Origin of the sequence: Pedobacter sp. 22226, from assembly GCF_052045455.1 — a bacterium.
Taxonomy (GTDB): Bacteria; Bacteroidota; Bacteroidia; order Sphingobacteriales; family Sphingobacteriaceae; genus Pedobacter; species Pedobacter jeongneungensis.
In genome coordinates this window covers 173,014-230,684 of sequence record NZ_JBQEPB010000011.1, presented here as the reverse complement: position 1 = coordinate 230,684, position 57,671 = coordinate 173,014, and the positions used below count along the sequence as shown (strand labels likewise).

The following is a 57,671-nucleotide window of genomic DNA, read 5'->3' as shown; positions in this document are numbered from 1 at the left end:
CCATTTTATTCACATTATTATTTATTGCCGGGCAAATCAGCGCGCAGGATCTGCCTTCCGAACTGCAAACTCCAGAAGTAGTTTCGGTAAACCGTTTACCCATGCGCGCATCGGCCTTTGCCTTCGAAAATCAGGAGCTGGCCGCTAAGAGGGCAAAAGAAAAATCAGCCTATTTTTTATCCTTAAACGGAACCTGGAAATTTAACTGGGTAAAAGATCCGCGTAAACGCCCAACCGATTTTTATAAAGTAGATTTTGACGATAAAACCTGGGATAATTTCAAAGTTCCGGCCAATTGGGAAGTGAATGGCTACGGGCTGCCTATTTACGTAAATCAACCTTACGAATTTGCCGGCCGGCAGTTAACCGGTGCAAAAATGAACCCGCCATTCGATATTCCTGCAGATAATAATCCGGTAGGTTCTTACCGTAAAAAAATCAATATCCCTGCAAACTGGGATGGCAGACAGGTATTTATCAGTTTGGGTGCAGTTAAATCGGCATTTTACATCTGGGTAAATGGAAAAAAAGTAGGTTATAGTGAAGACAGCAAGCTTGCCGCCGAATTTGATCTCACCAAATTTGTTAAACCCGGCGAAAATACCATTGCACTGCAGGTTTACAGGTGGAGCGATGGCAGTTATTTAGAATGCCAGGATATGTGGCGCATTTCGGGCATCGAACGTGAAGTTTATCTTTATTCTACCCCAAAACTGGATATCCGCGATTTTAAGGTAATTGGTAATCTAGATGCCACTTACACCAACGGCTTGTTAAATGTTGATTTAGCTGTAGAAAATTATAAAATAGATCAGCGCACCAACCACAGCCGTCCCGATAGTTTTTATGTAGCACTCGATCTGGTTGATGCAAAAGGCAATAAGGTTTGGAAAGAGGAAACAACGCTTCAAAAAGTGTTAGGTAACTATAAAACCAATCTTTCTTTTAAAACGCAGGTCAGCAATGTAAAAAACTGGTCGGCAGAAATCCCTTATTTATATACCCTCTATATCACCTTAAAAGATAAAAACAATAAAATAATTGAAGTAATCCCTCAGCGTGTCGGCTTTCGTTCTGTTGAAATTAAAGGAAGCGATTTACTGGTAAACGGCAAACGCGTATTTCTGAAAGGCGTAAACAGGCACGAACATAATGCCACCCAGGGCCATACCTTAACCCATGCCGATATGGAAAAAGATATGGAAATGATGAAAAAGCTCAATGTAAATGCCGTTCGTCATTCTCATTATCCGCCAGATCCTTACTGGATGGAACTTTGTGATGAATACGGCTTATATGTAATTGATGAGGCCAATATCGAATCGCACGGACGTTATTACAGTTTAGAAACCACTTTTGCCAACGATAAACAGTGGAGAAACCCACATCTCGAACGCATTACAAGAATGTACGAGCGCGATAAAAACCATGCTTCCGTAATCACCTGGTCTTTAGGGAACGAAGCCGGTAATGGCGTTAACTTTTACGAAGCTTATCAATGGCTTAAAGCAAAAGATATCCGACCTGTACAGTACGAAAGGGCGGAGAGCGATTTCAACACCGATATGATCGTTCCGCAGTATCCTTCACCAAATTATTTGCCGCGCTACTCAAAGCAGGAGAAAGAAACCCGTCCGTTTATTATGAGCGAGTATGCACACATTATGGGCAACAGTCTGGGTAATTTTAAAGAATATTGGGATGCCATTGAAAATAACCCTAAACTACAAGGCGGTTTTGTGTGGGAATGGATCGATCAGGCGATTGATACCGTTAAAAATGGCAAACGCATTATGGCTTATGGCGGCGATTTCCCTTTAAGCGGTCCGGTTGACGAAAACTTCAGTGATAACAATTTCTGTGTGAAAGGTGTAGTAACGGCATACCGTGGCATAACTCCTATGGCTGTAGAACTGAAAAAAGTACATCAATATATTAAAACTACTTTCAACGGTACCAACCAGATCAATGTAAACAACAGCTATTTCTTTAAAGATATCAGTAATGTACAATTAAACTGGGAACTGGTAGAAGATGGAAAAGTAATCCAGACAGGAGTAGTAACCAACCTGAATATTGGTCCTCGCCAAACACAGCAATTAACTTTACCGTTTAAAACCAATTATGCTGCAGGAAAAGAATATTTTTTAAATGTGCGTTACCGTTTAAAAACACCTGAGCCATTTTTAGAAAAAGGTTATGAAATTGCTTACGAGCAGATTGCATTAGCCGGCACGCCGAAAGCTAATGTTTATGCTGCTGGTAAAAAAGCTTTAAAAGTTGAGCAAACAGCCGATAGGGCAGTAGTTAAAGTAAGCGATTTTACCATTACTTTCGATTTAACCAAAGGAACATTAATCAGTTATTTATCAAAAGGGCAGGAGTTATTGGTCTCCGGACCACAGCCTGGCTTTTATCGTGCACCAACCGATAACGACATCGGTGCGGGTTTAAATACCAGATTACGCATGTGGCGCAACGTGTATCAGGATAACGATGTGGCAAATATAAAATCTACCGTAAATTCAACAGCTGATGGTTTTACCTTAACCGTTAAATCAAGTTTATTGAAAGGCGATGCCGAAACCACGCAGGAATTTAATGTTTTGGCCGATGGAACCATCAAAGTAAGCAATCAGTTTAAAGCGGTAAACGGTAATTATAAAAGCCTGATGCGCATCGGTAACGATCTGCAGCTGAAAAACGATTTCAGCAATATTCAATGGTATGGCCGTGGTCCGGGAGAGAATTATACAGACCGCAAAACGGCTTCGTTAATCGGTACCTATAAATCAACCGTTTCAGATCAGTATTTTCCTTACGCCCGTCCGCAGGAGAGTGGAAATAAAACAGAAGTACGCTGGGTAACTTTCACCAATAAAGCAGGCAAAGGTTTACGTTTCGAATTTGCAGATCAGTTGTTGAGTTTTAATGCATTGCCCTATTCGGTAGAAGATCTTGATCCCGAAGCAGAGAAAAAGCAGTACCACTCCGGCGAACTGGTAAAGCGCAACCAGGTTTATGTACACATGGATTTGCAGCAACTGGGCGTTCAGGGGATTGATAGCTGGGGTTCTATGCCGCTGATTCAATACCAGATTCCATTTAAAGATTACCAGTATAGTTATTATATTAAACCGATTAAATAATGGATGACGTAAAATGGATGATGGAATCACATCATCCATTTTACATTGCTAATAATTTACTTATGAAATTAAAATTAACCCTTCTAATGCTTTTAATTGGCTCATTTGCATACGCACAAGAGTCAAAATTAGCTGCAACACCACCAATGGGTTGGATGAGCTGGAACATCATGTCAGAAAATCCGAACGAAAAGGATATTAAAGAAATGGCTGATGCCATGGTAAACAGCGGAATGGTAAAAGCAGGTTATCAGTATATCTTTCTGGACGATTGCTGGCAGGGTGGCCGCGACAACAAAAATAATATCATTGCTGATCCAAAGAAATTTCCTTCGGGCATTAAAGCTTTGGCCGATTACCTCCATAGTAAAGGCATGAAATTGGGTATATATTCTGATGCTGCACCCTTAACCTGTGGTGGTTATACGGCAAGTTTAAATTTTGAAGAACAGGATGCCAAAACCTTTGCCTCCTGGGGCATCGATTATTTAAAATACGATTATTGCAATGCGCCTGAGGATGTAGAAACGGCTAAAAAACGTTACGGTACCATAGCAAAGGCACTGCGTAAATCAGGAAGGGATATTGTGTTGGGCATCTGCGAGTGGGGGCCACGCGAACCCTGGAACTGGGGCGCACAGGTTGGCGGACAAAGCTGGCGTACCACTTTTGATATCAGGGATAAATGGATGGATATTGAAGGGAAAGGCGGCGTAGGCATTTACAACGTGGTTGATAAAATGGCGGGATTGGCGAGTTTTTCAGGTCCCGGTAAGTGGAACGATGGCGATATGTTGGTGGCTGGATTGCATGGTACAAAAGGGCCTTCATCTGCTTTTAATGGTAATGGCTGCACAAAAGCCGAATACCAGAGCCAGATGAGTTTATATAGCATACTTAATTCTCCGCTATATGCCAGTTGCGATATCCGTAAAATGGATGATGAAGCAAAAAATATTTTTACCAATGCCGAAATAATTGCCTTAAATCAGGATGTTTTGGGCAAACAGGCCGAAAGAAAAATCAAAACCGATATATGGGATGTTTTTGTTCGTCCGTTGGCCAATGGTGATTTTGCCGTTGCAATTTTAAATAAATCAGCATCCACACAAAATGCCAAAGTAAATTTTGCAGAGCTGGGCTTAGCCGATCAATATGAAATTAAAGATTTATGGCAGCATAAAATGATTGGCAAAAATAACCAATGGACAGGTGAAGTAACCGCTCACGAAACCAAAGTTTTCCGCCTAAAAAAAGTTTAAAACTTTAAGCTTAAATCAATCAAAAATGGCTGTAAGCAGAAAAATTGCTTTAAAAACCGATGAGCAAAGCGGTAATCAGCTTCATATTTATGAAGTAAATCCAATTATCTTTTACTCCGGAGAAGCAGACGAACTCAACATCGAACTCTTGGAATTCAATTATGGCGAACTGATTATTAAGTCGCTGTCTACAGCCATTTTAAAAGTAAAAGAATTGTTTATGGAGGATGAAGGGTTTAAAATAAAATGGAAGCAGGATACAAAAGGGTTGCGCATCACCCTGCCTGATGGCTTGACCAACGATGAAAACCGAAAAAAGTGCACGTTAAAGATTAAATTCTAAATTTCTTTAACCTGCGGAATACTGGTCAGCTTTATAAGTTTTTTTTAGTAATTGTCGCGTTTTTATCGGAGCACCCGTTTAAGGTATAAACCAAATAAACTAAACGATGCTCTACACATTAACCTCTATTGTACTGATTATAAGTTTAACATGGGGCCATAAAGATGGCAATGGATCCATGCGGAACAAAGATTAAAATTGTAATATGATAATAATGGTGTCAGATGGAAACATCAGGCACCATCAAAATCAAACAACATTTTCTAAATATTCCGAAATACTTGTTTTCAACTTAACCAGTGTTGTTCCGTTATTCTCAGGATCCGTATTCCCGTTCACAACAGTTTCGGTCATTTCGATAAAATTTTTCCTTGCATCCGGCGAAAAACCTATCTTTTCCAGCGTTTCATCCCAATTTTCATGCGGAATCTGTTTTGCTTTTACCTCTTTATTCAAAACTGTAGAAAATGCGGCAGCAACATCATCCGAACTTAACTTTTCAGGTCCAACAATCTCGTAGATTTTCGATTCATCATCTTTTACCAACACATCGGCTACAAACGTGGCCACATCCATAGGCGAAATCATTGGAATAGCTAAATCAGTTGGGTAAAAAGTAGGTAATATGCTGCTTTTTTTAGCTTCGGGCATTTGTAAAAGCCAGTTGCTATAGTAATAAGCCGGTCTGACAAATATCTGCGGGATATCCAGGTCTTCAAAGGCATGCTCCAGCATGTGCGACATTAACAAATTCCCTGTGCCTTTATCATATTGCGCACCAATGGATGATAAACCGACCACTTTTTTAATCGAAGATTGTTGGATTGCTTTATGATAATTTTCGAGAATGGTTTTAGTTTCACCCAACACATCCTCATTCTTTCCGGTTTCAGGTGTTAAAACGAACAGTGTATCTCCGCCTTTAAAAGCATCAATTAATGAATTTAAATCCATGGCATCAGCAACCGCTAATTCGGCTCCCTTTTCTTTTATTTCTGAAGCTTTTTCAGGATGATGAATAACAGCTTTAACGGGTAGTTTTTTATCCAATAAATGATCCATAATTGCTGATCCGACCTGACCAGACGCGCCTAAGATTACGTACATAACAATCAAATTTTAGTTACGAGCGTTTTCTTAATCAACAAGTAGCAAAGAGTTTTGGTTTCAGGTATGAGTATTTTTCTATCGGTTGGTGTCTCACCAACTGAAACTTTCCTTATTTCCTCTCAAAAGAAAAGTCAAGTTTATTGGCAGGGTGGCTATTCAAATTTGACTTCTATATCGCCGTGGTCTGTGTCTCCACAGACCGTTCTTCTATTGATTGGTGTCTCACCGACCAAAACTATCGCCATGGTTCGTGTCCCCACGGACCAAAATACTAAAGGTCCAATGGCCGTGGTCTGTGTCTCCACAGACCGCTCTTCTATTAGTTGGTGTCAATTCTCTTGCTTGGTGTCCCACCAACCAAAACTTTATTTAACATGCTCCATAATAAAATTTTGCGGATTATAAAACCGATCATTCAATTGCGTATTGTTAAAAGTTAACCAGCTTGCACAGCCGTAATCATCAAATTTCTTTCTGATTTCCAAATGAAGATGATGATAATCTCCACCATATTTTTTGCTTTCCTGTGGGGTAAATAACCTGGCCAGTTTGGTATTCTGATCAACCGCCTGACCATTGCTTACATAAACTTCTTTTAAATGTTTGTAAGAGGTAAACATCATCTGTCCGTTCGGTAATTTATGCTTAACCACAACCGTGCGCTGGTTTTCGCTCAAATGAACAGAACACACTATTCCATTAGCCATAGCGTAAACATTCACCAGTTTTGCCTTTGGTTGTACAGGGTTAATATCGATTGCCGTATGGATATGCCCTTTAACATAACTATCGCGGTGATCACCAAAAATGCTGATGATTTTGATGTTGTTTACCTTTTTACGGTTGGCCACATCAAACGGAAGATACCATTGATCGGCGATTTTTGAAGGAGCCGTATCCGTATAGTAAGGTTTCCAGCGATCGCGGTCTTTTTCAATCGTTGGTGTTTCGAATAAAAGTGCAGATAAGAATATAAATAGTAATGTTTTCATGCTTTAAGGATTTAAAAGCAAGATAACATTATTTAAAGAAATTAACTATTTTTATAGTTTAAGATAATAAAGTCGTCATCTCGACTGGAACGCAGTGGAATGGAGAAATCTAACTCGAGACAGATTTCTCGACTTCGCTTTGCTCCGCTCGAAATGACGATAATAGTATGAATTTAGCTACGCCAAAACATCCTCTTTAAGCGCCTCTGCGGCCGGATTAACCAGAGTGCCAATCAATTCAGGAACAGGAACATCCGTGCTTTCGCTGTAACCATGGGTTAACAACCTTACCCTGTTAATGCAAACCCTGATAAATTCTGGTACAAAAAGGTCGAATTTTTCAAATTTTGACGATAATTCTGGATTTTCCTGCTGAAACTCTAAAATTACATCAGCCACCTGACGCCAGAACTGTTTTTCGTCCATTCCTACATAACTATAGAAAATATTGCCCAGATACCTGAATACCGCATCAAATATGCCCGAAAGGATGAATAATGGTGCCAGTTCATCGTTGATTTCTCTTAAAACGTCAACAAGGTCATTCGGTAATTTAGCTTTCGATTCTTCTGTTAATACAATTTCTTCCACAAAATCTTTAATGATAATGCGCTCCGGAACACCATTTTTCATGACCAGAATCGTGTTTTCACCATGTGGACTAAAGAAAAAGGCATGTTTATAGAAAATCCTCAACACCGGTTTCAAGTAAGCCGATAAATAAGCGTTTAACCAGCTTGAAGCGTCTAATCCAGATTTTTCGATCAGTGCCTGCACCATACTTTTGCCATTATCGTCCACATAAAGTAAACTGGCCATCGTCATGATATTTTCGCCTTCCAGCAGGTAATTTTCAGCACTTTCGCGCCAGATGGCACCTAAAAACTCCTGGTATTGATACGGCGAACCCGGAATTTCACTGTATTGCGGATGGGTATAAGCTACCGTAGCTACTTCGCCTAAAAGAACTACTCGGGTTTGTTTCAGGTATTCATCTCCCTGCAGCATGTCTTTTGCCCATTGGGTAACTTTTGGTGCAATAGCCAGTTTTTTAGGCGATAATCCCCTGAAAATCGAGGTATTTAATATCGAAATGGCCGTTTTTACATAATGTTTTTTAGGTTCACTCACATTAAAGAAAGTACGGATGCTGTTTTGGCACATGTATTCGTCGTTACCAAGGCCAACAGGTACAATTAGCTGATGGGCAATATCATGCGCCAGTTGCAATACAATTTTATTGTTCCACTGCCATTCGTGTACTGGGATAAAGAAATAATCTTCGGGGTTTAATTCCTGCCGGATCAATACCTGGTTAAAATCGTGAACCTGTTTTAAACTCAATTCTTCGTTATAAAAAGAAAAAGGAGAAATGCTTTCGATGCTCTTAAATTGTGCCCTTGATCGGTGTACCGCCAACCAGGCCAATTGTGTACGCTGTGCAGCTTCGGGTGCATATTTGCCCTGATCGCTGTGGTTAAAGCCAATACGGCCTTTGTTGATCGTAGCCCATGGATGACCATCCATCTGATGTTCAATCGTCTGGTAATCTGCATTGGCCAGTTCATCAGCGGTTAACCTGCCTTTTTCGTGGATATAAGCATCAGCATACAAAGTATTTAAGGTTTCTTCAATAAAATGGGCTAGGGTAAATGGTTTAATACCAAAGGTTTGCTGCAGTTCGGTATAAAAGGCCGGGGCATTTTTTACCGCTACACTTTCGCCATTTACAAACTTTTTAATACTTTGTTTGTCGATGTGCAGGTAATCCAAAGCGCGCTGCTGACCAGAGAAAGTATAGTAGATATCCTCAGAATCAGTAGCCAAACGGAAATTGACAACACCATCTTCATTTGTATTCACTAATGTTGGTTCTGCCAGTTTCTCGTGCATCAGTTCCACGATCGATTTTGCAATATAGTTTAGGTTTACCTTATCCCAAACTTCTTTTTTTAAAGGTTTTATGTGATTGAAATTGTTGTAACTCATGGTATTTAATTTTTTAAGTTGTTAGTCCGGATTGTAATCCGGGCTTGTTGTACCCCGGATTTTAAATCCGGTTCTCAATGGTCGGGATTATAAATCCCGACCAACGTGGTCTTGTTGGTCCCGATTTGCAATCGGGACCCTATTTACAAATCCCGACCAGCCAATTGTAAATCCGCTTCAGTAAATTCCACTTTCTCTTCCTCTCCATTTATACTAAACTGCTGGAAAGCGATCCGTTTTTCTACCGGATAGATTTCGAAGCCTAAAATGGCATTGATGATAGATGCATTGCGATAAGCACCCATACCCAGATCAGGCGTGACAAATCCGTGCGTATGCAGTTCGGCGTTTTGCACAAAAATTTCGTTTCCATTTACATCAATGGCATAATTGCGGTGCACCTGAAAAAGTCCATCGGCATTGCGTGCAATCCGGTCGTTAATGGCCGATAAAAAGCCCGGCTCGTTATATTTGTAACCCGTTGCCAATACCACAGCATTTGTATCAACCGTAAAATCTTTTTCGCTTTCGGCATGGTAAAAATCGAGCTGGTAGCTACCATCATTGTTCACCGTTAGGTTGTTTAACTGGCAGTTTGGCATCAGTTCGGCATTGATTTTTTCGCCATCAACGCTTAATTCGTAAAGTTTATCGAAAATCTGGTTGATCAGTTCGAAATTGATCCCTTTAAACAAAGAATTTTGTTTACTTAAAAGTTGTTTTCGTTTAGCATCGCTCAAATTGTAAAAATGATCTACATATTCAGGCGAAGTAAGCTCTAAAGTCAACTTCGAATATTCCATTGGGAAAAAGCGATCCGGACGGGTAAACCATTTCAGTTTTAAACCATTCTCCGTTTCAGGCAACAGATCGTAGAAAATTTCTGCGGCACTTTGTCCTGAGCCGATAATCGTTACCGTTTTTTGTTCCAGTAAAGTCTGTTTAAACTTTAAATATTCTGACGAGTGTATGGCATATTGATGAACGGTTGGATCAATAAAAGCAGGCACTTTAGGCGCAGTTCCTGTTCCGAGCACTATTTTTTTTGCAAAAATAATTTCGATCGTTCCGGTGGCCTGATCTGTTTTTTCAATTTGATAAATGCCGTCAGCATAGTTTATATTGCTTACTTTTTGTCCGAAATGGCAATTTTTTAAATGGGTAATTACCCATTTACAATAAGCGTTATATTCTTTACGCAGCACGAAAAAATCTTCCCTGATGTAAAATTTATAAAGGCGATCGGTTTGTTTCAGGTAGTTTAAAAAGCTGTACGGACTGGTTGGGTCGGCCATGGTAACCAGGTCGGCCATAAAAGGTACCTGCAAAGTCGCATCGCTCAACATCATGCCCGGGTGCCAGTTAAATTCGTTCGCCTGATCTAAAAATAAAGTAGATAAGCTTTCTATCGGTGCACATAAAGCGGCCAGACCTAAATTAAATGGACCGATTCCAATACCTACAATATCATATATTTTCTGTTCCTGCATTATATTTCCTCCGTTTCAAATTGTGCTGTTTTCATCATGGCGTAAGCTTTGGCTTCAGGAAATTTATCCCAATACCAGTCGCGGTAACAAAAAGTCAGGTTGGCCATTTTATAAGGCATCTGGATTACTTTCTCTAATTTGAAACCTAATCTGGTTACAAAAATGTGCATCGCCCGGCTTTCAACTGCGGCTTCACCGATACATTTACCCACTTCTGGTTGTTCAAAAATGAAATCCATCAAGGCTTGTCCGGTTTCAAAACTAAATTTCTTGTCTTTATCCGTAGGAGCAATCAGTAAATGTGCGCCATAATCGGTTGTTAAGGCTTCATAACATGCACCAACGCCATCGCGCATCGGCCAGTAAGGCTCTATCGTAAAGGTCGGTTCACCATTTATTTCACCAATAAAACTGTGCGAAGCATCATTTGGCAATAACGTTCTGTAAAATAACTCCAGGCCTTTAATCGGGCCATCCATTTTCCAGATCGGTTTGGCATGTTCCTGGTTAAACCAATCGTGTACCATTTCCAGATCGCGGTCAATATTGAACGGACGGATGTTGATCGTTACATTTTCTTTAGGGAAAAATCTGCTGTAAAGCACCTCTTTTGTTTGTGGTTTAATGAGGTTTTCAGAAAAGAAATATTTAGACAGCGGGTTTGGAAATTCACGGTAAATGGCCGGATTATCGATCGGTGCACTAGCTTCATCAATATTGCAAAGATTGGTTAATAAATTGCCTTTTACTTCCCAGCTGCGGCGGTTAATGATATAATCGACCAGACCGGTGGTATCACTGTTTTCAAATTGTTTAAATTCCAGGTAAACCAGATCGATCAAAGTTTTTTCATCAGCCAAACCATTACTGGCAAGAGCATTTACCACTCCTAAAATGTTGTTGATGAGCAGATAATAGGTTAATTTAGGAATAATATATTCGTTCGGAACAATCGATCCGCTTTCGGCAGCAATGCCCGGATAAACGGCTTCTAAGGCTTCGGCTTTAGCGTCGCTGAAGAAATAACCCTGGTTGTCCCTGAAATAAAATTTGGCAGGATAAAAATCCTTATCTAGTTCGAGCATCACATTTTGCTGGTGAAACTCAAAAGCCATCCCAAAATTGTTGTAAAGGCCAACAATTGGAGCCACACAAAGGTGAAGGTATTGTTTAAACCAGTTTACTGCAGTATAAGCAACTGTTTTGTTTTTATTGATAGATGCCTCCTCAATTACGTGTGCAATCCTCGGTTTCTGACCCAGTAAACCATCCTGACAAAGCGCCGCCAATAGGCTTACATTTTTGCCGGCATCTTCTCCTTTGAAAGGATTATGTCTGATGCTGATGTTAAATCCATCAATGGTTTCGCCCTGATAGTTCACGGTGATAAATGCAGGATCGGTAATAAATTCAATCTCCGGAAATTCGGCCTTAGCTGCTTTGCCGTATTCTGTTTTTAATAATTTACTTACATCATAACCACGGTGAAGTTCCCTTACCAGGTTAACCCGTTGTGAGTTGGTGATTTTTACATGTAAGGAAAACTTCAGCATCCAATCGCTCGCTGCATTGTAAACGGTTCTTACCGAAGAAGTTGGGGTGTACGGTTCTCCAAAACAACCAAGGTAGAATAATAATTTTTCACCTTCCATGGCCTGCACCGTTGGCAATGTTAACAGATAATCCGCTTCCCAGGGATGCATGGGTACCACTTTATGGTTAGGATATTGATCCAATAAAGCAATTAAATCTGCATTTCCGCTATCTAAGAGTTCAATCCTGAAAAGATCGGTAATATCGAAACCTTCTGCATTTTTCTCGGTAATGTTATCGCCGGCAATTAAAAAATAGGCCAGTTGGAATTTGCCCTGGGTTTCTGGTGAAAATTTGAAAAGTTCGTCCTTGCTGTTAAAACCAGCTCTACCTTTTGGAAGGGGATGGGCATTGTGACCTAAAAATAAGGATTGCTCAGCCTCAATAAAACTCATTTTAGGGAAATTTACCGGTTTGCCATTCTGTTTAAAATAAGATAGAAATGCCTCCAGATTTTCAACACTGTTGGTTAAACGTTCGTTAATAATCTTAGTATTGGCGTTAGGAAATTCTTCGGCACTAAACTGAATAGCCAGTTCCATAAAGCGGTAAATGCTGATCGGATTGATTGCATCTGTAGCAATATTGCGTTCTATTACCGGAAAATTAAACACATGGCGACCGCTATCGGCATAAAATTTTAACGGTGCATATACTTCAAAACCAATGGAGCTGAAATCGAACCTGATATGCAAACGGTCGGTTGTGGTAAACAGGTAATTAGCGAGCGGAGCATCATATTTTGGAATGCCCACATAACGGCTCCAGTTACTAAATTCTCTGCAATAACTGTTTAAAAGGGCATTAAAATTAGTTTCTTCTGAAATCTGCTGAAGCCTGGTTGAGTCTAACATATTCGTTTCCATGTTTTTTAATAATTTTAATAATGTTTTCAATATCGCTCATGGTAGTAAGCGGGTTAAGTAGGGTAAATTTGAGGTAGAATTGCTGGTTAATTTTGGTGCCTGCCACTAAGGCTTTTCCTTCGCTGAACATGGATTTTTTAATATACTGGTTCATGGCGCAAACATCCAGACGAACATTTTTCGGACGGTAGCGGAAAACCAGCGCACTGATATCTGATTCATTCATTAGTTCAAAATCACTGTCGAAATTTAAGCGGTCGGCAATTTGAGCTGCGGTTTCAATAATGGTATCAAAATAGCCTCCCAGTTTATTTCTGCCCATCATCCTGAGCGTAAACCAAAGTTTTAATGCATCAAACCTTCGTGTGGTTTGTATCGATTTATTCACCTGGTTTGGCAAACCATCTTCATCATGGTCTTTAGGATTTAAATAATCGGCGTGGTGGGTAATCAGGTTGAAATATTTTTTATCGTTCACCAAAAAACCACTGCTGCTTACCGGCTGGAAGAAAGATTTATGGTAATCAACCGTAACCGAATGGGCCAGCTCAATGCCATTGAGTAAACTGCGGTATTTATCGGTCAATAATAACCCACAGCCATAAGCCGCATCGATATGGAACCAGGTGTTGTATTTTTTGCTGATAGAAGCCAGTTCTTTCAAAGGATCTACATTTCCGAAATCAGTTGTACCTGCTGTACCCACCACCGCAATGGGAATATTGCCAAACGCAATTTCACGTTTAATGGCATCTTCCAGTAAAACCGTGTTCATCCTGAAACTGCGGTCGGTTTTAATTTTGATTACCGATTTTTCACCCAAACCTAACAGCGAAGCGTTTTTCTGGATGCTGAAATGCGCCTTCTCCGAAACAAAAATCCTGAATCTGGAGGCTTCCTGCGGTAAACCATTTAATTTAATGTTGTGGTTTAGAACGGTAATGGCATAATGATCTCGCGCCAGTAAAAGTCCCATTAAATTACTTTGGGTACCGCCACTGGTAAAAATACCATCTGCTTTTTTGCTGTAACCAATCTGATCGCAGGTCCATTCGATCAGTTTTTGTTCAATCAATGTTCCGCCAGCGCTTTGATCCCAGGTATCGATCGATGAATTGATCGACGAAATCATCACTTCAGCAGCTACGGCCGGAATTACAATCGGACAGTTTAAATGGGCAATGTAGGCGGGATGGTGGAAAGCAACTGCATGATTCGTGTAAAGTTCTTCTACTTCTTTAAGCAGCGAATCGTAATTGTCGTGCGTTTTTTCAAATTCAACCGCATCAAACAAGTGCCTTAACTGTACAGGAGTTACCCCGCTAAATGGCTTTTGATTGTTGTGAAGGAATTTTTTTACGGCCTGGGTAACCTTCCCTACTGCGTGGAGGTATTCTTCTTCGTTTTCGTGGTGAAAGATTTCCTTCGTCGGACTTTCCGTGAGGAAATCGATAAGTTCATGTTTTTCGAGGTCTGGTGCAAACATTTTTTTATTTTTTCAAAATTTAAGGTTTAAGGCAATAACCACCCAGCTTTAAAAGCCAGCTTTGTATGAATAATTAGTTAGGAGGATGCTTCGAACTTAGTAATCGTTTTTAGCAAAATATTTCGGTTGCTAAGGTATGTGTTTATTTAGATTGATTAAAAATAATATTTTAAATATTTTTAACACATTGTTAATAAGTCTATTGTATTGGTTTTATCAAACGTTTGTTAGGTGCATTGTGATAAAAATTAATTCATTTTATTTGGATTTAATCTAAATTAATGATTGCTTTGCGCAAAAAAATAATCATTAATGAAGAATCTATACTTAATTGCAATCTTAATCTGTGGGTTTATCCTTACAGGCAAAGCGCAGACCGTAACTGGTAAAGTGCTTGGAGAAACTGCTCCCTTGGCCGGGGCAAATATTAAAGTGGAAGGAAAGGGCAACTCCGCTACAACTAATGCAGATGGAACTTTCGAACTGAAATTAACCGAAGGTGCTTACGTTTTACAGGTAAGTTATGTAGGTTATACCACTGTATTACAAAAAGTTAATTTAGCTAATAACCAAACGGTTAACTTAACCCTTAGCTTAAGTCCAACCTCAAATATGCAGGAGGTTGTGGTGGTGTCATCGCGTAAGCCAACCAAAATCAGCGAAATACCAGGTACCGTTTGGGTGGTAGATGTTGCAAAAATCCAGGAGCAGGCAAGGGCAGGTATTCCTTTAAAGCAATCTTTGGCGCAATTGATCCCGAGTTTGGATGCCGGCCCCGAAGGACGTACCAACTATGGCCAAAACCAACGTGGCAGAGATGCATTGGTGATGATTGATGGGGTATCTTTAAACAGTACCCGTGGGGTTAGCCGTCAGTTCGAATCGATTGATCCTTTTAACATTGAGCGTATTGAGGTTTTATCTGGTGCAAGCGCTGTTTATGGCGGTGGTGCAACAGGTGGGATCATCAATATCATCACTAAAAAAGGGCAGGACAGTCAGCCAAGTTTTACCACACAGGTTGGTGTTCGCAGCGGATTAAAAGAAAAAAGTGATCATGATGTACGTGTAGCTCAAGCCATTTCGGGTGGGAGCAAAGATTGGAACGGACGTATCGGTATGGCTTTCCAGAAAAACAATGCGGCTTATGGTGCAGACGGAAAACAGATTTTTACCGACATTACCCAAACTGATTTACAATATAACCAATCGTTTGATTTCTTCGGAAGTACCGAATTTAGATTAACCGATTATCAAAAAATAACGGTAAACGGCCAGTATTATAATTCGGGTTACCGCGGAGATAAAGACTTGTTTTTAGGCACAAACTACGCTGGTTTATTATCAAATCCGGCAGTTTTGGAAATGAGAAACGGTTATTCATCAGATGTTGATCCAAAAACGAGCAGGGCAAATATCAATGCCAACTATCAGGCAAGCGAAATTTTAGGCGGACAAACGCTTTATATCCAGGCAGCAGCCAGAAACGAGCAGTTTAGCTTCCACCCATTCCCGGGGCAGGCGGCTATACCCGGCGTACTTTACAGCGGTTCATCCATCCAGAATACCAATTACAGCGCCTTAAAACTGGTATTAAATAAAGACTGGAACAAGGTAAACCTTACTTACGGTGTAGATGCCGACAATGAAAACTTTAATGCACAACAAGCCTTGTTTGATAGGGTAAAGGCTGCTACATCAGGTGGACTTACCAATGCCACCGTGGCAACCATTGCACGTTATCCTAATTTCAGGGTGAATGGTTTATCTGGCTTTTTACAGGCACAGGTTAAAGTAACTGACTTTTTAAGTTTATCAGGAGGTGTGCGTCAGCAACGTATGTTTGTTAAAGTTGGCGATTTTGTGGGGACGACAGCTTCAGTGCCTTTGGCTTATGGTGTAGGCAGAACAGCTACACCAATTGCGGGTGGTAAAAACCATTACGATGTAAACTTGCTAAATGGTGGTTTAGTCGTAAAAATCAACGCGCCACAACAGGTTTGGGTTAACTTTTCGCAAGGCTTTAACTTAGCCGATCCGGCAAAATATTACGGACAGGGAAGTTATACTTTGGCAGGTACCAACTTTAATTTGGGTAACTCTATCAATGTGGCCAGTTCCCCTTTAACTGGTATTAAAACAGAACAATATGAAGCTGGTTACCGTTACCGTACAGGTATATTTAATGCTCAGGTAGCTGGTTTTTATGCTTTATCTGATAAAAACGTGAAAACAAACAGCACTTTCAATATTGAAGTTTTTGACGAAAAAGTAAGAAATATCGGTGTTGAAGGTTCGTTATCGCTAAACCTGAAAAATGGTTTCGAGGCGGGAGCAAACGGTTTATACATTAAAACACAAAAACAGAATACCGATGAAACCTGGTCTTTACAGGATGTTACCGTAGCTAGTCCATCTAAACTGGCTGGTTATTTAGGCTATAATGGAAAATTATTCGGTTTAAAAGCACAGATTTTCCATTCATTTGATTCGAAAGGTATTTCTGTCGTTCAAAATAAGCCGGTAGAATATGAGTTAAAAGGATACACCACTGTTGATTTATTGGGATCGGTTAAAATATTTACCGGAAGCTTATCAATTGGTGTACAAAATCTGTTGAATAAAGAGTATCAAACCATTTGGAGCCAGCGTTCGGTATTGTTATACCAAGCTTTGGCAAAACCAGAAACATTTTATTATGCAGGTCGCGGCCGTACGTATAATTTAACATATACGCTTAATTACTAGATAGACTCCTTGGTTGGTGTCTCACCAACCAATCCAGATTTTATTTCAAGTGATCTGTGGGGACACAGACCACGGCATTTATTTTTATAGGTCGTCATTTCGAGCGAAGTGCAACGAAGTCGAGAACCCGAAGGCTCTGCGAAGCAAAATCTATCTAGGTATATCTCTCCATTCCACTGCGTTTCAGTCGAGATGACGACCTTTTTGTTGGAAAGAATAGTAGGCAATGACGATTTTTACTTCCTTTTCAATTCAATCACTGTAATCTCCGGCCAGATCCCGATCCGGCCTGAAAAACCGAGGAAACCAAAACCGCGGTTCACATTTAAATAGCGGCCATTTTCGGTTTTAATGCCTGCCCAGTGTTTGTAACGGTATTTTACCGGGCTCCATTTAATCCCAAAAGCTTCGATACCAAATTGCATACCGTGCGTATGCCCTGCTAAGGATAGCTGGATTTTAGAAGGATAGTTTTTTACCTGTGCATCCCAATGTGATGGGTCGTGAGATAAAAGAATTTTAAAATCGTTCACATCTGTATTTTGAAGCGCTTTATTCAAGTCGCCGCGTTCCCCGAAACCGATTCCCCAGTTTTCTATTCCCGCAAGGATGATTTTTTCGCCGTTTTTATGCAACTCTACATGTTCATCCAGTAAAAGTTTAAAGCCCAGTTCTTTGTGGTAAGCTTTCAGTTGGTTTAAATTCTGGATTTTATCTGCTTCACTTGGCCACTTGATATAATCGCCATAATCGTGGTTGCCTAAAACAGAAAACTGTCCGAAAGGTGCTTTAATCTGGGAGAAATGGCCGATGTAAGGCACTATTTCTGAAGAAGCATTATTCACCAAATCTCCGGTGAAAACAAAGAGGTCGCTTTTTTGGTCGTTGATCATGTCGATTCCTTTTTGTACTGCTTTAGGGTTGGTAAAACTTCCGGCATGTACATCAGAAATCTGCGTAAGTGTAAAACCGTCAAAAGCGGCGGGTAGATCGTCGAAATACAGCGTATGTTTAATTACCCGGTAGGCATATTTGCCCTGGGTAATGCCATAAGCAAACAAAGCGATGGTTAAACAGAACATAATAAAGGCAAAATCGACCCAGTAGCTGCTGCGGCCTGCAATATGAAAGCCTCCCGGTTCAAAATTAGTGGCTAAGCCAATCAGTAAGCGGTAAATATCGCCAAGGAGCAGAAAAAAGGCGAAAACAATTTCTGAGGCAAAAACAATCAAAAAAGCGTGACTAACAATCTGGAAGAACTTATTTATTCCCTGAATCCGCATTTGTTGAATGGCGAAAAACAAGGCAAAAGTTAAACCGATAATAAATACCCAAAAAATTGGGCTAAGTAAACTTGATTGATTAATGGTGCCCAGGCCCGATAATACATAGGCATTTAAGACAAAAAATATGAATGCAACTATCAGGAGCGGCAATAGATTGAGTTTTCTTCTCATTGTTAAAAATCTGTAATCAGTATATATGGTAAAAATAGAATTTAAACGCCGATAATAACCTGGTGTTACGGTGACCGGTTATTTTTACGCTTCTTTGATTAAAGCAATTTCTGTTTTAATGCGTTATATTTATGAATATGATAGTTTGTTGAATTAAAATCAACTTCCTGTTGCATATTTTATAATTTACTTTCTTTTATTAGCTTTGTGCGAATATGCTGTCCAAAAAAACAAAATATGCCATTAAAGCGCTTGTTGCGCTAGGTAAAAATTTAGATAAACCACCAATGCAGATTTCGAAAATTGCAGAGGAGGAGCATATCCCTAAAAAATTCCTGGAACAGATCCTTCTTGATCTGCGAAATGCCGGCTTTTTATACAGTAAAAAAGGAGCAGGCGGTGGTTACAGCTTAAACAAAAAACCTGAAGAAATTTTATTAGTACACGTAATGCGTGTAACCGATGGCCCTATTGCAATGGTGCCATGCGCAAGTTTAAACTTTTACCACAAATGTGATGAATGTGTTGATGAGAAAACATGCGGCATCAGAAGTGCGTTTATTGATGTAAGGGATGCCACACTAAAGGTTTTAACCGAAACCAGTATCGCCGATGTAATTGGCCGCGAGGATAACCTGAAAATCGGAATTATTAATTTGTAATATTTATTTTCAAGGAAACGCTTGCACTCGTTTCCAAACGAGTGCATCAATAGCTATACGATTCTATCGTTTGTAAACGATAAATTATACAACGCTGGTTAGAAACGAGCGTAAGCACTAGATTTCAAAATATTAATCCCAAATTCGTTTATCGAATCTAGGATTTTTTTGTAAATGAAAGTTCAGTTTTTCATAGGGGATTTTAGTCCCGCTTTCCGTTTTATTCCGATGCTAATGTAGTGCCGATTTATCTGTAAAGAATCGGAATGTTCACTTCAATCGGGTTTATTTAACAGCGGCAGTTGCGTTAGGGATTGTAAGGGTTCAGTACCGATCTTTCATCGGTACCGGAGCGAAGCGCAGCCCTGAAAAGCCCGACCCTTGCGTAGCTTGGGGAACGCCCGAATCAATTATCAGTTTGCAGTTATCAGTTTTCAATTATCAGTTTTCAATTTCCGGTTGGCAGTTTTAACTTTATTATTAAGCCTTTTAACACATATATTTCTCCATTCAGGTACCCTCCGGTAGAAATGACGTTTCTTTAATGTAAATTTTTTCATAATAAATTACGACTATTCCTATATACTTTATATATTTGGCGTATGAACTTCAATTTTATACCTAAACAATTAACCGCTAGGCAAATTATGTGCTGTTGTTGTAAAACGCAGTAACAGGAGCCTACAGATAATTTTATGTATAAAATATTGAATGCTTCTCGGTAACAGGGAGGCATTTTTTGAATAAAGCTAACAACACATATGCAAAGTTTCAGAACAGAACTCGAAAATCCGATTGTCGAGCAGGACATCATCGATTTAGAGAATAAGATTAAAGCTTTTAGAGATGGCACCATCCACGACGAAAAGTTTAGGAGCCTCCGTTTGGCCCGAGGTGTTTACGGACAAAGACAGCCAGGCGTACAAATGGTGCGCATTAAACTGCCATTTGGTAAGGTAACTTTTAAGCAGTTATTGCGCATTGCCGATATTGCCGATGAATACGGAAGCGGTAACCTGCACTTAACCACGCGTCAGGATATCCAGATCCATTATGTGAGTTTAGATAGAACACCCGAGCTTTGGGCTAAACTGGAGCAGGATGATATTACACTGCGCGAAGCCTGTGGAAACACGGTGCGTAATGTAACCGCTTCTCCGAATTCGGGTATCGATGCAGAAGAACCTTTTGATGTTTCGCCTTATGCGCAGGCAGTATTTGCTTACTTTTTGCGTAACCCGATCTGTCAGGAAATGGGCCGCAAGATTAAAATTTCTTTTTCTTCAAGCGATAGGGATACGGCTTTCAGCTATATCCATGATTTAGGTTTTATTCCGAAAATTAACGAAAATGGCGAACGTGGTTTTAAAGTTTTATTTGCCGGTGGTTTAGGTGCGCAGCCTTTCCTTGCCAATGCCGTTCATGAATTTTTACCTGAAGATCAGTTAATTCCTTTTACCGAGTCTGTACTCCGCGTGTTCGATCGTTATGGCGAACGCAGTAACCGTAACAAAGCGCGTTTAAAATACCTGGTTCAGAAATTAGGATTGGAAGAAATACTACGTTTGGTTGCCGAAGAACGTATTGCCAATAAGGTAAAAACCTTTAAAATAGATCTTAATACTGTTCCTCAACCCATTTTACCTTTAGAACAGGAATATCCTGCGGTAGAAATTTTGAATGAGGCACATTATAAACACTGGTTAGCTACCAACGTAATTAAACAAAAACAGGCCGGCTTTTATGGCGTGTATGTAAAAGTTCAGGTGGGCGATATTAAAACCGATAAAGCAAGGGCTTTTGTTGATGCCATCAGGTTGTATGTTGCCGATGAAATCAGGATTACCCAAAACCAGGGCTTATTATTAAAATTTGTGCGTAAGGAAGCATTACCTTCTTTATATGCCGCGCTAAATAAAATTGGTTTTACCACTGCCGGTTTTGATAGTTTGGCCGATATTACCACCTGTCCGGGTACGGATACCTGTAATTTGGGTATTTCGAACTCTATGACGCTTGCAGAGGTTTTAGAGGAAGTAATTTATACCGACTTCCCTGAATTTATCTACGAGAAAAACATTAAGATCAAAATTAGTGGTTGCATGAACTCTTGCGGTCAGCATGGTTTGGCTGAAATTGGTTTCCACGGAAGTTCGGTAAAAGCTGAAGGCAAAGTGGTTCCGGCTGTTCAGGTAATGCTGGGTGGCGGTACGGTTGGTAACGGAGTTGGCCGTGTGGCTGAACGTGTAATTAAAGTGCCATCTAAAAGGGCAACAAGTGTTTTACATTTCATTTTAAATGATTTTAAAGCCAATAACCAGGAAGATGAAAACTTCCACCAATATTATGACAGAAAAGGTAAAGACCATTTTTATCAGTTATTGAAACCATTGGCCGATTTAACCAACCTGCAAACAGAAGAATTTGTAGACTGGGGCCACGTTGAAGAATTTGTAACTGCGATTGGTGTGGGTGAGTGTGCTGGTGTAGTGATCGATTTAGTAGCTACTTTATTATTAGAAGCCGACGAAAAATTTGGCTGGGCAAAACAAAATCTGGATAAAGCTGCTTATGCCGATGCCATTTACCATACCTACAGCACTTTTGTAAGCGCAGCAAAATCTTTATTGTTGGATAAAGGCGTAAACAGCAGTACACAGGTTGGCGTGATCCGTGAGTTTGATAACCATTATGTAGAAACAGGAGAATTTAATTTACCGACCAATTTCTCAGACCTGGTTTTACAGATCAACAAAAACGAACCGACTGAGGAGTTTGCAAAAAAATATTTTGAAGAAGCCAGTCAATTTTTAAATCAGATTAAGGAGAAAAGAGCGGTATTAGCGAAATAGAAGGAGTGAATGATTGAGTGATAGAGTTAATGAATGATTGAGTGATAGAATTAATGAATGATTGAATTGCTGATAAGTATATACATGATGTAAGCACATTCACTCATTCAAAATTCACTCATTCAAAATTAAAAATCGCTGGTAAACATTCTCTCATTCAAACTTCAATCATTCAAAATTTAAAACATAAGATGAGCGATCAGAAATTAAATATAGAATCAAGAATTACCCTTTTAGGCGCAGGTCCCGGCGATCCGGATTTACTGACTTTAAAAGGCGTAAAAGCATTGCAAACTGCTGATGTGGTATTGTACGATGCCTTAACCAACGAAGCTTTATTGGAGCATGCCCCGGCAGAAGCCATTAAAGTTTATGTTGGAAAACGTTCGGGTGAGCATTCTTATCCGCAGGATACCATCAATAAATTAATGATCGATTATGCCTTAAACTATGGCCATGTAGTACGTTTAAAAGGTGGCGATCCTTTTGTTTTTGGCAGGGGATACGAAGAACTGGATTATGCAGCATCATACAGCATTCCGGTAAGTGTAATTCCAGGCATTTCGAGTTCGATCGGTGTACCGGGTTTACAGCAGATTCCGGTTACGCATCGTGGCATGAGCGAAAGTTTCTGGGTAATCACCGGAACTACAACTTCTGGTGAAGTTTCTGCAGATATTTACCAGGCAGCGCAATCGAATGCTACTGTAGTGGTGCTGATGGGATTAAAAAAACTGCCTAAGATTGTAGAGATTTTTAAAGCCGCAGGCAAACACAATTTGCCAACAGCCGTAGTGCAGAATGGATCGGCAGAGGATGAACGATTAGTTGTAGGCGTAGTAGAAACCATCGAAAGTTTAGTGCAACAGGAAAATATTAAGGCCCCGGCTTTATTAATTTTTGGAGAAGTTGTATCATTACATCCGTCATTTAAGAAATTAATTAAACAATATGCAAGTATTGCCTAACCAACCTGATAATGTAGAATCTTTTTCGGAGGAAGAAAAAGGTAACCAGCTTTTTCCAGTTTTTGTAAAGCTGAATACGCTGCGTACATTATTAATTGGGGCAGGTAATATCGGGCTCGAGAAATTAACAGCGATTGTAAATAATAGCCACAGTGCTACCATTACCATTGTTGCAGAAATCGTATCGCCTGAGGTTTATGCACTTATTGCAAATTACCCGCTGATAAAGGTGAAGCAGAAAAGTTTTGATATCAACGACCTGGATGATATCGATATTGTTTTCGCGGCAACCAATAACAATATTTTAAATGAAGAGATCAGAAAGGTAACGCACGAGCGTGGTTTGCTGATTAATGTAGCCGATAAACCCGAACTTTGCGATTTCTACCTGGGATCAATCGTTCAAAAAGGAGATTTAAAAATTGCGATTTCTACAAACGGAAAATCGCCTACCATTGCCAAACGTTTAAAGCAGATTTTAAACGAAGGTTTGCCAGAAGAACTGGACGAAACATTACAGAATATGAGTGCTTTGCGTCAGACTTTAAACGGCGATTTTTCTGCAAAGGTTAAAAAACTTAATAAAGTTACCCAGAGTTTAATCAATCCTAAAAAGAGTTTTGCTGAGCGAAATATTAAATGGTTGATCTGGGTAGCTGCAGTTTTACTGCTTGGGGCAATCGGACTTTCCTTATGGAATACCGAGCCGGAGTTTCAGTCATTCCTGATTAATATAGATCCATTATTCTACTGGTTTTTAGGGGCAGGGTTTTTATTTGCCTTAATTGATGGCGCAATCGGTATGTCGTATGGCGTTACTACGGCATCTTTTTCGCTGGCCATGGGTTTACCACCGGCATCGGCCAGTATGGCTATCCATATTTCGGAAGTAATGAGCAACGGGATTGCCGGCTGGATGCATTACCGCATGGGTAACGTAAACTGGAAGCTTTTTAAGATATTAATTCTTCCGGCCATCATTGGTGCGGTATTAGGTGCCTATATTTTATCTTCATTAGAACATTACAGCAGTTATGTTAAACCGGTTGTTGCGGTTTACACCTTATTTTTAGGTGCTGTTATTTTAATGAAAGCTTTTAACATTAAAAGAAAAAAAGCTGACCAGAAAATCAAGAAAATTGGTTTGTTGGGCTTTTTTGGTGGTTTTATCGATGCAGCTTTTGGTGGTGGCTGGGGATCGATCGTTTTATCGAGTTTGATTGCCGGCGGTCGTCACCCTTTGTTTTCATTGGGAACTGTAAAAATAAGTCGTTTTTTTATTGCTACCCTCAGTTCGCTTACCTTTTTTACCATGCTTGGTGGCAAACACTGGGAAGCAGTTGTAGGGTTAATTATCGGTAGTGCAATTGCATCGCCGATTGCGGCAAAAGTATCGAACAAAATTTCGGCAAAAACCATTATGGTAGCTGTTGGAATTATCGTAATGATTGTAAGCTTGCGCAGCGTAATTATGTTTATTTTAAAATTAATTTAGTGATGGACAACCTTGAGGAGATAAAAGCAGCACTGGCAGGTTTAAGTACAATTGATAAATTGAAGTTTTTGGCAGATCAATATGCCGGCCGTATTATATTTTCGACCAGTTTTGGCTGGGAAGACCAGGCCATTACCCACTTGATTTTTGCCAATAACATTCCGATCAAAGTTTTTACCTTAGAGACCGGTCGCCTGTTTCCCGAAACCTATTACGTTTGGAACCGTACCCTCGAAATTTATAACAAGCCGATCTATGCTTATTATCCGCAAAATGAGCTGTTACAGGATATGGTGAACACCAAAGGCCCGAGCAGCTTTTACGAATCGGTAGAAAACAGGAAGGAGTGCTGTTACATCCGTAAAATCGAACCCTTAAAAAGAGCATTAAAAGGGAACGAAATCTGGATAACAGGAATCAGGGCCGATCAGAGTGCCAATCGTGAGGATATGCACGATTTGGAATGGGATGAAGGCAATCAATTGGTTAAATTTCACCCTATTTTCGATTGGACTTTGGAAGATGTAAAAACCTACATTAAAGAAAATAACATCGTTTATAATACCTTGCACGATAAAGGTTTCCCGAGTATAGGATGCGCCCCATGTACAAGGGCAGTACAGCCGGGCGAAGATTTTAGGGCCGGAAGATGGTGGTGGGAAGACCAGAGCAAAAAAGAATGTGGTTTACATGCCGCTTCCTGAGGAAAAATGTAAAATGGAAGATGTGAAATGGATGATGGGGAACCGCTCAATTGAGCTAACCACGGCAACCTTTCAACTTAACAACAACAACAACAAATATAACAAGTTGAATAATTAAGCGATTTAACATTCAATCATTCAACAATTAAACATTTCAACAATTGTAATGAGTACATATAATTTTGATTATTTAGATGAACTGGAGGCCGAAGCCATTCACATTTTGCGTGAAGTAGCAGGTCAGTTTGAAAAACCGGCCTTGTTATTTTCGGGTGGGAAAGATTCGATTACTTTAGTTCGTTTAGCAGAAAAAGCATTCCGTCCGGGGAAATTTCCTTTTCCTTTGGTACACATAGACACCGGCCATAATTTCGAAGAAACCATCACTTACCGTGACCAAATGGTAGAAAGAATTGGCGAAAAATTAATCATTGGTTCAGTGCAGGAATCGATAGATCAGGGTAAAGTGGTAGAGCAAACCGGTAAAAATGCCAGTAGAAATGCTTTACAAACAGTAACCTTGCTCGATACGATTGCGAAATACGGTTTTGATGCCTGTATTGGCGGCGCCCGCAGGGATGAAGAAAAAGCTAGGGCCAAAGAACGTATTTTCTCTGTTCGTGACGAATTCGGTCAGTGGGATCCAAAACGTCAGCGCCCGGAACTTTGGAACATTTATAACGGTAAGATCCATAAAGGTGAAAATATCCGGGTGTTCCCGATCAGCAACTGGACAGAATTAGATGTCTGGAATTATATCCGCAGGGAGAAAATTGATCTGCCAAGTATTTATTTTTCACACGAACGTGATTGTATTACCAGAAACGGACAATTGATGGCCGCTTCTCCGTTTTTAAATATGGATAATGAGGATATTGTTGAGCGTAAACAGGTGCGTTTCCGTACAGTTGGCGATATGTCGTGCACAGCTGCGGTAGAATCGGATGCATTTTTGATCGACGATATTATTTTGGAAATCAGTGCCTCTAAAATTTCAGAACGTGGTGCCCGTATGGACGATAAAGTTTCTGAAGCCGCAATGGAAGACAGGAAAAAGGGAGGGTATTTTTAGGAGAGAATGAAGTATTTAGTATCAAGTATCAAGATTGAAAAATTCTCTTGATACTAATGTCTTAATACTCGATACTAAATACCCGATACTAAAAAAGCCAACCCAAGCATTAAAACATTTCAACATTAAAACATTACAACAATCGTGAACATATTAAAATTTTTCACAGCAGGCAGCGTAGATGATGGTAAAAGTACCCTGATTGGCCGTTTGTTATACGATACAGATTCTATTTTAGCCGATCAGTTAGAAGCTTTACAGAGTTCTAACCGCAAAAACGACGACGGATCCATAGATCTTGCCATTCTTACCGATGGTTTAAGAGCAGAGCGCGAGCAGGGCATCACCATTGATGTAGCCTATAAATACTTTCAAACAGAAAAACGTAAATTTATTATAGCCGATACCCCGGGGCATATCCAGTACACCAGGAACATGGTTACAGGTGCTTCAACGGCGAATCTGGCTATTATTTTAATCGATGCCCGTAACGGTGTAGTGGAGCAGACTATCCGCCACTCTTATATTGTTTCCTTACTGGGAATTAAACATGTGGTGGTTTGTATCAACAAAATGGATATGGTTGATTACAGCGAAACGGTTTACAGTTCGATTATAGAGAAGTACAAAATTTTAGCTCAGCAGTTAAAACTGGCTGATATCACTTATATTCCTGTGAGTGCTTTAAAAGGCGATAATGTGGTACAGGCTTCTGAAAATATGGACTGGTACGAAGGCGAAAGCTTGCTGCATTTCTTAGAGAAAGTAGATACCGATAGCTTAGACAAATCGCAACTGGCACGTATGCCTGTACAATGGGTAGTAAGACCACAAACGGAAGAACTGCACGATTACCGCGGTTATGCCGGCCGGGTTTTAAGCGGAACCTTTAACATAAATGATAAGGTTACAGTTCTTCCATCAGGAGCCAGTTCTACCGTAGAAAAAATCGATTTTTTTGATCAAACACTTGATGCTGCACATGCTGGTCAGTCGGTGATTATCCATTTAAAAGATGATGTAGACATTAGCCGTGGTGATAGCATTGTAAATGCCTCTGCTTTACCTCAGGAATCAAAACTGATCGAGGCTGACCTTTGCTGGATGGATACCCGCGCACTCGATACTTCAATTATGTACAACATTCAGCATAACAGCAAGATCACGAAGTGTAAAATCAGCGAAATTTTGCATAAAGTTGATATCAATACATTGGAGAAACATGCGGCTGATGAATTTAAATTAAATGATATCGGCCGCGTAATTGTAAAAACTGCCGATGCTTTAGCCTTTGATTTATACGACGATAACCGCGCCAATGGTTCAGCCATACTAGTTGATCCACGCACCAATTTAACTGTTGGTGCTTTGATGTTCAGGGCGGCAGTGGAGTAAGATGTAAGATGGAAAATGGATGATGTAGGATGGATGATGGGGGAATAAACAATAACCAATTTTCAATTAGCAAGTGTTTTAAAAGTTAGCCATGAAGATTGTTAACGCGGAAAATCTAAAGCGGTTTGTCATCTTGAGCGTAGTCGAAGGATTTTTTGGCCGTGTTAAATCCTTAATGTTGTTAATGTTGGAAGAATTGAAGATGGAAAACGATCAATAAATGCTTGATTCTAAAATCCTACAATCCTGAAAATCATACAGTGAAGAACCACAACCAAATATAATAATGAAAGCTTTAGATTCATCTAAAGTGAAAGCAATTTCGATGGGGTGCCAAATGGTTAGCCCCATTTTTCGTTTAAGGTTTTTTGTATCTTTATTATGGAAATGTTCCTAAAAGCTCATCTTCCTGTTATAACTTAATCCTGAAAACATGAAAAGAAATCTTTTATACCTCGTTTTTGCCGCTGTTCCATTTGTTTTTGCCTGTAACTCATCAGAGAAAAAGGCCGATACCGCAAAAAAGGATTCCGTTATCAATCAAAGCTGTTATGCTGCTTTTTTTGAGAAAGATAGTGCCGCTATGATTGTGAAAACCATGTTGTCGGGCAAGGTAACGGGATCGCTATTGGTGAAGTATGCAGATAAACCGCAGAATAATGGAAAGATAACAGGGAAGTTTAATGGCGATACCTTATTGGTTGACTATCGCTTTAATACCGGAGGCGATACCACTAAAGCTTTTACCAATCCGCTGGCATTTTTAAAGAAAGATGGTAAATTGATTATGGGCGTTGCACAGATTGAAACCACATTGGGCCGATCGTATTTTGTTAAAGGCAAACCGATTAATTATGAAGCCGGCAAATTTACTTTTGCAGAAGTAAACTGTAAATAGAATTTATCATCCTGCTATACCGTCATTTCGAGCGGAGTGCAACGCAGTCGAGAAATCTGTCGAGGTAAATCTCTCTCCCGAATATTCGGGACTGCGTTCCAGTGTCGAGATGACGACTATTTGAAGACTCTTAATCACGTTCAGAATGACAGGTAAAAATTATTTTAAAATAAATTACGACAATTCCTATAGACTTTATATATTTGTATAATTAAACAAACGTATAACGAGCATAAACTTTCTGTTATGATTTTGAATAAAGTAGAAAAAGCGAACATTGAACCAAAAATTACTTTAATAGGTGCTGGTCCTGGCGATCCGGATTTATTTAGTTTAAAAGGTGTTAAAGCATTAAAAACAGCTGATGTTGTTTTATATGATGCAAATGTGAACGAAGCTTTATTGTGTCATGCACCAGATGGTATTCCGAAAGTTTATGTGGGCAAACGTTCTGATGATGAATCTTTCTCTCAGGATGCAGTTAACAAGCTGATTATTGATTATGCTTTAAACTATGGCCATGTGGTACGTTTAAAAAGCGGCGATCCGTTTTTCTTTGCAAAAGGATATGAAGAAATTGATGCGGCAGAATCGTACAGTATTCCGACTGAAATTATCCCGGGTATTTCGAGTGCAACCGGTGCGCCAAGTCTGCAAAAAATCCCGATGATTTACAAAGACCTAAGCGAAAGTTTCTGGGCAGTAACCGGAACAAATAGCAGGGGCGAAATTTCTGAGGATTTATATATTGCTGCAAAAACCAAAGCGACCATTGTAGTTTTAAACGGAATTGAAAAAGTAAAAGAAATTGCTGCGATTTTTCAGGCAGAAAATAAAAACCTGTTGCCTGTTGCGGTAATCCAGAACGGCTCTACGCCACAGGAAAAAATTGCAATAGGTATTGTAGATACCATTGCCGAAATTGTTGAAGATAAAAAAATTGATGCGCCTGCGTTATTGGTTTTTGGTGATGTGGTTTCACTTCACCCTCAGTTTCAACCGATCCGCGATTTTTACGAAATCATCGCCGAAGAGTACTAGATATTTTTAAACCAAAAATATATTTGTTTTGTTGTTAAAAACCGCTTATGGATTTAAGCGGTTTTTTCGTTTTTAATGTCCCGCAGATATAAGATAATAATCACATAGCATACTTTCTGGATGTTTCTTAGAACTTACGATGTTGTTAAGCCTGATTGAAACGTAAAGCCCACAGCGCAGCGAGGACTTGCAGTGGAAAGCAGGACTACCTTCCGCCACGGAGAAACCTACCACTCACTTTCTAATAAAAAAGCTAAGTAATTGGTATGAATCAGATCTCTCTGCTTTGCGACGGTAAGGACGACTATTTTTCCTTTAAAATAACAACTAATAATATAATTTACATTATTTGCAAAGCTCAAAACAATTAGTAACTTACTTGGGTTATCTACACCAAATAGTTGATGGAAATTATACATATAAGCGCCGAGTGTTACCCTGTTGCAAAAGTTGGCGGATTAGCCGATGTGGTAGGGGCCTTACCAAAATACCAGAATAAACTGGGCCATATAGCCAAAGTGGTTGTGCCGGCTTACGATACAAAATTTATCCGCGAAAGCGAATTCGAAGTTACTTACGATGCCTGGGCAAACTATGGCAATCATCATTTTCAATACCGCATTTTAAAAGAAAAAACCAATAAACTTGGGTTCGATTTATACGTGATCCATATTCAGGGATTAACCGATCGCCCGAATGTTTATGGCTATGGTGATGATACCGAACGTTTTATTGCCTTTCAGATTGCTACACTCGATTGGATTGTGCAATGGGAGCACCGTCCGGATGTAATTCACTGTCACGATCACCATACGGGTTTAATTCCGTTTATGGTTTCTAATTCTGTAAAATACAAGCCTATTAGTGGCGTTCCAACGGTTTTAACGATCCATAATGCGCAATATCAGGGACAGTTTGGATGGGATAAATTATATTATCTGCCTGCTTTTGATTTATGGAAAGGTGGTTTATTGGGTTGGGAAGATGCAATTAATCCATTGGCTTCGGCCATTAAATGTGCCTGGAGGGTAACTACCGTTTCGCCAACTTACCTGGAAGAAATGATGGGTAATGCCCGCGGATTGGAAAGTTTATTGAGGCAGGAGCGCTGGAAATCTGTCGGAATTTTAAATGGGATCGACAGCGAAGTATGGAATCCGGAAACTGACCCGATGCTGGGTAAAAATTACAATCTAAAAACAGTAGAAGCTGGAAAACTGGCAAACAAAACAGCCCTCTGCAATGTTTTTCAATTAGATCCGTCTAAACCGTTATTTACTTTTATAGGCAGACTGGTCGATGAAAAGGGAGCTGACATTCTACCAGATATTTTTTACACCGCGCTGCAGCAACATGGCGATAACATTAATATTCTGGTTTTAGGTTCGGGAGAAAATTGGGTTGAGGGACGATTAAACCAGTTAAAGGATCTTTTTGGTGGCAGATACAATGTTTACATCGGTTACAATGAACAGGTATCGCACGAGATGTATGCCGGGGCAGATTTTCTGCTCATGCCATCGAGGGTTGAGCCATGCGGACTAAACCAGCTTTACGCTTTGCGTTACGGAACAGTACCAATTGTACGCAGGGTTGGAGGATTAAGAGATACAGTAATTGATATTGGCGACAATGGTTTCGGCATCTGCCACGATCAAACGAGTATATGGGATGTAACGCATTCTATAAACCGCGCCGTTGGATTTTACAATGATAAAAAAGCTTTTAAAGCTGTTAGAAAAACAATGATGAAAATCGATCATTCTTGGGATAGGGCAGCATTAAATTATATAGAATTATACCAAAAATTAAAATAAGCTTAAGCATGACTGACAAAGTTTTAGGCGTTATCCTTGGCGGTGGCCAGGGCTCTAGATTATCGCCACTAACACAAACACGTTCAAAACCGGCAGTTCCGATTGCAGGTAAATACCGTTTGGTAGACATTCCAATTTCGAACTGTCTTAATTCGGGTATCCACCGTATGTTTGTGTTAACACAGTTTAATTCGGCATCCCTAAACAAGCACATTAAAAACACGTATCACTTTAGCCATTTTAGTACGGCTTTTGTTGATATTTTGGCGGCTGAACAAACTGTGCAGAACTCAGGTTGGTTTCAAGGTACAGCAGATGCAGTCCGTCAGTGTATGCATCACATTGTTTCGCATGAGTTCGATTACATTTTAATCTTATCAGGAGATCAGTTGTACCAGATGGATTTTAAAGATATGATCGAAAAACATATCGAAGCGAATGCGGAAATTACCATTGCAACCATTCCGGTTACGGCAAAAGATGCTACTGATTTTGGTATATTAAAGGCTGATGATGAAAACATGATCACCTCTTTTATCGAAAAACCAAAAACGGGCTTGGAAGACTGGGTTTCGGATACGGGTGAAGAAATGCAGGGCGAAGGCCGTAATTTTCTGGCCTCGATGGGTATTTATGTTTTTAACCGCGAATACCTGATCAATATCTTAAATGAAAACGAAGAGGAAAAAGATTTTGGTAAAGAAATTTTGCCAAGGGCAATTACTCAGAGCAGGGTTTTAAGCTATCAGTACGAAGGTTATTGGACTGATATCGGTAATATCTCATCTTTCTTTGAAGCCAATTTAGGCTTAACGGACGAAATTCCTAAGTTTAATATGTTCGATAGCAACCACGCCATCTTTACCAGGGCGAGGATGTTGCCGCCTTCGAAAATTTCGGGTACTACTTTAGACAAAACCATTATTGCCGAGGGTTGTATTATTCAGGCCAGCAAGGTAGAACATGCTGTTTTGGGTATCCGTTCGAGGATTGGAAAAGATACGGTAATTACCAATGCCTATATTATGGGCAGCGACAGGTACCAGACGCTGGAAGAGATACAGGAAGAGAATAATAAAGGAAATTCTTTAATCGGTATTGGTGATCGTTGTTTTATTAATAACGCCATCATCGATAAAAACTGCCGCATTGGTAACGATGTAAAAATTAACGGCGGCGACCATTTAGAAGATGGAGATTTTGAACTTTATGCCGTTAAAGATGGTATTGTGGTAATTAAAAAAGGCGCTGTTGTACCAAGTGGAACAGTAATTTAAGATAATCATTATCATTAACTGAGCCAGTCGCGATTTTTTCGTGACTGTCTTTTTTATTGCTGATTGTCATTCTGAACGAAGTGAAGAATCTTTAAAAGCAAAAATGTCTAACTAATATTGTAAGGTCAATGGTGTGGTTCTTGACTTGCAGATTCTTCGTTGCACTCAGAATGACAGCCTTAGATAAAAACTGCGAAGTCTTTTCGTTCAGTCTTTTTTGTCATTCTGAACGAAGTGAAGAATCTTTAGAAGCAAAATGTCTAACTAATATTGTGAGGTCAATTATGTGGTTCTTGCTTGCAGATTCTTCGTTGCACTCAGAATGACAGCTTTAGTTAAAACCTGCGAGGTCTTTTTCGTTCAGTCTTTTTTTGTCATTCTGAACGAAGTGAAGAATCTTTAAAAGCAAAATATCTAAATACTATTGTGAGGTCAATTTTGTGGTTCTTGACTTGCAGATTCTTCGTTGCACTCAGAATGACAGCCATAGTTAAAACCTGCGAGGTCTTTTCGTTCAGTCTTTTGTTTGTCATTCTGAACGAATTGAAGAATCTTTAAAAGCAAAATGCCTAAATAATATTGTGAGGTCAATTGTGTGGTTCTTGACTTGCAGATTCTTCGGTGCACTCAGAATGACAGCCTTAGTTAAACCCTGCGAGGTCTTTTCGTTAAGTCTTTTTGTTTGTCATTCTGAACGAAGTGAAGAATCTTTAAAAGCAAAATGCCTAAATAATATTGTGAGGTCAATTGTGTGGTTCTTGACTTGCAGATTCTTCGGTGCACTCAGAATGACAGCCTTAGTTAAACCCTGCCAGGTCTTTTTCGTTTTCTATCCAACATTTTCCCCATAAGCTTGTTAGTAAAATAAACAAAAAATAGCTTATGGCCGAACAGCACCTTTATCAAACAGGAATTATAGGAAATTGCGCTTTCATTGCACACGTAAATAAAAATACTGATATCTCATGGCTTTGCTGGCCACGTTTCGATAGTCCGTTTGTTTTTGGGAGTTTATTGGATAAGAAAAAAGGAGGTGAATTTTCAATCCTGCCACAGGGCGAATTTACCTCCAACCAATATTATATCGAAAATACCAATGTTTTACGTACTGAAATAACCGCTGAAGACGGAAAATACCGGATAACTGATTTTGCTCCACGTTTTCACCTTTACGAACGCTATTTTAAACCTTTAATGTTCATCAGAAAAATTGAACCTCTGGAAGGAAATCCGCGTATCACAATAAAATGTGAGCCGGTTTGCGATTATGGAAAAGGGAAAATGAAATCGAGCAGGGGAAGTAACCACATCGATTATTTGGGTTGTGATGAAAATATCCGTTTAAGTACCAATGTATCGCTTACCTATATCATCGATGAAAAAGCTTTTGTACTCAACGAAGCTAAATACCTCATCATGACTTACGGTCAGAATCTTGAAGCTCCGGTAGTGAGTACGGCAGAAAATTTTCTCCGTGAAACCGTTGCTTACTGGCGTTTGTGGATCAAACATTCATCCATTGCAGGCTTTTACCAGCCATTTGTGATCCGCTCGGCCCTGGTTTTAAAAATACATCAGTATGAAGATACGGGCGCTATCATCGCAGCCAGTACCACGAGTTTGCCCGAATCGCCCGGAAGTACCCGAAACTGGGATTACCGTTATTGCTGGTTGCGCGATTCGCATTATGTATTGACTTCGTTAAACCACATCGGGCATTTTGAGGAGATGGAAAAGTATTTTAATTACCTTTCTGATATTTCGCATGCAGAGGATACACGATACCAACCTTTATACGGCATTGCAGGTGAAAGGGAAATTACGGAACGCACTTTAGATCATTTGGAAGGTTATAAAGGCGAACAACCGATCAGAATTGGAAACCAGGCTTACGAACACATTCAGAATGATATTTACGGACAGGTTTTAATTTCGATGCTGCCGCTTTATACCGATCACCGTTTTGTATTTTCAGAACGTAGCGATTCGGTAAAATGGATAGAAAGTGTACTCTCTAAAATTGAACGGACCATTGATGAAAAAGATGCGGGAATCTGGGAGTTCAGGAATATTGCCAATGTGCATTGTTACAGTAATCTGTTTCAGTGGGCAGGTGCCCAGGCAGCTTTAAAAATGGCAAAAACCATTGGTAATGCAGATTTTGAAAAACGTGCAGAGGTGTTAATCGATAAAGCTGCAGCACACATCGAAGCCTGTTACGATCCGGAAAGAAAAGTTTATACGAATGCTGTAGGAAGTTCGCATTTAGATGCCAGTACTTTGCAGCTGATTATGATGAACTACCTTGATCCGGCTTCAGACCGTGCAAAAGACCATTTAATTGCATTAGAAAAGGAATTAAAAACCGAGGATGGTTTATTTTACCGTTACCTGCATGCCGATGATTTTGGGAAACCAAAAACTACGTTTTTAATCTGTGCATTCTGGTATGTTGAAGCCCTTGCCTGCGTAGGCCGGACTGATGAGGCAATTAAGGAGTTCGAAAACATCATTAAATATTGTAATCATTTGCTATTGTTTAGTGAAGATGTTGATGCAAAAACCGGTAGTCAGTGGGGAAACTTTCCGCAGGCTTATAGCCATGTGGGATTGATGAATGCGGCTTACCGCATTGCAATTAAACTGGATAGACCGATATTTTTGTAATCAATACCTTATTTTCAGTTGTGATGTTAGGGTTTTAACCACAGATGTACATAGATTAACACGGATTTTTATCTGTGTGCATTCTTTTTATCTGTGGTTAAATTATTTTAGCTTTTTAATCATTATCGGTAGGTGTCACACCGAAGGAAAACAGATTAATATTAAAAAAGGTCTGTGGGGACACAGACCTTGGTGTTAAATTCCAATTAACATAAAGCTTTGACAACTTTAATTATACACAATGCATTAAAGTTGTCAAAGTTATTATAAAGAAGGTCTGTGGGGACACAGACCTTTGTGTTAGACTTCACTGCGTTTCGCTCGAAATGACGGTTTATTTAACCGCGCTCCACAAACTCTTCCTTCACCAAACTCCACAGTAATTTTCTTACTTCCTTAAAGTCGTTAAGGTAATATTTAGCTTCAGAAATGTTATTGCCTACCTTAATGGTAAAAGCTTCATCCGGTAGCGCCCTGAAGATATCTTCATCAGTATGGTCATCGCCGAGTGCGAGAATAAAATCAGGATCTTTATCGTATAGCCAGTTTAAAGCAGCTTTTCCTTTATTTACCTCCATATTTTTAAACTCAATTACCTTGTTACCCGGCATCAGTTGCAGACCCTTATCTGCTGCGAGGATTTTCATGTGGCTGATAATTTCATTGGCCCTTAAATCACCCAATCCTTCTTCCGCTTTGCGGTAGTGCCATACCAAAGAATAACTTTTTTCTTCAATAAACGATCCCGGGGTGCGGTCGGTATAGGTTTCTAACAAGGTTCTGATTTCCTGTTTCCATTGATCGGTAAGTAGGGGGAGACTATTCCATTTATCTCCGTATGATTTTTGCCATGCACCATGCTCGGCAATCAGGTCGACCTTTAAATGGCCAAACCAGTTTTCTAAAGTTTCATGCCTCCTTCCACTAATAATAACAACCTTATTGGCCTTATCAAGTGTCAGGTTTTCGATTAAATCATAAAGTTCGGCATCCGGAGAGGCATCATCAATATTTCCGGTAAAATCTACCAGTGTACCATCATAGTCCAAAAATAGAACCCTGTCGGATGTTTTAGCATATTTTGCGGCAATTACCTCGTTAATGGTATTTACGGCATGTTTTGTTAGTAACGATTTTTGAGAATCTTTCACTTCGTTTAATCTTAAAATAAAATTATTTACCCAATGTTTTACATTGAATTTTTCTACAGTTGCACGCATGGCAGTCATACGCTGTTTTTGTTCTTCCAAAGGCATTTTTAATGCGGTTACTATGGCTTCCATAATGTCGCCCAGGTTATTCGGGTTCACAATTACCGCATCCGTTAACTCTTTGGATGCACCAGCCATCTCACTGAGAATCAGTACACCATCGTTGTTGTTTCTGCTGGCCACATATTCCTTACTCACCAAATTCATTCCATCGCGCATCGGCGTAACCAGACAAATGTCTGCGGTAGCATAAAGTGACGATAATACTTCAATAGGGAAAGAGCGATAAAAATAATTAACCGGAATCCAGTTGATGGAGCGATAACGTGCATTTAAATTGCCCACAAACTGATCAATCTGATCCCTCAGGTCGCTGTATTGCGGTACCGTATCGCGTGAGGGAACCACAATCATAAAAAGCTCAATTTTACCAATATATTCAGGGTGGAGTTGCAGCAATAATTCTAAAGCTTTTAATCGTTCTAAAATTCCTTTGCTGTAATCTAAGCGGTCGATGGAAAGGATTACTTTCATATCTTCTTTTCCGGTCCTGAAATAATCGATTTCTTTTTTTACTTCATCGCTGGCAGTTAAATTTGAAAACTTATCATAATCTATTCCCATCGGGAAAGCTTCTACAACGATTTGCCTTTCATTGCTGTTGAGCACGTTTGATGATGAATTTACCGGGAGCAATCGTGTTGCCGTGCTGATAAAATGGCGCACATCATCGTAAGTATGGAAACCGATTAAATCGGCGCCGGTTAATCCGTTTAAGATTTCTTCGCGCCATGGGATTAACCTGAATATTTCATAAGAAGGGAAGGGGATATGCTGAAAGAAACCAATGGTAGCATTTGGTAGTTTTGCTCTCAGAATGCCCGGTAAAAGGAGCAGCTGATAATCCTGGATCCAGATTTTATCTCTTCTTTGGAGCACCTGCATAGCGCTTTTAGCAAATTTTTCGTTTACTGATTTGTAGCAGTCCCAATAAGTTTGCTCAAAATGGGCGTAAGTAACTACGTAATGAAATACGGGCCATAACACCTCGTTTGAAAAACCTTCGTAATATAAATTGATTTCGTTTTGGGTAAGGAAAACCGGATAGAGATTTAATTCGGCGAGTTTTTGTGTAACTTCTTCCTGACGTTCTTCAGGAACCTCGATTCCGGGCCAACCTATCCAGATGGAACTGCCTGATTTATACACGTCGCCGAGGCCGGTGGCAAGTCCGCCCTCGCTGGGAATAAACGTGTATTCGTCGTTTTCTTCAATGATTTTAACGGGTAGTCTGTTCGATATTATAACTGTCTTCATGCTTGTATTTGATGTATCTACATCATTAAAAGCATATCAAATTGGTTTTGTTTGGATTTTTAGCCCAAAAAAACATTCAAATGATTAAACGTAATTAAATAAAAGCGAAAAAGTAGTACCACTATCCGGAGTGGAAATTACTTCAATGCTTCCCTTATGCATCTTCATAATATTGCGGCTAATGGTTAACCCAATGCCCGATCCGTTTTTCCTTGTGGTATAAAACGGAACGAAAATCTTTTCCAAATCTCCCGCATCAATTCCTTTTCCGTTATCGGTAACATCGATATAAAGTTTCGTGTTTTCAAGGCGGTAATTTACATTGATATAGGGCATTTCTTTATTTTCGACGGCATAAATGCTGTTGGTAATCAGGTTGATCAACACCTGTTCTATCAGTTTCAGATCAAGCTGTACCGTAATTTTTGAAGAAGTCTGTTCCACATCAAGCACTACATTTTTAACCTTGGCGAATGGCTGCATCAAAACCTTAATGTGTTTCAATATTTCGCCGATGGTATGCGATTCGAGGTTTGGTGTTGGCAGTTCGGCAATTAAGCGGTAATCTTTTACAAAATCCAGTAAGCCCGATGAACGCCTCTGTATAGTCTGTAAAGCCGTTTTCAGGTCGTCCATTTCATCTTCTGTGAGATTCTTTTTATCGGTTACCATTTTATTAATCGTATCCGATAATGAGCTGATAGGAGTAATGGAATTTAAAATTTCGTGCGAAATCACGCCTATTAATCTGTTCCAGGCCTCAGTTTCTTTTTGCTCAATTTCGTCCTTAATATTCTGAAAACTGATGATCGTATAATTTTTCCCGTAAAGATTTAAGGGGATGACCTCTGTTGATAACTGAATCAGTTTATCCTGGATTTTTAGTTCCAGAAACCGCTTTCCGCCTGTTAAAATATGCTCTATTTCCATTGCAAATGCCGGAAGATGCTGTTTTAACCGATGCCAGTATTTGTAAGCCGGCACAGCCAGAAGATTTGAAGCTGCCTGGTTAAAGAAGGCGATTTCCTCATCCTTTTCTCCTGTTGTATTGTTTACTACGATTACGCCAACAGGAACCTGCTCCAGAATGGTTTTGATGAGCTGAAACATGGCTTCCTGCTCCAGCCTGATCTGTTTATGTACCATTAAAATATCACTAAATGATTCATAAAGCTCTGGAAAACTGCCTTTAGTTACTTTATTTTTGAAATTTAGGGTATGATCCCGTGTTTTAACCGCCAATATGAAACGGTTAATATCCGACCGGATCTGGTTAATGTAATAATAAAGTGAAATAATGGTCCCTAATAATATCAATGAAACACCAATAATGGTAAACCAGAGTTGCGTGTTTTTAATCAGGTAAAATAAGAGATAACCCAGCAGATTGATAATCACCAGGCGGAATATTAAACGAAAGGTAAAGCGTTGGTAAAACATGTTTTTTAAGCTGAAAGCTAAAAGCTGAAAGACTAAAGCTTTAACCTTTGGTCTTTAGACTTTAAGCTTATATTCCAAATTTCTCGATTCTTCTATACAGTGCAGCCCGGGTTAAACCAAGTTCGGCAGCAGCTTTTGATATATTGCCTTTGTGCTTGTCGATGGCTTTTTGCACCATCATTTTCTCCATGTCTTCGAGTGCCATCTCATCAGGCATTGCGTTGCTCTGAGCAAAGCGCTGGTGACTTAATTGTAAATCTTCTTCCGAAATCTCGTTTCCGTCACTCATAATTACAGCCCGCTCCAGCACATGCTGCAATTCGCGCACGTTGCCTGGCCATTTATAATTTAACAGCACTTCTTCTGCCTTGTTGCTTAATTTACGGATTTCTTTGTGATATTTAGAACTGAAACTCTGCATAAAATGATTGGCCAGCAGTAAAATATCCCTTCCGCGTTTGCGTAAAGGTGGCAATAACAGTTCAACCGTGTTAATACGGAAAAGTAAATCCTGCCGGAAGGTATTTTTAGCCACCATTTCATTCAAAGGCATATTAGTTGCGGTAATCAGGCGCACATTCACTTTCCGTTCTTTACTTTCGCCTAAACGGGTTACGGTACGGTTTTGTAATACGCTCAGCAATTTTGACTGTAGGGGCAAAGTTAAATTGCCAATCTCATCTAAAAAGATTGTTCCCCCATCTGCCAGCTCGAAACGACCGGGTTTATCTTCTTTGGCGTCGGTAAAAGCACCTTTGGCATAACCAAATAGTTCACTTTCGAATAAATTTTCGTTTAAAGAGCCTAAATCAACGTGCATAAAAACCTGGTTTTTGCGTTGCGAATTTCCATGGATTTCATAGGCAAAAACCTGTTTACCCGTTCCGTTTTCGCCTAAAATCAGCACATTGGCATCAGTTGGTGCCACTTTGAGCAGAGTAGCCTGCAGCTGTTTTATACCGTCAGCCTGACCAACAATATTTTCAAAACCCCTCGTGAGGTCTTTTTGTAAGGAAGAATGTATTTTTTCGAGTTTTTTAACTTTTCTGGTCGATTCGCGGAGTTTGGATGCTGCAGAAATGGTGGCGAAAAGTTTTTCGTTTTCCCAGGGTTTCAAAATAAAATCCGTAGCTCCTTTTTTTATTGCTTTAACAGCCAGTTCTACGTTTCCAAAGGCGGTCATTAAAATAACCACATAATCTTTATCGATAGATAAAATATGTTCTAGCCAGTACAAACCCTCGCGACCATCACTTGCACCTTTTTGGTAATTCATATCAAGCAGAATGATATCTACTTCATTTTTACTCAATAAAACATTGATTTCTTTTGGCGATTTACAGGTAATTACCTGCTTTACCTGTTGTTTTAGAAACAAACGGGCACTCAGCAGGATATCGTCGTCGTCATCAATAATTAAAACTGTAGCGTCTAGCATAACCTCTCCCTGTTAAAGTTAGTATTATTTATTCTTTTTTGCTCTCCCTCTCCTGTAGGAGAGGGAATTGTTTTTTGTGGTTTGAACCCAAAGTTCTTGTTGGGTTTATTATTTTTTTCTCCATTTTTAAAGAGAAAGGTAACTTTTGATAATATTTACAACCTCGTCCAGGTTATTGCTTACATCCTCATTTGTAAAGCGAATTACTTTAATGCCAATCTTTTTAAGTTCATCAGTACGGTTTTGATCATATTCTTGATTTTCGGGATTGTTGTGTATTCTTCCGTCAATTTCAATGATTAGTTTAGCCTCATGGCAGTAAAAATCTGCAATATATTGATGTACTGGATGCTGCCTTCGGAATTTAAAATTCAGGATTTTTCTGTTCCTCAAACATTGCCACATCATTTCTTCAGCGTCTGTTTGTTTTCTCCGTAATGCCTTCGAAAATTCAAAAAGCTTCGAATTGGCACCATGAAATAGGTTGTTCTTATAATCCTCCATATCTAGTAGACTTAATTTAGCCTATTAAATATAATGGTTTTAAGCTATTTATCTCTCCGAAAGAAAGCGACAACCAAAAATCTGCATCCTGTAATCACCTCCCTGCCCCCTCTCCTCAAGGGGAGGGGATGAAGGGGTGGGGCAAAAATACTAAAACTGTCCGCTCCCGCACATTAACTGTCCGATAATGAACAGGTGAAAATGATTAAAAATTTTAATTTATTGATTTTCAGTATTTTAAATGTGTTTCTGGCTTTTGGCACAAGCTTGGCATAAAGCAAACCGAACAGTACAACCGAACACATGGATAAGAAAATAGAGAAAAAAAGATTTAGCACTAAAACCTTATTAATTATTGGTGGCGCAATTGCTTTTGTAGCCGTTGTAATTTATGGTTACACTTTATCACTTAAAAAAGTTTACAGCGCCGATGCTGATAAATTAACCATCAGTAAGGTAGCATATGGCGATTTTGAAGATGTAGTTTTGCTTAATGCCAGTGTTGTTCCATTAACTTCGGTAATTGTAAGTTCATCAGAGGGTGGTACCGTTGCCGAAATTTTTACCGAAAACGGTGCTTCGGTTGTAAAAGGTACACCTTTGTTAAGAATCTCCAATTCAAATGCGATGTTGAGTTATACCTCTAGTCAAACTGCTGCTACCGAACAGATTAACCAGTTACGTAAATCGAGACTTGATTTAGAGCAAAATCAAAGGGTACTTAATCAGGATGTGCTGGATGTAGAAAACAGTTTAAGAACAGCCACCCGCCAATACAGGTTAGATAGTTCTTTATTTGCAAAAAAAGTAATTACGCTACAGGAATTTAACAAATCGAGTCAGGATTTTGAATATTACCAGGGCAAACTGAAAATTGTGCGTCAGGCGGTTAAACAGGAAAACCAGAGCAGAAAAATGCAGTTGGCACAAATCGATCAGTCGATGGGCCAGATGAATGAAAGTTTGGAAATGATCCGCAAAAACATTGAAAACATGACCATCAAGGCACCTGTTTCAGGTAAATTATCATCTTACGATCCGGTAATCGGTAAATCGTACAATTCAAATGAGATGATCGGTAAAATTGATGTACTACAGGGCTATAAACTTCAGGCAGGTGTGGATGAATATTATATCAACAGGGTAAAAGAAGGGCAGACTGCTAACTGCGAATTTAATGGCAAAACCTATAACTTAACGGTGAGTAAAGTGATTCCAGAGGTTACTGCAGGTCAGTTTCAGGTAGAAATGGTTTTTAAAGGCCCTGCACCTGAAGGTTTACGCCGTGGTTTATCTTTACAAACCAAATTGACGTTATCTGATAACAGCAAATCGTTGCTTTTGGCACAGGGACAATTTTTTCAAAGCACAGGCGGCTCATGGGTATTCGTGGTAAACAATGGCAAAGCAACCAAGAAAAACGTAAAAATCGGCAGAAAAAATTACCTGTACTACGAAATACTAGATGGTTTACAAAAAAGCGACGAAGTAATCACATCTTCATACGACCAGTTTAACCAATATGATCAGGTGGTGATTAATAAATAAGTTTGGAGTTTGGAGTTTGTTAAAAATGGGAAGTAAAGTTAATCAATAATATAATCAGGTCTTAATACTTGATACTAAATGCCTGATACTAAACACTTGATACTAAAAAACACTTGATACAATGATTAAAATAGAAAATCTGGAAAAAGTTTACAAAACTGAAGAGGTAGAAACTACTGCGCTTAACGGCATTAACCTTCATGTGGCTGCAGGCGAATTTGTTTCCATTATGGGACCATCGGGCTGCGGAAAATCTACCCTGTTAAATGTGATGGGTTTATTAGATAAGCCTGAAAGCGGAAGTTATAAATTTATCGATACAGAACTTTTAACGCTGAACGATAGGGAACGCTCTAATTTCCGTAAGCGGAATATGGGTTTTGTTTTCCAGAATTTTAACCTGATTGATGAGTTAACCGTTTTTGAAAACATCGAACTGCCGTTAATCTATAATAAAGTTGCCGCTGGCGAACGCAAAAAACTGGTAAACGAAATTATTGAGAGGATGAACATCGTAAACCGTAGCGGACACTTCCCTCAGCAGTTATCAGGTGGACAGCAGCAGCGTGTGGCCGTGGCTAGGGCCCTGGTAACCAAACCCAAACTCGTTTTGGCCGATGAGCCTACCGGAAACCTCGATAGCTCGCACGGTAACGAAGTAATGGAATTGCTCTGCGAACTGAATGAAACCGGAACCACCATTGTAATGGTTACCCACTCCAGCCACGATGCGAGTTTCTCCAACCGGATCATTAACCTGAAAGATGGTCATGTGATTTCGGAGAAGATCAACAAAAGCCGGAACGAGGAGCTGATTTAAGGGTAAAAGGCTGAAGGTTTTAAGGTAAAAGGTCGGGATATATCAGCCTTTAAGCTTCCACCTTCCAACCTTCAACCTCAAAAAAGATTTTAGTTTAGTTAATAATAGCCGCCAACAATCTTCCCCGGATGGGGGGATTTTGGATCGGCATTGGCGAGGTAAGATTTTAAACTTTAGGGCTAACGCACTAAAGTCTTCAACCTTTTAACCTTCCAACCCTTAACCTTAAAAATATGTTCAAATTAAACCTTAAAATAGCCTTACGTAACCTTTGGAAAAACAAGGGCTTCTCCTTAATTAATATTGGAGGACTGGCCATTGGTTTAGCCAGTTGTATGGTTTTATTGCTCTATGTTGCTTACGAGTGGAGCTACGATAAACAGTTCTCCAATCACGATAAAACTTACGTAGTTTATCAGAATATGGAGGCAAGCGGCAAAACTTTTAGCTGGGCGTGGACACCAAATGTAATGGCTAAAGAAGTGCAGGAAAAAATTCCTGGCGTTAAATATGCTTCTCATACTACTTATCCAAGAAAACAACTCATTACTGTTGGCGATAATAAGATCAATAGCAACGCCATATTTGCCGATCAGAATTTGATTAAAATATTGGATTATAAATTTCTTGAAGGTAATGTAGCCACGGTTTTAAAAGATGTAAATACCATTATTCTGACCCGATCTTTCGCAACAAAATTATTTGGAAATGAAGATCCCATTAATAAAACAGTAAAGCTCGAAAACGAGGTAGTATTAAAAGTAGAAGCGGTAATAGAAGATGCTCCTGCAAATAGCAGCTTAATTTTTGAATGTATTATGCCCTGGGCATTATTCGAAAAACGAGAAACCTGGGTAAAGGAAGGCAACTGGGGCAATAACATGTGTTTAACACTTGTTCAGTTAAAGGATAATAACTTTTTCACTACTGCAAATAATTTGATGCACGGCATTTACAAACGCAATCAAAAAGATAACACATCAGTAGCTTTATTACATCCTTTAACCAAATGGCATTTATACGATGATTTTCAAAACGGTAAATCGGTAGGTGGAAAAATAGATCAGCTTAAAATATTTTTATTGCTGGCCTTTTGCATCCTGCTGATCGCCTGTGTAAATTTTATGAATTTATCTACGGCACGCTCAGAACGCAGGGCAAAAGAAGTTGGCGTTCGTAAAGCAATCGGATCAACACGTAAATCGTTAATTAATCAGTTTTTTTTAGAATCCCTGCTCATCACATTTATCGCCACCGTTTTCGCTTTTATCTTAATTGAGGTGAGTTTGCCATATTTTAACAGTTTGTTAGATATTAAATTAACAATAGATTATCATAACAGCCTGTTTTGGTTAACACTTATTGGGCTAATGATTTTAACCGGATTAATTGCCGGAAGTTATCCGGCACTTTATCTATCGTCTTTCGAACCGATTAAGGTGCTAAAAGGTTTCACACTTAAAGCAGATTCATCCACGTCGGTAAGGAAAGTATTGGTAGTTGGCCAGTTCGTTTTTGCTGCATGTTTAATTATTTGTACAGCAGTAATTTACCAGCAACTTAACTACATTAAAAACAAGCCTGTTGGTTATGATCAATCCAATTTAATTCAAATTGCAGTAGTTGGCACAATGAACGATGCTGCTAAGCTGGAATTGCTTAAAACACAACTCATAGCAGCTGGTGCAACAACTCAGGTTACTTCTTTTAGTACCGATTTTACTGAAGGTGGAGATAATACAACGGGCATAGATTGGGAAGGTAAAAATCCGAACGAGAAAATTTCTTTTAACCATAGAACAATAGGGTATGATTTTGTTGAAACAATTGGTACTAAAATGATTAGTGGTAGGGAGTTTTCTGCGAAATTTCCTAATGATACAGCCAGCGTATTGTTAAATGAAGCGGCTGTAAGAATGATGCAGTTAAAAAATCCAATTGGCAAAGTAATTACTTTCTGGGGTAATAAACTAACTGTAGTTGGTATAGTAAAAGATTTTGTGGTAGAAAGTGTTTACCAGAGAGTATCTCCGATGATTTTCAGGTCAAATGGAAAGTACGATGCAAGGGTTATCATTGCGCGTTTAAATCCAAATCAAAACATCAGCACATCGCTGGCCAAAATTGACGAGCTGGTAAAACAAATGGAACCTAATTATCCTGTTAACCGCAAATTTGTAAACGAATCTTTTGAAGTGAAATTTAAAAATGAAAAACTTTTAGGCTCACTTTCAAACTGGTTTGGTGGGTTCGCCATTTTTATTTCTTGTTTAGGATTATTAGGTCTGGCGCTTTTTATGGCAGAGCAACGCAAAAAAGAAATCAGCATCCGTAAGGTTTTAGGCGCCAGCACCGGCAATATCCTCATGTTATTAAATAAAGATTTTATAAAACTGGTGGCCATTGCCAATCTCATCGCGTTCCCATTGGCTTATATTATAGTAAACAAATGGCTCTCATCTTTCGAATACCGCATCTCTATATCTGCATTGCCGTTTATTGTAGCTATTGCCTTGTCGGTACTTATTGCCATACTTACCGTTAGTGTCCAGTCTGTTAAAGTGGCAAAAGCAAACCCTGTTGATGCACTAAAATACGAGTAATCCAGTTGGCAATTTAACAATTAACCAGTTTAACAATTTATACAGTTAACCCTACAATGTTTAAACTCAACCTTAAAATAGCATTACGCAACCTGTGGCGCAACAAAGGCTTTACGCTGATTAATCTGGGTGGATTGGCCATCGGTTTGGCCAGCTGCATGATTTTATTATTATATGTGGCTTACGAATATGGCTACGATAAGCAGTTTACGGATTATGATAAAACCTATGTGCTTTACAATAACCAGAAAACCGCTACAGAAACTTTTAGCTTTATGGCCTTTCCTGGTCAGTTGAGAGATGAAATAAAAGATAAAGTACCAGGCATTGCCAAAGTGAGCCGTTTATCGTATGCAGAGCAGATGCTCGTTTCTTATAACCATAACAATTTTAAAAAGAACGCCGTTTTCAGTGATCCTGATTTTATGAAAATGTTCGATTATAAAGTTTTAAAAGGCGATAAAAATACCATGCTGAATAGTGTTGATGGAGTAGTTCTGACAGAAACACTGGCGAAAAGCCTGTTCGGAAATGAAGATCCGATTAACAAGACCGTAAAACTCGATGAAAAAGAAAATTTGCGGGTAGAAGGTGTAATCGAAGATTCGCCTAAAAATTCGACCATTCAGCTGGACTATGTCATGTCGTGGAAATTGTATGAAAAATTAAATCCATGGACTAAAGAAAGTGGCTGGGGCAACAATTATTGCATGTTGTTTGCGCAGCTTCAGGATAATTCCTTTTTCGACCGTGCCAATAACCAGCTGAAAGGCATGATTAAGGCGCATGATAAAGAAGCCAATGGCGAACCTTTTATGCATCCTTTATCCAAATGGCATTTATACGATAAATTTGAAAATGGCAAAAATGTAGGCGGAAAGATTGATCAGCTGAGGATTTTTTTCCTTTTGGCTTTTTGTATCCTGTTAATTGCCTGCGTTAATTTTATGAACCTTTCTACCGCTAAATCAGAAAAGAGGTCGCGGGAGGTGGGTGTGCGTAAAGCCATTGGTTCTTCAAGGAAAAATTTAGTCGGTCAGTTTATGTTCGAATCAGTATTACTTACCAGTTTAAGTATGCTGCTGGCTTTTGTACTGATTGAAATAAGTTTGCCGTACTTTAATAACCTGTTGGGAATTACCCTCGATATTAATTACAGCGATTATAAATTCTGGGCGGTATTTTTAGGTTTAACCCTGTTAACTGCCTTTATTGCCGGAAGTTACCCCGCATTTTACCTGTCTTCTTTTGATCCGGTTAAGGTTTTAAAAGGTTTTAAAATCTCAGGAGGTTCTACCTTATCTATCCGTAAATTTCTGGTGATTTTTCAGTTTGTTTTTGCCGCCTGTTTAATTGTTTGTACGGCTGTAATTTATCAGCAGTTAAATTATATTAAAAATAAACCCATTGGTTACAACCGGGCAAACCTGGTGCAGATTTCTACCGAGGGTGAATTTTCTAAAAAAGAAAAACGCGAAATCTTAAAGGATGAACTGCTAAAGGCTGGCGCAATAACTGCCTCTACAGAATATAGCATGTCATTAACTTCCGGAGGGAACAACACTTACGGTGTGAGCTGGCCCGGCAAAAATGAAAAAGATAAAATCCTGGTCAATTTCAGGTTTACCAACCTCGACCTGACCAAAACTACCGGCATGGAAATTTTACAGGGCAGGGATTTCTCCAAAGATTTTGCCGATACCGCCAATGTGATCGTTAACGAGGCACTGGTTAAGGTAATGGGCATGAAAGATCCTGTGGGTAAAATGGTCACCTGGGACCGGCCATTGAGAATTATCGGCGTACTGAAAGATTATGTAATGGAATCGCCTTATCAAAAAGCTGCTCCATTGCTTATTGCTCAAAACACAAGTCGCGCCACAACCATTATTATGCGGTTAAATGATAAAAACAATATTACAACATCCATTAACCAGATTAATGAAGCGGTAAAAAGATTAAATCCATCATACCCTACCGAAATAAAATTTGTTGATGATAATTTCGAACGGAAATTCAGGGATGAAAAATTGTTAGGAACACTTTCGAACTGGTTTGGTGGTTTTGCCATCTTCATTTCCTGCTTAGGTTTGTTAGGATTAGCCTTATTTATGGCCGAGCAGCGTAAAAAAGAAATCAGCATCCGTAAAGTTTTAGGGGCAAGTACAGCCAACATCCTTACTTTATTGAACAAAGATTTTATAAAACTGGTTGCCATTGCCAACCTGATTGCATTTCCCCTGGCTTATATTATTATCAGTAAATGGCTTTCGGGTTACGAATATCGCATTTCGGTTTCAGCATTGCCATTTATTGCCGCCATAAGCCTTTCTGTTATTATAGCAATACTTACGGTAAGCGTACAATCAGTTAAAGTTGCAAAGGCAAACCCTGTAGACGCGCTTAAATACGAGTAAACCAGTTGGCAGTTTTCAGTTATTTATTTAACAATAAACCTATTTAACAATTTATACAGTTAACCTATCATGTTCAGATTAAACTTAAAAATAGCACTACGTAACCTTTGGAAAAATAAAAGTTATGCTTTGATCAGCATATTTGGTTTGGCCGTGGCCTTAACCATTTTTATTTTAACCATGTTATATGCGAATTATGAAAAAGGATTTGATTCATGGAATTCGGGTTATGAGCACATTTATCGCGTAAATTATAAGTCATCAACTGAAAATGTTGCTTTAAGCCCAGGCAATATGGCAACGGTGAGTAAAGAGAAAATTCCTGCGGTTGAAGCCGCAACGCGGATACAGGATTACTGGTTTGGAGATCTGCTGCTTAAAACAAAAACAAAAAGTTTATATGTAAACGATGTTTTGCTTGCCGACAGCAATTTTTTAAAGGTATTTAATTACCCATTGGTTTATGGCAACGCCGAAACGGCTTTTAGTAAACCACAAACGCTGATTTTAAGCAAAACAATGAGCGAAACGCTTTTTGGAAGCGGGGTAAATCCGGTTGGTGAAACCATTATACTCGATCAAACATTGCCCTGCACGGTAACAGCCGTGGTAGATGAAGCCCGATTTCCTTCACACTTTCATTTTAAACTCATCCGCAGATTTAAAAAAAGTGCCAGCGATGAGTATTACAGCAATAACTTTTATACCTATGTTAAATTAAATGAAAACAGTGATGTAGCACAAACAGAAGGTTTATTAAATAAGAACCGCACAGAAATATTAAACGCCGAACTGGCCAAATTACCAAACGAAGAAAAAAGTGGCTTTTCTGAATTCATTAGCCAAAATAAACTTTATCTGCAACCTGTAAAAACCATACACCTAACTAAAGCCAGTGTTGAGTACGAATTTGCAGGTAACGGAATAGGGCGTTACATGTATCTGATGTTTATTGTGGCTACACTGGTATTGATTATCGCAGCTGTCAACTTTACCAATTTATCTATCACCATTGCTACAAGAAGGGCTAAAGAAACCGGGGTACGAAAAGTTTTGGGTGCCCATAAAATGCAGATTGGTGTGCAGTTTATCTTAGAAACAGCCTTTCAGTGCTTATTAAGCCTGGTTATAGCCATTATTATGGTAGAGCTCTTCTTGCCTGCTTTCAATAATACGATTGGCTCGGCTATCCAGCTCAGTAACTTTTCTGATTATAGCCAGATAGCCAGTCAGATTTTATTGTTGCTCTTAACCATAACCTTAATCGTAGGGCTTTATCCGGCATTGCTCATCAGTAATATTATCCCTGCAAGGGTGCTAAAAGGAAATTTTGCGAACAGCAATAATGGTTATTGGATTAGAAACGGGTTAATTGTTCTTCAGTTTGCTATTGCGGTTTTATTTATTTCCGGCATTTGGATCATCAATAATCAGTTGAACTACATGCAACAGCGGGACTTGGGCTATAAGCCACAGCAGGTAATGGCCATTAATTTACAAAACGATAGTGAGGCGCATTACCAGAAAGTAAAAAATACACTGAAAAATATCAGTGGTATAAACAGCATAAGCAGGGCCGACCATATTCCCGGTGAAGACATGGGTGGAAATAGCTACGTGAACCAGGGAAAAACCTATAGTGCCAATTTCATTTCTATTGATGTAGATTATTTTAATACGATGGGGATGAAGATTGTAGAAGGAAGACCATTTAGTGCTGCAACAGCAACCGATACTTTAAATTCACTGATACTGACCGAAACTGCAGCGAAAACTTTTAACCTTCAAAATCCGGTTGGGAAAATGATTAAATTCCATACCAGGGATGTCAAAGTGATCGGTCTGGTAAAGGATTTTAATCATTACAGTCCTGAAAAAGCATATCAACCTATTGTTTTTCAGTTTATTAAAGGAAATCCGCTGCGGTATGTTCTGGTTAATATCTCTGCGCAAAAATCGGCTGAGGTTATCGCACAGATTGAAAAAGAATGGACAAAACTCGAGCCCGATTTTCCGATTAAATATACTTTGTTGGATAGATCATTCGAAAAGCTGCTGCAAAAACAGATGCAACTCCGAAGTGTTGTTGCATTTTTATCCATCATTACGGTTGCTCTTGCTTTAATGGGGATTTTTGCCATAGCTACATTTACCACGCAGCGCAGAAGTAAAGAAATTAATATCAGAAAAGTTCTCGGTGCCTCAATTTTTGATATTCTGGGGCTTTTAAATAAAGGATTTGCCAAACTTGTTGTTCTGGCGAATTTAATTGCCTGGCCGGTTGCCTATTTTATATTGAGAGAATGGCTTAACGGTTTCGCCTTTAGAATAGCCATGCCTGTTTTGCCATTTATTTTATCAGGATTGATTACGCTTTTTCTTACGGTTGTTATTGTGAGTTTACAATCGTTTAGGGTTGCAAATGCGAATCCTGTTGATGCACTTAAATACGAGTAAAACAGTTGGCAGCTTTCAGTTATCAATTTAACAATTAACCAATTTAACAATTTAAACAGTTAGCCTATCATGTTCAGATTAAATTTAAAAATAGCACTGCGTAACCTTTGGAAGAATAAGGTCAGCTCGTTTATTAATGTGATTGGCCTGGCTATAGGCTTGGCTGCTTGTTTAACCTTGTTGTTATATGTTACCTACGAATGGAACTTTGATAAACAGGCTAAAAATTCGGCAGATATTTATACCACCATGACCAATATTCCGGGCGATAACGGTAAAATTTCAATGACTTTTGAAGGCTCTACCACAGCATTTGGTCCGGCAATTAAGCAGGGAATGCCTGAGCTCAGGTACATGGCAAGGATGGATTACGGCGGCAGGAATTTAATTGCTAACGGGCAAAACGCCTTTAAGCGTCAATCTAAATTCGCCGAGCCCGACATTTTGAAAATGTACGATTATAAATTTATCCAGGGGAATGAAAATACAGCCTTAAGCAATCCCAATTCTGTTATTTTAACCGAATCTACTGCTAAAGTATTATTCGGAACCACTGACGTGTTGAATAAAACGGTTCGTTTTAAAGATCGCTTCGATTTGAATATTACCGGTGTAATTAAAGATCAGCCCGATAACAGCTCTAATAAATTTGATTATTTAATGCCCTGGTCTTTTTACGAAACGGTTGATCAAAGCGCCAAAGACCTCAACTGGAACAATTTCAGTTTTATAACACTTGTGATGTTAAAAAGCAGTGTGAATTTAGATCTGGTTAATCAAAAAATAGCGCAGATAGAGAAAAAGAACAACATCAACAACCAGCAATCGCAGGTATTATTCCCACTGGCAAAGTTACACCTGTACGGCAAGTTTGAAGATGGTAAAAGTGTTGGTGGTGCCATAGAGCAGATTTATCTCTTTGTTGCGCTGGCCTTTGGCATCCTGTTGATTGCCTGCATCAATTTCATGAACATGGCAACCGCGAAATCAGAAAAACGTGCAAAAGAAGTGGGTATTAAGAAAACCATTGGCGCCAACCGTGGCTCACTGATCGTTCAGTTTTTAACTGAATCAATGATGCTGACCTTTATTGCAGTGGTTTTTTCAATTGCCATACTCGAGATCTTTTTACCAACCTTTAATAACCTGCTGAACATCAAACTGAATATGTCTTATTTCAACAGGAGCAGTTGGCTGGGTATTTTAGGGATAGTTTTCGCCACAGGTTTAATCGCCGGTAGTTATCCTGCATTTTACCTCTCGTCTTTCAACCCGATCCAAACCTTAAAAAGAAAAATTAAGTCAAAAGCTTTCTTTTCTGTGAGTTTAAGGCAGGTATTGGTGGTAGGACAGTTTTGTTTCGCGATAATTCTGATTATTTCCACTTTGGTAATCTACAAACAAATCCGGTACATTAAAAACAGGCCTGTAGGCTTTGATGTAAATGCTTTGGTAGAAATGCCTCAGGATGGCGAGTTAAAAACGAAATATGAACTGCTGCGTTCGGAACTGCTAAAATCCGGAGCAGTTACCTCCATGTTCCAATCGTCAGTGAGTTTATCACATCATGGGCGAAATTTTTCGGGTATAGAATGGGAAGGCATGTTGAGCGCTACAAATAACCAAATGTTTAACCAGGTAACTACCACTTACGATTTTATTAAAACCAATGGCATTAAATTAACCAGCGGAAGGGATTTTTCAGAAAATTTTGCTTCTGATACCAGCGCGGTGATGGTAAGTGCTTCGGCTGTTAAAATCTTTAACTATAAAAATCCCGTAGGCAAAACGGTTACCATTTTTGGCGAGAAATTTAATATTATAGGCGTATTCGACGATTATGTTTGGGATTCTCCATACAAATCGAATAACCCGATGGTGGTATTTTTTGATAATAAACAAACGGGAAACATCACCATGCGTTTAAATGAAAATAACAGCCTTCAAAGCAATATCGAAACCATCAGCAGAATTACGAAAGCTTTAAACCCTGCTTATCCCTTAGAAATTAATTTCTTAAATAATGTGTACAGCGAAAAATATAATGCCGAAAAAACACTCGGCATCCTTTCAAACCTTTTCGGCGGACTGGCCATTTTCGTTTCCTGTTTAGGCCTGTTTGGGCTGGTGGCTTACAGTGCCGAGCAAAGAACAAAAGAGTTTGGGGTACGTAAAGTATTAGGGGCTTCTTTATTCAACTTAATGCAGTTGCTGTCTTTCTCTTTTGTAAAAATGATTGTGGTTTCCATCATTATCGCCATTCCCTTAAGTTATTTTTTAATGAATAAATGGCTGATGAAATTCGAATTCCATACCGAAATATCCTGGTGGATTATGCCGCTGGCCGGATTAGGCACCCTGGTGATGGCATTGGTTACCGTGAGTTTTCAGGCCTATAAAACGGCTCATGCCAATCCTGTTGATGCACTTAAATACGAATAAGCTAGGTGGTTAGCGTTTGGCGATCAGCGTAGAGTTATCGCTGACCGCCAAACGCCAAGCGCTAAAACCTTCAACCTCAAAAATATGTTCAAACTCAACTTAAAAATAGCACTGCGTAACCTTTGGAAAAACAAAGGCTTTACATTAATCAATGTTGGTGGACTGGCAATTGGTATGGCCTGTTGTTTAATGCTGCTGTTATATGTGTATTACGAATGGAGCTTCGATAAGCAATATAAAAATGCCGATAAAGTGTATTTATCAGCCCTGAATTTAAAGTTTAACGGCAAACTGGCTACTACCATGGCGGTTCCGAATAAACTGGCCAAAGCCGGAGCTTCAGAACTGCCGGGCATTAAGAGTGCCGCACGCATATCAATGAATAACGGACAGAAATTATACAGCCGAAACCAGCAAAATTTTAAACTGAAAAGCATTGATGTTGATCCCGATTTTTTGAAAATGCTCGATTATAAATTCATTTATGGAGATCCGAACACGGCCTTAACCGAACCAAATAACGTACTTATTAACCAATCTACGGCTAAGAAACTGTTTGGAGAGGAGAATCCGGTCGGGCAAAGTATTAAATACGATAACCGTATTAATTTAAAAGTGAGTGCCGTAATAGAAGATCTCCCTAAAAACCAGAGTATCCGGTTTGATGTGTTGCAGCCCTGGGCTTTCTTTGAACAGGAAAATCCTTCGGAGAAGGAAAATGGATGGGGATCGATTACCTGTTTAACTTTATTCCAGCTTAAAGATAACGCTTCATTAGAAGCTACAAATGCAGCCTTGAAACATTTTATTGTAAATAAAGAGCCTGATTTAAAAGAAATGACCTACCAGCCTTTTCTTTTTCCTTTAAGCAAATTGCACTTGTATGATGATTTTGATAACGGTAAAGTGGTCGGTGGTAAAATCGATCAGTTAAGGTTGTTCGTTTTCTTAGCGATATGCGTGTTGTTTATCGCCTGTATCAATTACATGAACCTTTCTACCGCCAAATCGGAAAAACGGGCAAGAGAAGTTGGTGTGAGAAAAGCTTTGGGTTCTACACGGAATACCATCATGGGGCAGTTTATGATAGAATCGCTTCTGTTGTCGTTTTTGGCCATGTTAATTGCCTTTACAATGCTCGAAGTTTCTTTGCCTTACTTTAATAACCTGCTCGATATTTCAATTAAAATCAATTATAGTTCAATTGGATTTTGGGCGGTTTTGCTTTCAATGGTATTATTTACCGGTATCCTGGCGGGAAGTTATCCTGCATTTTACCTGTCATCTTTTATCCCGGTAAAAGTTTTAAAAGGATTTAAAGGTTCAACAGGTTCTTTATCCATCCGTAAAACATTGGTAGTGGTGCAGTTTAGCCTTTCTATCTGTATGATTATTTCGGCAATTGTAATTTACAGCCAGATTCAGCACCTTAAAAATAAGCCATTAGGCTTTGATGAAACCGCATTGGCACAAATTGACCTGGAAGGTGAATGGACTAAACCCGGGAAACTACATACTTTTAAAAACGAACTGGAAAGAGCAGGTGCCATAGTGGCTTCCACTGAATATGCCGGTTCTTTTACCAACAGCGGTTCTATTACCGGCGATATCCAATGGCCGGGCAAACCTAAAAACGATGTTTCTATTATCAATTACAGGAGCACTGGTTTCGATTTTGCCAAAACTACCGGTGTTAAAATTATCGAAGGACGGGATTTTGATCCTAAATTTTCGGCTGATACCTCCACATCGCTTTTGCTGAACCAAAGTGCCGTTAAAATAATGGGTTTAAAAAATCCTGTTGGTACCATTATACATTGGGGCGATAACCCACCACTTAAAGTTGTAGGTGTGGTACAGGATTATTCGAGCGAATCGCTTGCTTCAAAAATACAGCCAACGGTTTATTATTATAATATTAAAACAAGTAAGGTTCTCTTGCTTAAACTAAATCCAAAGCAATCGCTGTCTGCCTCTATCGAAAAAATAAAATCAGTGAGTCAAAGTTTAAATCCGGCCTATCCTATAGAAATAAAGATGGTTAGTCAGGGCATGGCAGAAAAACTTCAAAGCGAAAGGTTACTCAGTGTACTCTCGAACATTTTTGGAGGCTTTGCCATTTTCATCTCCTGTCTTGGTTTATTGGGTTTGGCCCTCTATACTGCCGAGCAGCGTAGCAAAGAAATCAGTATCCGCAAGGTGCTGGGTGCCAATCTTTCGGATATTCTGATCCTGCTGAACAAAGATTTTATGAAACTGGTAATTATCTCCAATATTATTGCCATTCCGGTGGCTTACATTCTGCTTGCCAAATGGCTCGAAAAATACGATTATAAAATAACGGTAAACCTTTGGCCATTTTTGCTGGCGCTGCTAACCTCGGTAATTATTGCCATTTTAACGGTAAGCCTGCAAACTTTCAAGGTAGCTAAAGCAAATGCTGTTGATGCACTTAAATACGAATAAAGACCTGCGGATGGTGTTTGGCAGTTAGCGTGGATTTATCGCCGCAGACCGCCAAACGCCCCACGCTAAACCTCACTCAATATGTTCAGACTTAATTTAAAAATCGCCTGGCGGAACCTTTGGAAAAACAAGGGTTATACCCTGATCAATATCCTTGGCCTTTCTATCGGAATGGCCAGTTGTATCCTCATTTTTATTTTTATCCGTTATCAGCTCAGTTTTGATGAAAATTTTAAAAACGAAAGCAGAATCTATCGGGTAATAACCAGCTGGACTGCGCCTGATAGTTTTTTTGAATCTCCAGGTACGGCCCGGCCACTTCCGGCTGCTATGCGGAACGATTTTAGTCAGCAATTTGATAAAGTAGGAGCCATTCAGGGCGGCGGGGGAATTATTAAGGTAAAAGATGCATCAGGAAAAGAAAGCATTAAAACCGCAGAGGATGTGCAATACGCAGAACCTGATTTTTTCGAAATCCTTGATTTTAAATGGCTGGAAGGCAACCCGCGTCAATCATTAAGTCAGCCGAATACGGTCGTTTTATCTGATGAAATGGCCGATAAACTTTTTGGCGATTGGCACAAAGCGGTTGGACAAAGCATCAACTTTAAAAATAAACTAGACCTTAAAGTAACCGGAATTATCGAAAAAACACCAGAAAACAGTTCGTTTCCACTTAGAATTGTAATTTCCTACAAAACTTATCAAAACCTGGCCGGACCAGAGTTAACCAGCTGGGGTTCGGTTTCTTCATCATCCGAATGTTATGTCTTGTTAAAAAAAGGTGTTTCTATAGAAGAAGTAAATAGAAATATTCCTCAGTTTATTGATAAATATTATCAGAAAGATGATATTTCTAAAGAAGGGCACCGTTTTCAACCCTTAAGGGATATTCATTACAATGAAGAACTTGGCAATTTTGCAAACAAGGTAATTTCTAAAAAAGAACTTTATGGTTTGGCTATTATCGGTGTTTTTTTATTGCTCACCGCTTGTATTAATTTCATTAATCTTGCTACTGCACAGGCGGTAAGCAGGGGTAAAGAAGTTGGTGTGCGTAAGGTAATGGGCAGTTTGCGCAGACAATTAATCGTTCAGTTTTTAACTGAAACTTTAACCATCACGGTTCTTTCATTACTGGTGGGCTGCGTTTTAACCGAAATTGCGCTGCCTGGCATGCAAAGTTTATTTAAAGATCATATTTCTTTTAGTATCATTGAGCATCCCATTATACTGGTGTTTATGCTTGTTTTGGTAATGTTAGTGAGCTTTTTGGCAGGTTTTTATCCTGCAATGGTGATGTCGGGCTATAGTCCTGCACTGGCAATAAAAAATAAAATTACCGCAAATGCCGGAGGTTTAAGTTTACGCAAAATTCTGGTGGTGGTACAGTTTGCCATTACCATTATACTCATTATCGGTACTTTGGTTGTACTTAGGCAAATGAGTTACATGCGGGAGAAACCACTTGGTTTTATTCCAACCGCTGTAGCTTTGGTCGACATTCCTTCTGATAGCATTGCGATTACACGCTACCATACCCTGCAGGATCAGATCAATAAAATCCCTGGAGTATTTTCTACCAGTTATTGCAGTGCTGCACCATCATCTGATTTTAATAACGAGAGTAATTTCAGATACAATAGTACTGTAAATGCAAATTTTCAGGCCAATA

35 protein-coding genes (2 of these 35 only partly in view) are annotated in these 57,671 nt (G+C 39.3%); 24 read left to right on the top strand and 11 right to left on the bottom strand.

From position 1 onward, the window contains the following. The 3 genes from ACTJKC_RS22985 to ACTJKC_RS22975 form a co-directional block, all read left to right on the top strand. Window positions 1-3,149: the 3' portion of a glycoside hydrolase family 2 TIM barrel-domain containing protein gene (locus tag ACTJKC_RS22985; RefSeq protein WP_440795678.1), read on the top strand. 16 nt of this gene lie to the left of the window's left edge; 3,149 of the gene's 3,165 nt are visible here — the last part of the coding sequence; its start codon lies off the left edge, out of view; it ends in the stop codon at window positions 3,147-3,149. Between the two features lie 62 nt (window positions 3,150-3,211). Then, entirely contained in the window at window positions 3,212-4,411 is a 1,200-nt protein-coding gene (locus tag ACTJKC_RS22980) for a glycoside hydrolase family 27 protein (RefSeq protein WP_440795676.1), read from the top strand. A 25-nt stretch (window positions 4,412-4,436) separates the two neighbouring features. After that, window positions 4,437-4,754 carry a hypothetical protein gene (locus ACTJKC_RS22975; RefSeq protein WP_344849738.1) on the top strand — a complete coding sequence of 106 codons (318 nt, stop codon included), beginning with the start codon at window positions 4,437-4,439 and terminating at the stop codon, window positions 4,752-4,754. A gap of 249 nt (window positions 4,755-5,003) precedes the next feature. On the opposite strand, the gene ACTJKC_RS22970 is transcribed toward ACTJKC_RS22975, so the two are convergent. From ACTJKC_RS22970 to ACTJKC_RS22945, 6 genes are all read right to left on the bottom strand, one after another. Next, the gene (locus ACTJKC_RS22970; RefSeq protein ID WP_440795674.1) at window positions 5,004-5,861 is read right to left on the bottom strand and encodes an NmrA family NAD(P)-binding protein; all 858 of its coding nucleotides are present in this window, start codon (window positions 5,859-5,861) and stop codon (window positions 5,004-5,006) included. 368 nt (window positions 5,862-6,229) lie between these two features. Next, on the bottom strand, window positions 6,230-6,856 hold the full coding sequence (locus ACTJKC_RS22965) for a M23 family metallopeptidase (RefSeq protein ID WP_440795672.1): 627 nt from the start codon (window positions 6,854-6,856) through the stop codon (window positions 6,230-6,232). Between the two features lie 177 nt (window positions 6,857-7,033). After that, entirely contained in the window at window positions 7,034-8,845 is a 1,812-nt protein-coding gene (locus tag ACTJKC_RS22960; RefSeq protein ID WP_440795670.1) for an IucA/IucC family protein, read from the bottom strand. Between the two features lie 143 nt (window positions 8,846-8,988). Beyond that, on the bottom strand, window positions 8,989-10,335 hold the full coding sequence (locus ACTJKC_RS22955; protein ID WP_440795668.1) for a lysine N(6)-hydroxylase/L-ornithine N(5)-oxygenase family protein: 1,347 nt from the start codon (window positions 10,333-10,335) through the stop codon (window positions 8,989-8,991). Further along, the gene (locus ACTJKC_RS22950; RefSeq protein WP_440795666.1) at window positions 10,335-12,794 is read right to left on the bottom strand and encodes a GNAT family N-acetyltransferase; all 2,460 of its coding nucleotides are present in this window, start codon (window positions 12,792-12,794) and stop codon (window positions 10,335-10,337) included. The genes ACTJKC_RS22955 and ACTJKC_RS22950 overlap by 1 nt, the downstream gene beginning before the upstream one ends. Next, window positions 12,739-14,280: a pyridoxal phosphate-dependent decarboxylase family protein gene (locus ACTJKC_RS22945; RefSeq protein ID WP_440795664.1), complete on the bottom strand. Its 1,542-nt coding sequence runs from the start codon at window positions 14,278-14,280 to the stop codon at window positions 12,739-12,741. Before ACTJKC_RS22945 ends, ACTJKC_RS22950 begins: the two co-directional genes overlap by 56 nt. A gap of 312 nt (window positions 14,281-14,592) precedes the next feature. Here ACTJKC_RS22945 and ACTJKC_RS22940 point away from each other — a divergent pair, with 312 nt between their 5' ends. After that, window positions 14,593-17,028 carry a TonB-dependent receptor gene (locus ACTJKC_RS22940; protein WP_440795662.1) on the top strand — a complete coding sequence of 812 codons (2,436 nt, stop codon included), beginning with the start codon at window positions 14,593-14,595 and terminating at the stop codon, window positions 17,026-17,028. Window positions 17,029-17,264: 236 nt separating this feature from the next. Here the strand turns inward: ACTJKC_RS22940 and ACTJKC_RS22935 are convergent, their stop codons facing one another. Further along, the gene (locus ACTJKC_RS22935; RefSeq protein WP_440795660.1) at window positions 17,265-18,485 is read right to left on the bottom strand and encodes a metallophosphoesterase; all 1,221 of its coding nucleotides are present in this window, start codon (window positions 18,483-18,485) and stop codon (window positions 17,265-17,267) included. 215 nt (window positions 18,486-18,700) lie between these two features. Here ACTJKC_RS22935 and ACTJKC_RS22930 point away from each other — a divergent pair, with 215 nt between their 5' ends. The 12 genes from ACTJKC_RS22930 to ACTJKC_RS22875 all read left to right on the top strand — a co-directional run bounded on the left by ACTJKC_RS22930 (window position 18,701) and on the right by ACTJKC_RS22875 (window position 35,333). Next, window positions 18,701-19,147, top strand: coding sequence for an RrF2 family transcriptional regulator (locus ACTJKC_RS22930; RefSeq protein WP_055903643.1), 447 nt, complete (start codon window positions 18,701-18,703; stop codon window positions 19,145-19,147). Window positions 19,148-19,908: 761 nt separating this feature from the next. After that, window positions 19,909-21,999 carry a nitrite reductase gene (locus ACTJKC_RS22925; RefSeq protein WP_440795657.1) on the top strand — a complete coding sequence of 697 codons (2,091 nt, stop codon included), beginning with the start codon at window positions 19,909-19,911 and terminating at the stop codon, window positions 21,997-21,999. 191 nt (window positions 22,000-22,190) lie between these two features. Beyond that, window positions 22,191-22,967 carry a uroporphyrinogen-III C-methyltransferase gene (gene cobA / locus ACTJKC_RS22920; protein WP_440795655.1) on the top strand — a complete coding sequence of 259 codons (777 nt, stop codon included), beginning with the start codon at window positions 22,191-22,193 and terminating at the stop codon, window positions 22,965-22,967. Beyond that, window positions 22,951-24,462, top strand: coding sequence for a TSUP family transporter (locus tag ACTJKC_RS22915; RefSeq protein WP_440795653.1), 1,512 nt, complete (start codon window positions 22,951-22,953; stop codon window positions 24,460-24,462). The genes cobA (ACTJKC_RS22920) and ACTJKC_RS22915 overlap by 17 nt, the downstream gene beginning before the upstream one ends. Window positions 24,463-24,464: 2 nt before the next feature. Continuing rightward, entirely contained in the window at window positions 24,465-25,166 is a 702-nt protein-coding gene (locus tag ACTJKC_RS22910) for a phosphoadenylyl-sulfate reductase (protein WP_440795651.1), read from the top strand. A 166-nt stretch (window positions 25,167-25,332) separates the two neighbouring features. Further along, complete coding sequence (gene cysD / locus ACTJKC_RS22905) at window positions 25,333-26,238, top strand: sulfate adenylyltransferase subunit CysD (RefSeq protein WP_440795649.1); 906 nt, start codon at window positions 25,333-25,335, stop codon at window positions 26,236-26,238. Window positions 26,239-26,382: 144 nt separating this feature from the next. Next, window positions 26,383-27,633: a sulfate adenylyltransferase subunit 1 gene (locus ACTJKC_RS22900; RefSeq protein ID WP_440795647.1), complete on the top strand. Its 1,251-nt coding sequence runs from the start codon at window positions 26,383-26,385 to the stop codon at window positions 27,631-27,633. A 433-nt stretch (window positions 27,634-28,066) separates the two neighbouring features. Then, entirely contained in the window at window positions 28,067-28,531 is a 465-nt protein-coding gene (locus tag ACTJKC_RS22895) for a hypothetical protein (protein ID WP_440795645.1), read from the top strand. A 246-nt stretch (window positions 28,532-28,777) separates the two neighbouring features. Then, window positions 28,778-29,572, top strand: coding sequence for a uroporphyrinogen-III C-methyltransferase (gene cobA, locus ACTJKC_RS22890; RefSeq protein WP_025142977.1), 795 nt, complete (start codon window positions 28,778-28,780; stop codon window positions 29,570-29,572). A gap of 404 nt (window positions 29,573-29,976) precedes the next feature. Continuing rightward, window positions 29,977-31,389 (top strand): glycogen synthase, encoded by a 1,413-nt coding sequence (locus ACTJKC_RS22885; RefSeq protein ID WP_440795643.1) that lies wholly within the window; start codon window positions 29,977-29,979, stop codon window positions 31,387-31,389. A gap of 8 nt (window positions 31,390-31,397) precedes the next feature. After that, a complete protein-coding gene (locus tag ACTJKC_RS22880) occupies window positions 31,398-32,666 on the top strand; it encodes a glucose-1-phosphate adenylyltransferase (RefSeq protein WP_344849767.1) in 1,269 nt (422 codons plus the stop codon). Between the two features lie 882 nt (window positions 32,667-33,548). Continuing rightward, complete coding sequence (locus ACTJKC_RS22875; protein WP_440795640.1) at window positions 33,549-35,333, top strand: glycoside hydrolase family 15 protein; 1,785 nt, start codon at window positions 33,549-33,551, stop codon at window positions 35,331-35,333. A 338-nt stretch (window positions 35,334-35,671) separates the two neighbouring features. Here ACTJKC_RS22875 and ACTJKC_RS22870 read toward each other — a convergent pair whose 3' ends face one another. The 4 genes from ACTJKC_RS22870 to ACTJKC_RS22855 all read right to left on the bottom strand — a co-directional run bounded on the left by ACTJKC_RS22870 (window position 35,672) and on the right by ACTJKC_RS22855 (window position 41,243). Continuing rightward, window positions 35,672-37,861, bottom strand: coding sequence for a bifunctional alpha,alpha-trehalose-phosphate synthase (UDP-forming)/trehalose-phosphatase (locus tag ACTJKC_RS22870; protein WP_440795639.1), 2,190 nt, complete (start codon window positions 37,859-37,861; stop codon window positions 35,672-35,674). Window positions 37,862-37,945: 84 nt separating this feature from the next. Continuing rightward, complete coding sequence (locus ACTJKC_RS22865; protein ID WP_440795637.1) at window positions 37,946-39,301, bottom strand: sensor histidine kinase; 1,356 nt, start codon at window positions 39,299-39,301, stop codon at window positions 37,946-37,948. Window positions 39,302-39,368: 67 nt separating this feature from the next. Further along, a complete protein-coding gene (locus ACTJKC_RS22860; protein ID WP_440795635.1) occupies window positions 39,369-40,739 on the bottom strand; it encodes a sigma-54-dependent transcriptional regulator in 1,371 nt (456 codons plus the stop codon). A 126-nt stretch (window positions 40,740-40,865) separates the two neighbouring features. Continuing rightward, the gene (locus ACTJKC_RS22855) at window positions 40,866-41,243 is read right to left on the bottom strand and encodes an endonuclease domain-containing protein (RefSeq protein WP_440795633.1); all 378 of its coding nucleotides are present in this window, start codon (window positions 41,241-41,243) and stop codon (window positions 40,866-40,868) included. Window positions 41,244-41,546: 303 nt separating this feature from the next. Between ACTJKC_RS22855 and ACTJKC_RS22850 the strand changes: the two genes are divergently transcribed. From ACTJKC_RS22850 to ACTJKC_RS22815, 8 genes are all read left to right on the top strand, one after another. After that, window positions 41,547-42,791, top strand: a complete 1,245-nt coding sequence (locus tag ACTJKC_RS22850; RefSeq protein WP_440795631.1) for an efflux RND transporter periplasmic adaptor subunit — start codon at window positions 41,547-41,549, stop codon at window positions 42,789-42,791. Between the two features lie 121 nt (window positions 42,792-42,912). Beyond that, window positions 42,913-43,611 carry an ABC transporter ATP-binding protein gene (locus ACTJKC_RS22845; protein ID WP_025142969.1) on the top strand — a complete coding sequence of 233 codons (699 nt, stop codon included), beginning with the start codon at window positions 42,913-42,915 and terminating at the stop codon, window positions 43,609-43,611. Window positions 43,612-43,844: 233 nt separating this feature from the next. Then, window positions 43,845-46,214: an ABC transporter permease gene (locus ACTJKC_RS22840; protein WP_440795629.1), complete on the top strand. Its 2,370-nt coding sequence runs from the start codon at window positions 43,845-43,847 to the stop codon at window positions 46,212-46,214. A 56-nt stretch (window positions 46,215-46,270) separates the two neighbouring features. Then, complete coding sequence (locus tag ACTJKC_RS22835; protein WP_440795627.1) at window positions 46,271-48,631, top strand: ABC transporter permease; 2,361 nt, start codon at window positions 46,271-46,273, stop codon at window positions 48,629-48,631. Window positions 48,632-48,700: 69 nt separating this feature from the next. Then, window positions 48,701-51,088, top strand: a complete 2,388-nt coding sequence (locus tag ACTJKC_RS22830) for an ABC transporter permease (RefSeq protein ID WP_440795625.1) — start codon at window positions 48,701-48,703, stop codon at window positions 51,086-51,088. Between the two features lie 69 nt (window positions 51,089-51,157). After that, window positions 51,158-53,530 carry an ABC transporter permease gene (locus ACTJKC_RS22825; protein ID WP_440795623.1) on the top strand — a complete coding sequence of 791 codons (2,373 nt, stop codon included), beginning with the start codon at window positions 51,158-51,160 and terminating at the stop codon, window positions 53,528-53,530. An 84-nt stretch (window positions 53,531-53,614) separates the two neighbouring features. Beyond that, window positions 53,615-55,996 (top strand): ABC transporter permease, encoded by a 2,382-nt coding sequence (locus ACTJKC_RS22820; RefSeq protein ID WP_440795621.1) that lies wholly within the window; start codon window positions 53,615-53,617, stop codon window positions 55,994-55,996. Window positions 55,997-56,077: 81 nt separating this feature from the next. Continuing rightward, window positions 56,078-57,671, top strand: partial view of an ABC transporter permease gene (locus tag ACTJKC_RS22815; RefSeq protein WP_440795619.1) — the 5' portion only. The gene runs 806 nt beyond the window's last position; the window shows 1,594 of its 2,400 coding nt (coding positions 1-1,594); it begins with the start codon at window positions 56,078-56,080; its stop codon lies off the right edge, out of view.

Coding starts and splice junctions, on each gene's coding strand:
- cobA (WP_025142977.1), top strand. CDS start 28,778: ATGATTTTGAATAAAGTAGAAAAAGCGAACATTGAACCAAAAATTACT.
- ACTJKC_RS22885 (WP_440795643.1), top strand. CDS start 29,977: ATGGAAATTATACATATAAGCGCCGAGTGTTACCCTGTTGCAAAAGTT.
- ACTJKC_RS22825 (WP_440795623.1), top strand. CDS start 51,158: ATGTTCAGATTAAATTTAAAAATAGCACTGCGTAACCTTTGGAAGAAT.
- ACTJKC_RS22880 (WP_344849767.1), top strand. CDS start 31,398: ATGACTGACAAAGTTTTAGGCGTTATCCTTGGCGGTGGCCAGGGCTCT.
- ACTJKC_RS22870 (WP_440795639.1), bottom strand. CDS start 37,861: ATGAAGACAGTTATAATATCGAACAGACTACCCGTTAAAATCATTGAA.
- ACTJKC_RS22860 (WP_440795635.1), bottom strand. CDS start 40,739: ATGCTAGACGCTACAGTTTTAATTATTGATGACGACGACGATATCCTG.
- ACTJKC_RS22830 (WP_440795625.1), top strand. CDS start 48,701: ATGTTCAGATTAAACTTAAAAATAGCACTACGTAACCTTTGGAAAAAT.
- ACTJKC_RS22895 (WP_440795645.1), top strand. CDS start 28,067: ATGAAAAGAAATCTTTTATACCTCGTTTTTGCCGCTGTTCCATTTGTT.
- ACTJKC_RS22865 (WP_440795637.1), bottom strand. CDS start 39,301: ATGTTTTACCAACGCTTTACCTTTCGTTTAATATTCCGCCTGGTGATT.
- ACTJKC_RS22875 (WP_440795640.1), top strand. CDS start 33,549: ATGGCCGAACAGCACCTTTATCAAACAGGAATTATAGGAAATTGCGCT.
- ACTJKC_RS22925 (WP_440795657.1), top strand. CDS start 19,909: ATGCAAAGTTTCAGAACAGAACTCGAAAATCCGATTGTCGAGCAGGAC.
- ACTJKC_RS22930 (WP_055903643.1), top strand. CDS start 18,701: ATGCTGTCCAAAAAAACAAAATATGCCATTAAAGCGCTTGTTGCGCTA.
- ACTJKC_RS22960 (WP_440795670.1), bottom strand. CDS start 8,845: ATGAGTTACAACAATTTCAATCACATAAAACCTTTAAAAAAAGAAGTT.
- ACTJKC_RS22910 (WP_440795651.1), top strand. CDS start 24,465: ATGGACAACCTTGAGGAGATAAAAGCAGCACTGGCAGGTTTAAGTACA.
- cobA (WP_440795655.1), top strand. CDS start 22,191: ATGAGCGATCAGAAATTAAATATAGAATCAAGAATTACCCTTTTAGGC.
- cysD (WP_440795649.1), top strand. CDS start 25,333: ATGAGTACATATAATTTTGATTATTTAGATGAACTGGAGGCCGAAGCC.
- ACTJKC_RS22945 (WP_440795664.1), bottom strand. CDS start 14,280: ATGTTTGCACCAGACCTCGAAAAACATGAACTTATCGATTTCCTCACG.
- ACTJKC_RS22935 (WP_440795660.1), bottom strand. CDS start 18,485: ATGAGAAGAAAACTCAATCTATTGCCGCTCCTGATAGTTGCATTCATA.
- ACTJKC_RS22915 (WP_440795653.1), top strand. CDS start 22,951: ATGCAAGTATTGCCTAACCAACCTGATAATGTAGAATCTTTTTCGGAG.
- ACTJKC_RS22940 (WP_440795662.1), top strand. CDS start 14,593: ATGAAGAATCTATACTTAATTGCAATCTTAATCTGTGGGTTTATCCTT.
- ACTJKC_RS22820 (WP_440795621.1), top strand. CDS start 53,615: ATGTTCAAACTCAACTTAAAAATAGCACTGCGTAACCTTTGGAAAAAC.
- ACTJKC_RS22835 (WP_440795627.1), top strand. CDS start 46,271: ATGTTTAAACTCAACCTTAAAATAGCATTACGCAACCTGTGGCGCAAC.
- ACTJKC_RS22980 (WP_440795676.1), top strand. CDS start 3,212: ATGAAATTAAAATTAACCCTTCTAATGCTTTTAATTGGCTCATTTGCA.
- ACTJKC_RS22975 (WP_344849738.1), top strand. CDS start 4,437: ATGGCTGTAAGCAGAAAAATTGCTTTAAAAACCGATGAGCAAAGCGGT.
- ACTJKC_RS22965 (WP_440795672.1), bottom strand. CDS start 6,856: ATGAAAACATTACTATTTATATTCTTATCTGCACTTTTATTCGAAACA.
- ACTJKC_RS22850 (WP_440795631.1), top strand. CDS start 41,547: ATGGATAAGAAAATAGAGAAAAAAAGATTTAGCACTAAAACCTTATTA.
- ACTJKC_RS22950 (WP_440795666.1), bottom strand. CDS start 12,794: ATGGAAACGAATATGTTAGACTCAACCAGGCTTCAGCAGATTTCAGAA.
- ACTJKC_RS22840 (WP_440795629.1), top strand. CDS start 43,845: ATGTTCAAATTAAACCTTAAAATAGCCTTACGTAACCTTTGGAAAAAC.
- ACTJKC_RS22955 (WP_440795668.1), bottom strand. CDS start 10,335: ATGCAGGAACAGAAAATATATGATATTGTAGGTATTGGAATCGGTCCA.
- ACTJKC_RS22970 (WP_440795674.1), bottom strand. CDS start 5,861: ATGTACGTAATCTTAGGCGCGTCTGGTCAGGTCGGATCAGCAATTATG.
- ACTJKC_RS22855 (WP_440795633.1), bottom strand. CDS start 41,243: ATGGAGGATTATAAGAACAACCTATTTCATGGTGCCAATTCGAAGCTT.
- ACTJKC_RS22845 (WP_025142969.1), top strand. CDS start 42,913: ATGATTAAAATAGAAAATCTGGAAAAAGTTTACAAAACTGAAGAGGTA.